60 protein-coding genes are annotated in these 57671 nt (G+C 49.3%); 39 read left to right on the plus strand and 21 right to left on the minus strand.

The window, feature by feature from the left end; all coding sequences use genetic code 11:
* The 4 genes from ABD949_RS16285 to ABD949_RS16300 all read left to right on the plus strand — a co-directional run.
* Window positions 1–862: T9SS type A sorting domain-containing protein (locus ABD949_RS16285; protein WP_345244917.1), on the plus strand; the 862-nt coding region annotated here is incomplete at its 5' end.
* Between the two features lie 479 nt (window positions 863–1341).
* Window positions 1342–2547: a T9SS type A sorting domain-containing protein gene (locus ABD949_RS16290; RefSeq protein ID WP_345244918.1), complete on the plus strand. Its 1206-nt coding sequence runs from the start codon at window positions 1342–1344 to the stop codon at window positions 2545–2547.
* Between the two features lie 373 nt (window positions 2548–2920).
* Complete coding sequence (locus ABD949_RS16295) at window positions 2921–3553, plus strand: hypothetical protein (RefSeq protein ID WP_345244919.1); 633 nt, start codon at window positions 2921–2923, stop codon at window positions 3551–3553.
* A gap of 129 nt (window positions 3554–3682) precedes the next feature.
* The gene (locus ABD949_RS16300) at window positions 3683–4348 is read left to right on the plus strand and encodes an outer membrane beta-barrel protein (RefSeq protein ID WP_345244920.1); all 666 of its coding nucleotides are present in this window, start codon (window positions 3683–3685) and stop codon (window positions 4346–4348) included.
* A gap of 791 nt (window positions 4349–5139) precedes the next feature.
* On the opposite strand, the gene ABD949_RS16305 is transcribed toward ABD949_RS16300, so the two are convergent.
* The 16 genes from ABD949_RS16305 to ABD949_RS16380 form a co-directional block, all read right to left on the minus strand.
* On the minus strand, window positions 5140–5781 hold the full coding sequence (locus ABD949_RS16305) for a hypothetical protein (RefSeq protein ID WP_345244921.1): 642 nt from the start codon (window positions 5779–5781) through the stop codon (window positions 5140–5142).
* Window positions 5782–5896: 115 nt separating this feature from the next.
* On the minus strand, window positions 5897–6913 hold the full coding sequence (locus tag ABD949_RS16310; protein ID WP_345244922.1) for a hypothetical protein: 1017 nt from the start codon (window positions 6911–6913) through the stop codon (window positions 5897–5899).
* Window positions 6914–6933: 20 nt separating this feature from the next.
* Window positions 6934–7341: a TraQ conjugal transfer family protein gene (locus ABD949_RS16315; RefSeq protein ID WP_345244923.1), complete on the minus strand. Its 408-nt coding sequence runs from the start codon at window positions 7339–7341 to the stop codon at window positions 6934–6936.
* Complete coding sequence (locus ABD949_RS16320; protein WP_345244924.1) at window positions 7338–7934, minus strand: conjugal transfer protein TraO; 597 nt, start codon at window positions 7932–7934, stop codon at window positions 7338–7340. Before ABD949_RS16320 ends, ABD949_RS16315 begins: the two co-directional genes overlap by 4 nt.
* On the minus strand, window positions 7931–8881 hold the full coding sequence (gene traN / locus ABD949_RS16325) for a conjugative transposon protein TraN (RefSeq protein WP_345244925.1): 951 nt from the start codon (window positions 8879–8881) through the stop codon (window positions 7931–7933). The genes ABD949_RS16320 and traN overlap by 4 nt, the downstream gene beginning before the upstream one ends.
* Window positions 8878–10131 carry a conjugative transposon protein TraM gene (gene traM, locus ABD949_RS16330; protein ID WP_345244926.1) on the minus strand — a complete coding sequence of 418 codons (1254 nt, stop codon included), beginning with the start codon at window positions 10129–10131 and terminating at the stop codon, window positions 8878–8880. The genes traN and traM overlap by 4 nt, the downstream gene beginning before the upstream one ends.
* The gene (locus ABD949_RS16335; protein WP_345244927.1) at window positions 10128–10445 is read right to left on the minus strand and encodes a hypothetical protein; all 318 of its coding nucleotides are present in this window, start codon (window positions 10443–10445) and stop codon (window positions 10128–10130) included. The genes traM and ABD949_RS16335 overlap by 4 nt, the downstream gene beginning before the upstream one ends.
* Window positions 10442–11086, minus strand: a complete 645-nt coding sequence (gene traK / locus ABD949_RS16340; RefSeq protein WP_345244928.1) for a conjugative transposon protein TraK — start codon at window positions 11084–11086, stop codon at window positions 10442–10444. The genes ABD949_RS16335 and traK overlap by 4 nt, the downstream gene beginning before the upstream one ends.
* 2 nt (window positions 11087–11088) lie before the next feature.
* On the minus strand, window positions 11089–12270 hold the full coding sequence (locus tag ABD949_RS16345) for a TraJ family protein (RefSeq protein ID WP_345244929.1): 1182 nt from the start codon (window positions 12268–12270) through the stop codon (window positions 11089–11091).
* A gap of 25 nt (window positions 12271–12295) precedes the next feature.
* A complete protein-coding gene (locus tag ABD949_RS16350; RefSeq protein ID WP_345244930.1) occupies window positions 12296–14800 on the minus strand; it encodes a TraG family conjugative transposon ATPase in 2505 nt (834 codons plus the stop codon).
* Window positions 14742–15104, minus strand: a complete 363-nt coding sequence (locus ABD949_RS16355) for a DUF4133 domain-containing protein (protein WP_345244931.1) — start codon at window positions 15102–15104, stop codon at window positions 14742–14744. The genes ABD949_RS16350 and ABD949_RS16355 overlap by 59 nt, the downstream gene beginning before the upstream one ends.
* Entirely contained in the window at window positions 15104–15430 is a 327-nt protein-coding gene (locus ABD949_RS16360) for a DUF4134 domain-containing protein (RefSeq protein ID WP_345244932.1), read from the minus strand. Before ABD949_RS16360 ends, ABD949_RS16355 begins: the two co-directional genes overlap by 1 nt.
* A gap of 384 nt (window positions 15431–15814) precedes the next feature.
* On the minus strand, window positions 15815–16336 hold the full coding sequence (locus ABD949_RS16365) for a hypothetical protein (protein ID WP_345244933.1): 522 nt from the start codon (window positions 16334–16336) through the stop codon (window positions 15815–15817).
* Between the two features lie 5 nt (window positions 16337–16341).
* Window positions 16342–16920 (minus strand): hypothetical protein, encoded by a 579-nt coding sequence (locus ABD949_RS16370; RefSeq protein ID WP_345244934.1) that lies wholly within the window; start codon window positions 16918–16920, stop codon window positions 16342–16344.
* A 3-nt stretch (window positions 16921–16923) separates the two neighbouring features.
* Window positions 16924–17415 carry a hypothetical protein gene (locus tag ABD949_RS16375; RefSeq protein ID WP_345244935.1) on the minus strand — a complete coding sequence of 164 codons (492 nt, stop codon included), beginning with the start codon at window positions 17413–17415 and terminating at the stop codon, window positions 16924–16926.
* Complete coding sequence (locus tag ABD949_RS16380) at window positions 17408–18175, minus strand: ParA family protein (RefSeq protein WP_345244936.1); 768 nt, start codon at window positions 18173–18175, stop codon at window positions 17408–17410. The genes ABD949_RS16375 and ABD949_RS16380 overlap by 8 nt, the downstream gene beginning before the upstream one ends.
* Before the next feature lie 601 nt (window positions 18176–18776).
* Between ABD949_RS16380 and ABD949_RS16385 the strand changes: the two genes are divergently transcribed.
* The 21 genes from ABD949_RS16385 to ABD949_RS16485 all read left to right on the plus strand — a co-directional run bounded on the left by ABD949_RS16385 (window position 18777) and on the right by ABD949_RS16485 (window position 34915).
* Window positions 18777–19223, plus strand: coding sequence for a plasmid mobilization protein (locus ABD949_RS16385; RefSeq protein WP_345244937.1), 447 nt, complete (start codon window positions 18777–18779; stop codon window positions 19221–19223).
* Window positions 19207–20466 (plus strand): relaxase/mobilization nuclease domain-containing protein, encoded by a 1260-nt coding sequence (locus tag ABD949_RS16390; RefSeq protein ID WP_345244938.1) that lies wholly within the window; start codon window positions 19207–19209, stop codon window positions 20464–20466. The genes ABD949_RS16385 and ABD949_RS16390 overlap by 17 nt, the downstream gene beginning before the upstream one ends.
* Window positions 20463–22454: a YWFCY domain-containing protein gene (locus ABD949_RS16395; protein WP_345244939.1), complete on the plus strand. Its 1992-nt coding sequence runs from the start codon at window positions 20463–20465 to the stop codon at window positions 22452–22454. The genes ABD949_RS16390 and ABD949_RS16395 overlap by 4 nt, the downstream gene beginning before the upstream one ends.
* 236 nt (window positions 22455–22690) lie before the next feature.
* Window positions 22691–22882, plus strand: coding sequence for a hypothetical protein (locus ABD949_RS16400; RefSeq protein ID WP_345244940.1), 192 nt, complete (start codon window positions 22691–22693; stop codon window positions 22880–22882).
* Window positions 22883–23130: 248 nt separating this feature from the next.
* The gene (locus ABD949_RS16405; RefSeq protein ID WP_345244941.1) at window positions 23131–24063 is read left to right on the plus strand and encodes a DUF3945 domain-containing protein; all 933 of its coding nucleotides are present in this window, start codon (window positions 23131–23133) and stop codon (window positions 24061–24063) included.
* A gap of 15 nt (window positions 24064–24078) precedes the next feature.
* Window positions 24079–25839, plus strand: a complete 1761-nt coding sequence (locus tag ABD949_RS16410; RefSeq protein ID WP_345244942.1) for a toprim domain-containing protein — start codon at window positions 24079–24081, stop codon at window positions 25837–25839.
* Window positions 25839–26471 (plus strand): hypothetical protein, encoded by a 633-nt coding sequence (locus ABD949_RS16415; RefSeq protein WP_345244943.1) that lies wholly within the window; start codon window positions 25839–25841, stop codon window positions 26469–26471. Before ABD949_RS16410 ends, ABD949_RS16415 begins: the two co-directional genes overlap by 1 nt.
* 98 nt (window positions 26472–26569) lie before the next feature.
* Window positions 26570–26833, plus strand: a complete 264-nt coding sequence (locus ABD949_RS16420) for a hypothetical protein (RefSeq protein ID WP_345244944.1) — start codon at window positions 26570–26572, stop codon at window positions 26831–26833.
* 435 nt (window positions 26834–27268) lie between these two features.
* Window positions 27269–27469: a hypothetical protein gene (locus tag ABD949_RS16425; protein WP_345244945.1), complete on the plus strand. Its 201-nt coding sequence runs from the start codon at window positions 27269–27271 to the stop codon at window positions 27467–27469.
* An 89-nt stretch (window positions 27470–27558) separates the two neighbouring features.
* Window positions 27559–28227 (plus strand): hypothetical protein, encoded by a 669-nt coding sequence (locus ABD949_RS16430; RefSeq protein ID WP_345244946.1) that lies wholly within the window; start codon window positions 27559–27561, stop codon window positions 28225–28227.
* Between the two features lie 251 nt (window positions 28228–28478).
* The gene (locus tag ABD949_RS16435) at window positions 28479–28742 is read left to right on the plus strand and encodes an endonuclease (protein ID WP_345244947.1); all 264 of its coding nucleotides are present in this window, start codon (window positions 28479–28481) and stop codon (window positions 28740–28742) included.
* A gap of 69 nt (window positions 28743–28811) precedes the next feature.
* Window positions 28812–29165 (plus strand): DUF3846 domain-containing protein, encoded by a 354-nt coding sequence (locus tag ABD949_RS16440; RefSeq protein WP_345244948.1) that lies wholly within the window; start codon window positions 28812–28814, stop codon window positions 29163–29165.
* Between the two features lie 49 nt (window positions 29166–29214).
* Window positions 29215–29838 (plus strand): PD-(D/E)XK nuclease-like domain-containing protein, encoded by a 624-nt coding sequence (locus ABD949_RS16445; protein WP_345244949.1) that lies wholly within the window; start codon window positions 29215–29217, stop codon window positions 29836–29838.
* A 14-nt stretch (window positions 29839–29852) separates the two neighbouring features.
* On the plus strand, window positions 29853–30230 hold the full coding sequence (locus ABD949_RS16450) for a DUF6166 domain-containing protein (protein WP_345244950.1): 378 nt from the start codon (window positions 29853–29855) through the stop codon (window positions 30228–30230).
* Window positions 30231–30291: 61 nt separating this feature from the next.
* Window positions 30292–30630 carry a hypothetical protein gene (locus ABD949_RS16455; protein ID WP_345244951.1) on the plus strand — a complete coding sequence of 113 codons (339 nt, stop codon included), beginning with the start codon at window positions 30292–30294 and terminating at the stop codon, window positions 30628–30630.
* A gap of 86 nt (window positions 30631–30716) precedes the next feature.
* Window positions 30717–31190: a hypothetical protein gene (locus ABD949_RS16460; RefSeq protein WP_345244952.1), complete on the plus strand. Its 474-nt coding sequence runs from the start codon at window positions 30717–30719 to the stop codon at window positions 31188–31190.
* 248 nt (window positions 31191–31438) lie between these two features.
* Window positions 31439–32116 carry a metallophosphoesterase family protein gene (locus ABD949_RS16465; protein WP_345244953.1) on the plus strand — a complete coding sequence of 226 codons (678 nt, stop codon included), beginning with the start codon at window positions 31439–31441 and terminating at the stop codon, window positions 32114–32116.
* Window positions 32117–32121: 5 nt separating this feature from the next.
* Window positions 32122–32493, plus strand: coding sequence for a hypothetical protein (locus ABD949_RS16470; protein WP_345244954.1), 372 nt, complete (start codon window positions 32122–32124; stop codon window positions 32491–32493).
* 61 nt (window positions 32494–32554) lie between these two features.
* A complete protein-coding gene (locus tag ABD949_RS16475) occupies window positions 32555–32965 on the plus strand; it encodes a hypothetical protein (RefSeq protein ID WP_345244955.1) in 411 nt (136 codons plus the stop codon).
* 865 nt (window positions 32966–33830) lie between these two features.
* Entirely contained in the window at window positions 33831–33965 is a 135-nt protein-coding gene (locus ABD949_RS16480) for a hypothetical protein (protein ID WP_345244956.1), read from the plus strand.
* Between the two features lie 92 nt (window positions 33966–34057).
* Window positions 34058–34915 (plus strand): competence protein CoiA, encoded by an 858-nt coding sequence (locus ABD949_RS16485; RefSeq protein WP_345244957.1) that lies wholly within the window; start codon window positions 34058–34060, stop codon window positions 34913–34915.
* Between the two features lie 49 nt (window positions 34916–34964).
* On the opposite strand, the gene ABD949_RS16490 is transcribed toward ABD949_RS16485, so the two are convergent.
* The 3 genes from ABD949_RS16490 to ABD949_RS16500 form a co-directional block, all read right to left on the minus strand.
* Window positions 34965–35264, minus strand: coding sequence for a WYL domain-containing protein (locus tag ABD949_RS16490; RefSeq protein ID WP_345244958.1), 300 nt, complete (start codon window positions 35262–35264; stop codon window positions 34965–34967).
* A 69-nt stretch (window positions 35265–35333) separates the two neighbouring features.
* The gene (locus ABD949_RS16495) at window positions 35334–35858 is read right to left on the minus strand and encodes an ImmA/IrrE family metallo-endopeptidase (protein WP_345244959.1); all 525 of its coding nucleotides are present in this window, start codon (window positions 35856–35858) and stop codon (window positions 35334–35336) included.
* 8 nt (window positions 35859–35866) lie between these two features.
* Window positions 35867–36229 carry a helix-turn-helix transcriptional regulator gene (locus tag ABD949_RS16500; protein WP_345244960.1) on the minus strand — a complete coding sequence of 121 codons (363 nt, stop codon included), beginning with the start codon at window positions 36227–36229 and terminating at the stop codon, window positions 35867–35869.
* Between the two features lie 261 nt (window positions 36230–36490).
* Between ABD949_RS16500 and ABD949_RS16505 the strand changes: the two genes are divergently transcribed.
* From ABD949_RS16505 to istB, 7 genes are all read left to right on the plus strand, one after another.
* The gene (locus tag ABD949_RS16505) at window positions 36491–36790 is read left to right on the plus strand and encodes a hypothetical protein (RefSeq protein ID WP_345244961.1); all 300 of its coding nucleotides are present in this window, start codon (window positions 36491–36493) and stop codon (window positions 36788–36790) included.
* Window positions 36787–37269 carry a hypothetical protein gene (locus tag ABD949_RS16510; protein ID WP_345244962.1) on the plus strand — a complete coding sequence of 161 codons (483 nt, stop codon included), beginning with the start codon at window positions 36787–36789 and terminating at the stop codon, window positions 37267–37269. Before ABD949_RS16505 ends, ABD949_RS16510 begins: the two co-directional genes overlap by 4 nt.
* The gene (locus tag ABD949_RS16515; RefSeq protein WP_345244963.1) at window positions 37247–37849 is read left to right on the plus strand and encodes a hypothetical protein; all 603 of its coding nucleotides are present in this window, start codon (window positions 37247–37249) and stop codon (window positions 37847–37849) included. The genes ABD949_RS16510 and ABD949_RS16515 overlap by 23 nt, the downstream gene beginning before the upstream one ends.
* Window positions 37818–39224 (plus strand): ThiF family adenylyltransferase, encoded by a 1407-nt coding sequence (locus ABD949_RS16520; RefSeq protein ID WP_345244964.1) that lies wholly within the window; start codon window positions 37818–37820, stop codon window positions 39222–39224. Before ABD949_RS16515 ends, ABD949_RS16520 begins: the two co-directional genes overlap by 32 nt.
* Before the next feature lie 516 nt (window positions 39225–39740).
* Window positions 39741–40706 (plus strand): hypothetical protein, encoded by a 966-nt coding sequence (locus ABD949_RS16525; RefSeq protein ID WP_345244965.1) that lies wholly within the window; start codon window positions 39741–39743, stop codon window positions 40704–40706.
* Window positions 40707–41387: 681 nt separating this feature from the next.
* Window positions 41388–42917, plus strand: coding sequence for an IS21 family transposase (istA, locus tag ABD949_RS16530; RefSeq protein WP_345244966.1), 1530 nt, complete (start codon window positions 41388–41390; stop codon window positions 42915–42917).
* Window positions 42918–42935: 18 nt separating this feature from the next.
* A complete protein-coding gene (istB, locus tag ABD949_RS16535) occupies window positions 42936–43685 on the plus strand; it encodes an IS21-like element helper ATPase IstB (RefSeq protein ID WP_345244967.1) in 750 nt (249 codons plus the stop codon).
* A gap of 48 nt (window positions 43686–43733) precedes the next feature.
* Here the strand turns inward: istB and ABD949_RS16540 are convergent, their stop codons facing one another.
* Window positions 43734–44288: a hypothetical protein gene (locus ABD949_RS16540; protein ID WP_345244968.1), complete on the minus strand. Its 555-nt coding sequence runs from the start codon at window positions 44286–44288 to the stop codon at window positions 43734–43736.
* Window positions 44285–44644 (minus strand): hypothetical protein, encoded by a 360-nt coding sequence (locus tag ABD949_RS16545; RefSeq protein WP_345244969.1) that lies wholly within the window; start codon window positions 44642–44644, stop codon window positions 44285–44287. The genes ABD949_RS16540 and ABD949_RS16545 overlap by 4 nt, the downstream gene beginning before the upstream one ends.
* A gap of 660 nt (window positions 44645–45304) precedes the next feature.
* Here ABD949_RS16545 and ABD949_RS16550 point away from each other — a divergent pair.
* The 7 genes from ABD949_RS16550 (at window position 45305) to ABD949_RS16580 (ending at window position 57394) form a co-directional block, all read left to right on the plus strand.
* Window positions 45305–46198, plus strand: a complete 894-nt coding sequence (locus tag ABD949_RS16550; RefSeq protein WP_345244970.1) for a HesA/MoeB/ThiF family protein — start codon at window positions 45305–45307, stop codon at window positions 46196–46198.
* A gap of 11 nt (window positions 46199–46209) precedes the next feature.
* A complete protein-coding gene (locus tag ABD949_RS16555) occupies window positions 46210–46689 on the plus strand; it encodes a Mov34/MPN/PAD-1 family protein (RefSeq protein ID WP_345244971.1) in 480 nt (159 codons plus the stop codon).
* A gap of 269 nt (window positions 46690–46958) precedes the next feature.
* Window positions 46959–50027, plus strand: a complete 3069-nt coding sequence (locus ABD949_RS16560; RefSeq protein WP_345244972.1) for an RHS repeat domain-containing protein — start codon at window positions 46959–46961, stop codon at window positions 50025–50027.
* Window positions 50024–50536: a HEAT repeat domain-containing protein gene (locus ABD949_RS16565; protein WP_345244973.1), complete on the plus strand. Its 513-nt coding sequence runs from the start codon at window positions 50024–50026 to the stop codon at window positions 50534–50536. Before ABD949_RS16560 ends, ABD949_RS16565 begins: the two co-directional genes overlap by 4 nt.
* Before the next feature lie 28 nt (window positions 50537–50564).
* Window positions 50565–53288 carry an SdrD B-like domain-containing protein gene (locus ABD949_RS16570; RefSeq protein ID WP_345244989.1) on the plus strand — a complete coding sequence of 908 codons (2724 nt, stop codon included), beginning with the start codon at window positions 50565–50567 and terminating at the stop codon, window positions 53286–53288.
* A 46-nt stretch (window positions 53289–53334) separates the two neighbouring features.
* Complete coding sequence (locus ABD949_RS16575; protein ID WP_345244974.1) at window positions 53335–53814, plus strand: hypothetical protein; 480 nt, start codon at window positions 53335–53337, stop codon at window positions 53812–53814.
* 22 nt (window positions 53815–53836) lie between these two features.
* Window positions 53837–57394: a BACON domain-containing protein gene (locus ABD949_RS16580; RefSeq protein WP_345244975.1), complete on the plus strand. Its 3558-nt coding sequence runs from the start codon at window positions 53837–53839 to the stop codon at window positions 57392–57394.
* Window positions 57395–57671 lie beyond the last annotated feature (277 nt).

Genomic DNA, 57671 nt, shown 5'->3' on the forward strand with positions numbered 1-57671 from the left:
CTTTTGGGGATTAGCCGAGCGACCGTGTATCGCTACTTATCATATCGGCCGGTGGAGGAAGACAAGGCCAAGTGACGGATTTTGTACGAAACTGCAAAACTACCCCAATGGTAACTCCAATACTTTCTCAGCTTCTGCTCCACTCTGGTCAGGATCCTACTATCATTGGGAAGGGTTAAATGGAGCATTAGTAAATGGTAGTACTTCTGTTTATGGAGTAGCTTCAGTTAATGTCTCGCTTACCTCTAATAGAGGCACTGTTAGAGTACGTACGGTAGATCAATGTGGTAATGCAAGTGCTTGGAACGAAAGACAAATTGGTGTACCAGTAATAACCTCAGCAACTGTAAATGGAGGCCCTCCTCAATACCCAAACTATGTAGGTAATCCGGCACAAGTCTATGTTTTTACGGCAGATACTCCACAGGCCACCTCGTGTTCGTGGAGTATATTGAATGGGAATGGTAGCCTCTACCCAAGTAGCTTTAGTTGTCAGGTTTACGCGTATGACTTTGCACAAGTATTTGCTCAGGTTAGTAATGGGTGTGGATTAGGAGATAGTTTTACATTTTATATTAGTAGTAGTTCAGGTTATCTAGCATATCCCAATCCCGCAAACGAAGAACTTACTGTTGAGTTTTCTGACCAAGTGCTAGCAGGTCAGTTTTTAGAGGAAGCTACTTTATACGATGGGAGTAATGTACCAGTCAAAAACTTTAACGTAACTAAAGCTAAAGAGCAAAAGTATTTTAACGGAACAAAGTCCGTCAAATTTGATGTAAAAGATTTAATAAAGGGAACTTATTTTCTACATATAAGAATTGGGCAATCGACATATAAAGAACAAATTTTCATAAAATAATAACTAGTATTTTTGTATCAGTAAAAACCGTAGAAAGTAGAATGAACTTTTGCTTAGATGAACTGCGGCGGAGGACCACTGGGATAGGCCGTTGAGCAAAGATTATGCTTGCAATTGCTCTTCTTCTAAAGCCTCAAATATATCTTTAACATTCACAAAATGTTATGTCGTTTTCAAACATGCTCTTAAATATTAAGTGAATGTAGATAGACTTTACTGTTAAACTTTATTAAACCTCATTTGAGATTTCGATCTTAACTTTTTGCGATTTATCTTACATACAGATAGAATATAAATGGCTTTGTTCTATCTGTAGTAATTAAACATGTGTAACAATATTCAAGCACAAACGCAATTCTCAATAAGTTTAATTTATATAAAAATAGTTAAATCAAGACCTATAAACTGAGGTAATATGCACCTAATATTTTTTAAAATATCGTGCTTCTTCACTTTTCACTTTAAAACGTAAAACGACTATGATAACACAAAAAACACCTGCAATTATTCTATTTATCTTCCTTAGTTTAACTAACTTTATTTCACTAGGGAATCACGTTATAAAAATTCGGTTCTATAACGGTGATTATGGGAATGGTGATTATGTTTATCTTCCATGCCAATCGTTTAATTTTGATGCAGAAGTTGTTTTATATAATAATGCTAACCAACAATATGAAACTTATTATCCTTATTTAAGAATAGACAGCTTCACCAATAATACTACAAACATGTTTTTGTCTACAATGCAGGTACCTGGTTATGTAGGGGTATACAAAGTGCGCTGCACTGTAAATCCTGGCGTTGGTGGAGATATTACTTTTAAATATAATGATATCCACGTCGGCACAGGATACCAATATATTACACTTCATGTTAGGTTTGGGCCAGAGGTAGACTTCTCTTCTATACCTCAACTATATGGGTCAAACCAGACTGGATCAGCGTCTGTTAATGTGATGGGTAATTATGACAATATTATTTGGCAAAGCACTGGTGCCTTAAAAATTAACGGATCTAATTATATTTCTGGTGTAAGTACAAGTGTAAATTTAAGCACACAAGCCTGGGGCGGTTTATTAACCGTCAGAGCTAGCAGTAATCAATGTGGCAGTGGAAGGGAAAAAACAATTGTGATAGGCCCTCCTTATCTGACTACTAAACAAGTTAATTATAGTTCTCCTCAGTACCCAAATTATATTAACAGTTCTGCTTTTTTACAAGTGGCTTCAGATTATACAGCTACCTCATATAACTGGATGATAGATGGAGGGTCCGGTAATATTTCTCCTAACTTCAACAGTTGTAACGCGTACACAAATAATTTTATGAGAGTGAGAGTAGATGCATCCAATCAATACGGAACGGGTGAAAGCTTTACCTTTTATTTACAAAATAGTGAATACTTGGGTTATAGTATGGCTTATCCCAACCCAACAGATGATCAACTCAATATTGATTTTGATTATAATGAAATTGGAGAGGACTTATTGCAGAGTTTAATCATATATGACGATAAAGGCATACCAATTAAAGCTTTTAATATAGATGAAGCAAAGAGAAATAAATATTTTAAAAGTTCAAAGTTAGTTACCTTTGATTTAAAGGACGTAAAAAAAGGAACCTACTTTTTGCATGTGCAAATCGGCCATAAATTAACTAAACAACAGATAATTGTCCGATGAGTAGGAAATAGTTTCCTAAAGAGGATATACAGGTTCATTAGCTAACAAACTATTGAAGATTACAGGAAATCAGGTAAATATGACTTTATAATCAATCGAGTAGGAAGGCTTATTCCTCGTCATTCTGGAATGATAGCATAAAGGAGCCATACGAACACCTGATTTTTAACTTTTCAACCTTAAAAGGTTTGGGAAGATTTTATAATCGGAGTATAATCAATGAAAATATGTATACTTGCGTGAACGAAATATTTTCGACGTTCAGGGTTCTAGTGCGGCGATACAATCCAATAAGGGTCACTGTGCGGCCCTTATTGGGTCTATTGGGCTAAGCGAATACCCTTTAATTAAACTAATTACCAGATTAACTAAAATGATGAATATAATTCGAGTGCTCCTGTTCTATCCTTTTTTTGTTTTACTATTTCAAAATGTCACCGCACAAACAACAACTCGAAACAGTGTAAATGTTGGCCTGAGCTACATGCATTTTAGAAATGATAACTTTAAGGGCATCAGCTATTATAATGAGTACAATCGTCGTCTCAACGATTCATTTACCTTGTCGCCTTCTATGCAGGTGGGCTTCGCTACCGGAAAAATCGCCTTTGGCTATGTTCGCTCTACGGTTGCGACTATAGCCATGGACGCTAATGTATTTTTCTCCCCCATTCGGGCTGGTGGAAGTAAACTCCGCTTTGGAGGAGGTCCATCGCTACGGTTTTTCTCAGACTCCAGATCAGAGGGTTATATCGTTTTTAGAAACTATGACGATCTTAATATAAAACAGGGATTATTTCCTTATGTTCTTTCGCCTATTATTTACACTCGTCCAAACAATTATCTGACAATTGGTTATAGCGTTGTCGCAGAGGCTGAATTTAACCTGTCTACTCGCTGGCTTATTGGTATAAAAGCTACTTATCAGTCGTATCGAATACCTTGGGGAGCGGTTCGTAAAGAATTGATCTACTCAGTGGGTATCAACCTTGGGTACCGATTCTGATAAGCAGGTCTAATCTATACCTGCTTATCAGAAAATAATATTTAGATAGTATTGATGATGAGTTGGCGTTTGGTGTTCGGAAGACTCTCGACTATGCTAACCAATAAAAACTTTCAAAATACACCCGGTATGAAAACCTTAAAATCCTTCACAGTTATTCTCCTATTTGTTTCCTTACTGCTTTCATTTCTGATTCAGGCGCAAGCCCAAAGCCGGTGGTCCGTAGCTCCTACGGCAGGCTCTTTACTGCAATACATTTCTTACAGAGAACCCGGAAACACCTATCATCCCAAATATGGTTCTTTCGTTGGAATAGCTGGTCATTACCAACTTTCTTCTAAATGGTCCCTTTCATCCGGTTTAAGTTATATGAGCCTGATTCGTAATACTGATTCAGAAGAACTGTCCCTCTTTAAAAGATCAAGGAATTTCAATAAATTCGATTATCTCCAAATACCCTTATATATTAATTTTCGGCCTTCTTCTAAACGCTTATCTACCTACTGGACAACCGGTGTTATGTTTGCTAAACATCAGGATGCTTCAATCATTCAATGGATGGATGGAAAAAGAAAGGTTTATGATCTTGATGATGTGTATACCCTCAAGCCAAACCGATTCTATGCTGTAATCGGCATAGGTGCTTCCTGCCGAATAAACGATTATTGGACAATAGTAGCGCAACCTATGTTTAGCTACCAACTGAGCAATGATAAATTCAACCAGTTCATAACTATGGGTAATCAGGTGAGTTATCTGGCCAGCTTTCAGGCACAACTCGCTTATACTTTCTAAAGACGGTAAAGGAGAGAAGGAACCTCGACCGTAAGCAACCTGTTAGTTTGGTAGACCTGTTTCATCTCAATTACACAACTTTTACTTAAAGATAAATAACTAGTCCAGATGGTTTTAGAAAATCGACCAGACACTACTTCCCTCGGTATTCTTAGGGTATATATCTTAAATACCTTGGCCTTTAACTAGTTGGGCAAAGATTCCTTCAAATAGTAACACTTCTTAACTTTGTAGTAATCAATAGCAATAAATGAGACATCCGAAATGTTGATCTAAAGCGTAAGTTAAAAGGCTGGGTGCATCTATCATGTTAAACTTCTCGTCTGTTAATTTTACAGGTGGAGCGTGAACGGCAGAAACTCGCCAACGCGGAAGCAAAAATTAAAGACCTTAGAAGAGAGCTTAATTGCACTCTCCAGATAAACGAACAGGTCTATACACTCAAAAAAGCCGGCAGCAGTACCAGCTTTTTTGTTGCCCGAGGGTTATCTCCGTGCCGGTTCCGTGTTTGTGTGCTTGGGTCATGAACAGCAGACGTATTTTACCGTAAAAAGAGGTATACAAAACAATATTTCTATCAGCTAAAGATACTCCCTGCTTCATTATTGTCATTTCATGAATGGTGAGGCTAGCAGCCTTCGTGAGTAGATGCTAACTAATGGCTAGGTCGGCGGTCTCCCCGCGTAGTGCTGGGCTTTTGCTCCAATGGGTACGAACATGGCTCCTTAATTTTCATGAGCTGGAGGTACACGTTGGAGCGATACTGCTCCGGCACCATTGGAACATTGGCGTCAGTTATTAGCCAGAAGCAGTACATCAAACGTCCCGCTCAGGTTGGGGTTGCGACCTGAAGTCGGGATGCCCATGCCGTCGGCGTACATGACTGCTTGAAACGTACCCTTCACCCGTCGGAGCGTACTGCTGCCCTCAGTTTTAATGACGGTAGATTCGGTAACCGTCAAACTACCCGAATTGGTCACATACACCTGGGGGCCGGGTAGGTTCATTGTCAGATCAGCAATCTCACCTCTGGGTCCGGGTGATTCCTGGATGCCCATTCGGTAAGTTCCCGGCGTCAGGGTGTTCATAATCCGGAGTGATCCGTACGCCCAGTACTGATTTGGTACCGATGTGCGCTCCTTGTACGGCCGCGGCTGACCAACTGTAAAATTAACATAGATATCGTCCTGGCTTATATCACCTAATACGCCTGAATAGGTTTTCGTCGAAGCATTAAGCTGCTCAGGACCTTCAGCTCGCAGGCTTAGTCCACTCCCCTCCACGGTGACCAAGCCCGATCCGGCGTAGCTATCCAGTGACGCCGGCACCCTCAGATATGAGGGCAGTGCCGGCTCCGGATCTTTCCCTTTATTACAAGCCCAGAAGCTGGCTACTAGCACAACCCACAACGCTCCTTTCCTGATGCTTTTCATAGTATTCACGTACGCGTTTTGGAAAGTTTAATACGATTTCCGCAATTTTCCCTACACATAACCGCCTTTTCCAGCTACAGGCCCTATAAACGTATTTAAAAAGCGAGAATGACACTTATTTCTTCGGCCCGTAGAGAATCGCTTCGTTTCGCGGCTGGCTTAATTCGTTATATCGCTTATTGGTTTCCGAGCTTAGGTTCGCGCCCAATGCACTGACCTGCTGGTAGAGCTCCGACATCCGTACGTGCAGCTCGTCAATAATATTTAACCGCTCCGAATCCGTCAGCTTCAGCGTATTGGAATCGTAGTAATCAACGGGTAATTGAAAGTTATCGACGATGCTGCCCACCAGGCCTGCCAGCGCATTCACGTTACCGGTGGCCAGGCCCACCAGCATCGAGCCGGCGTTGGGTACCCCAAACAGCGAACCCACCACATTACCGACAATGGACACGACCTGCTTATTGCCTTCGGCTGTTGCCTTCTTCAAGCCTTCGAAGAACTGTTTATTGAGTTCCTCAATCTTTTGGCTAAGGGCGTCACGATCGGCCTGCGATAGTTTATCCCAGTCCTCCTGTGAATTGACGCCGGCGGCTGATAATGTCGCCTGTATTCGATCCGTAATCTCTTTGGCTTCATTGCCACCGCTGCCACCCGTTATACTGAACGTCGGAAGGGGTGGCAACAAAATAGGCTGGCCAGATTTAAGCACTACGGCCAACTGATCCCCAATTGACTTTGCCTTATCCAGCGCCGTGTTAAGCTGCACAATGTATTTATACGTGAACCCGTTGCCGGCATGGGCCGAAAAACCCGAATTGCCGTTCTCAACCTTCTGAGCCATGCCCACGTATTTGGAGCGATAGGCATAGATGGATTGCTGCATCTGGATAATTTCACCGACTTTGTAATAATTTACCACACCTTTCGACACAATGATCCGGGCGTTAAGCTGACTTACCGTCAGTTTGTTGAGCCGCTCCTGCAGCACCCGAATCAGTTCAAGTTTGGCGGCCTGTTCGGTGTTGGAATCGCCCTTCAGGTTAATAACGGTGCCCCCACCATCCTGTGCCATTATGGTAGAGGTAGACAGCGCTACCAGTATGAGAAAGAGAATACAAAATAGTTTCATAAACAATACAGGAATAGGGATTATGGAACAATTTGAAAGTTTAGCCTCACAGTATCCGGGCGGGTATAGCCCCGCTCCTGCTGCGCAATCAGAATGATCTGACATACCCCCGTTGATTCAGGGGTAAACAACCATTCGGACTGACCCAGCGGCAAGGCTACCGGTACGCGCTGTCGAATGGCCACAGAGTCCCGGTACAGGCGACCAAGCCCTGCCTGTTGGTAATACACCAGTTGGTAGCCCGTTTGCCGGTAGTACGAATCGGTTTTGAGGTCGAGTATGATCCGTTGTGCCTGCCGGCTCTGCATGATATAGTTGCTCGTATAGGCATTGATCTTAACCCGGTAAGGTGCTTCGATGCTGAGGTTTTCCTGCTGACAGGCCGTGGCCAGCACCAGCAGCAATAAGGCAGTGAAAAGCGATTTCATTCGTCAGTAGAGGTTGGAAGAATAAACTTGACACCAATACCCAGATTGAAACGGGTACGCACCACATTAGACCGGAACAGGTAATATTCCTTGGCTCTGGCCAGCAGGATTAGCCGGTCGTTTGCCAGGAACTCGCCCTCTAATGCTACGGTTGGCCCGGCCACCCAACTGGAGCGGTTAATAATCCGAGCACCATCAATCGACGGCTGGCCACCATTGATCTGTTCATAGCCACCCGCTACGCCGAGGCCTGCGTTAACCACCACACTCCGACTGACTCGCCCAACTATCCGGGTATAGATCTCCCCTTCGCCCAGGTACTGGTGAAGGGGTACCCGGCTGATGTCGTAGGCATACTGTTTAGCGTTGAGGTGCGCCCCGGCTTTCCAGTAGGTATACCGCGAACGGTACTGGCTATAGGCGATCCCGGCGAAGTACCCGAAGTTATCCTGAGCGGGTTTTCTGAATCCATCCAGGAAACCGCCTGACAGTTCTACCGCAGATTGCCCTGCCTGGTGGAGTTGTGCGCTCACAGGCAGGGAAACCAGCCCCAACAGGCCAAGTAAGAGCAGACTGATGGCTAAGTTTCTCATAGGGGTTTGGCGGAGGCTAGTTCTTCGGGACCAATGGGCAGCGTCAGCAGTCGAGCCCCCTCCTTTTCGTTGACCTGCACCATCAGCCGCCGGTCTTTTTCCAGGGTCATCCGGTTTATGGCTAATACGCGCGTTACCGTCTTGCGATGAGGTATCGTAGGCTGACCATCATCGAAGATCTTGATCGGCTCGACGATGACTTCCTGTGAGGCTGACGACTCGCCCGCCCGCTTCAACTGCGCCACGTATAACCGCATGAAATCGGGGTTGTAGTCCAATTTGGAGTCATTGTCCAGGCCCAATACCAGAAACATCACATCCTCCGTATAGAGGATATTTTTTAAATACAGCTTCATCCCCTGCGTCTGGTAGCCCACATGCCTGATACGCCGGCGTGACTCCAGGGCCTGCGTGCCCAGGGTATTTAGCTTATCGGCTAGTTTGGCAACTGATCCGGAAGCCACTTTCGCGGATTTGGGCACCTCGGGCGTTTGGCTTAGCCGACTCAGGTCATACGTCAGCACCAACGGATCCTGATCGTACTGCACCCGGAAGCTATAGAGTTTACCATCGGCGGTGATCACCGTTAGGCTGGTACCCAGAAAACTCCGGTTCATGGATTTGATCCGAAACACGTTGCCGGCCTTTTCGACAGCTTCTCCGTAGATATCCTTACTGCCCAAGTCGGCATATTTGATTTCGTGAGGAAAGATTAAATGCGTGGTTTTCGTGTCGCTCACGTGGATGGCATACGATGTGCGGAAGGTTGCCGGGTCTATGGGCTGGCTGTAGGTCGATACACCAACTGGTGTGACGACCGCATCGGCGTACCGACCCGGCGTGGCGACGCCCGGCGTACCGACGCCCGGCTGCACATAGTTGACCTGCGCATACACTTCTCCCAGGCATAGGCTCAGCAGGAACGGAAACAGTACTGTAGTTTTCATTGTGCTTTCAGGTAAAGATTATAGCCGCCCCGCAGCCGGATCATCGGCTGCCGAACAGCGTTGGAGGCATTCATACGGGCCGAATTGAGTACAGAATTAGCCAACGCGCCTACGCCGGGCAGGTTGACGCCCTGAATAGCGGAAGATTGAATCTGGCCGCCCACCTGACGCGACAGACCGGGCACATTCACCCCTGGTGAACCGTCGGTATCATACACATCCAGATCCAGCGGAATCAACTGGCCACCCAACTGCAGGCTGCGCACGGTCAGGATCAGCCGATCCTCGGCCAGTCGGCCAACGGCGTACAGAATAGAATTGGCCGGTACCGTTACACCTTCGACGGTCACTTCCTTCAACAGCCGGAGTTTGACCTGCTGGCCTTCCCGGATGGCCTGGTCTTCGTGTACTACAACCGGTATCATCCAGGCGATGTGCCGGCGGGAATGCTCGCCTGGATTCAGCACCGCGCGGGTTGGCTGGGGGCGATTGCCACCGGTAGGAGCCGTGTAGAACGGACTCTCGTTGTCTGCCTCATCCGACAGCCGGCTCGTGGCCAGCTTATCACTGAGCCGAACCGTATTCGTAGCCGATTGCTCAGACTGCTGGCCTCCGTCTGCCGGAGATGGCAGAGTAGGATGAATCTCCTCGACGACATACTGAGGAGCCTGAGTTGCGGAATAGTTTTCGGATGTCGCTGCGCTTTGCTGAGGGGGGCGGTAGTAGTAGCTTTTTCCGGATCGGTTTCCTCCGGAGGTCGCTGCCATTGCCGCCTGATTGACCTGGGGTGCCCGTTGCGCCGGACGAGCCGCCGGCGTGATCACTGGAGTGGGCTGGGCTACCGGTGAAGGAGTCGCAGGTTGAGGTGCGGCCAGGCTGGAGGCATGCCGTTCAACAGTCGCGGGACTGCTGGCCGGAATCGCCTTGAGTCCCTGTGCTATGGAATCCTGACGGGTATGGGTGAAGCTGGACAGAACCTGCCCACCCTGAGCGGAACCGTAGCCGGGTGTTTCCACCGACCGCGTCCGAATAACGCTGTTTTTGGCCTGGGGCACGCTGGCGTTGAATCCGCCGGCTCCGGGCCTGTCGGCCGCAGCCTCTTCGGCCAGGTAACGTTCGCCCTTGCCTCCGCCCAGAATCCAGAACAGGGCCGTCAGAAAAGGGACGATAATAACCGGGTACATCAGCATCGCTTTGCGCTCCCGGAAAAAAGCAACTTCTGTATGCGTTGCCGAAAGGGCTGTATTCATGGCTTTGTCGGGGTTTGGCTGGAGTAAGTCGCTTTGAGACTATCCAGTTGGTGAATGGTTGCCTGACGGGATGCCTGTTGCTGCAGCATCGATTCTGTAGTTTGCCGGAAGAGGCTTTCCATTGGCTTGATCAGTTGCTCGGGTGTCGCTTTCGGCAGGGGCTCCTGCAGGCGCTGAATTGATCGGGTGAGCTTATAGACCCCTCCCCCACCAAGGACTAGCAAAGCGAGAATGGCCAGTCTGAGCCGGGTGCGGTCAGAGAGGCTCATCAGGTACTCGCCCAGACGTACAATTGGAGTCAGGATCCATTTCAATGGCGCATGCGTTCTTCCAGATCCGTGTTATCCAATACCGCAAACTTCTCAATCAGAAAGCCGTGGGGATTCTCCATCGAACGGCTGACGTTGCGTAGGTACCCGGTGGTTACCAGCCGGCGTACGGTGATATTGGTCAGGCGGATAATCTGCTGACGGCAGAAGGTGCGGAACTGGTAGGGATATTGATTCAGGTCGATCTGGATGCTGTCAACCTGAATCTCCTGCGAGGCCGCAGCCTGAATGAGCTGATTGTAGTAGCCTTTCTCCTTGGTATCCAGGTACAGCCGGCTGACACTCTCATCGGCGTAGGGCAAGGCTTCCCGGATATGCTCCTCGATAGCGTGTGCATCGGGGTCCAGCGTAAAGAACAACTCATGAAACCGCCGAACGTGGTCACGCGCTTCTACCGGCCGGTTTTCCCGGACATCATTTCGTAGGGCTGCAATTAAGCTTTTCCCCTGCTCGACCACATAAATGCGACTTTCCGAATCCGTCTTTACCCGGTAGGCAAACACCAGGCTGGACACGGTGATCAGAAAGAACAGCGCGACACTGGTAAAGGCCAGAATCCGGATGTTACGATAGGAGGTTTCCAGATTCCGCAGCGACTTGAAAAAGGTTTGATCGTTAGAGGCCATAACTAATCAGACGTTTTGGTAATGTTTCGCATGTTGTTGAATTCCTGTTTGGCGGCCTGCCCATAGAAGGAGCCGTAGTTAGCGGCCGTTTTAGCCGCAGCCGAGCCTGCTGCATAGGCCAAGCCTGCCCCCATCATCGCGGCCGAGCCGACACCGCCGGCTACCTGACCCGCGCCGTGCATGACACCGTTGACTGCATTGCGGGCCATTGGACTCGTAGCGGTCCCCATGGAGCCGGCTACCATCGCCGTCGACAGACTCGTTATCCGCTGCAGCGCACCGGCAACGCCTGATGAAGAGATGATGTAGGACGCAATGGTCGGAATGGTGAAGTAGCTCAGCGTGGCTACGATCATGAAGACAATGTAGATCAGCGGTCCACTCTGAGCCTCATCCGGCACGTTATTGGTAATTTCCAGATACTGAAGCGTAATAACCTTACCCTGCAGGTAAGACACGATGGTACCCAGGATATTGGCCATGGGCAGCCAGAGCGAAATCTGCACGAATCGGGCAATCCACATCAGGTGACTATCCTGAAAACCGGTAAAGATGGCAATGGCGAAGGCCAGCGGTCCGATGATGGTGAGCACAATCAGAAAGAAGGACCTCACGGTCATGATCACCAGGCGAGCCGCCAGAAACAAGGCGTAGAAGATATTCTTCAGAAACAGGTCGAAGCCTTCTCGGATATACAGCCGCTGCTTTTCGACAACCAGCGTCAGATACTGACCAATCGACCAGTTACTCAGCTCCTCCCCCATTTCGGCGTCGAGTTGCGCCATGCGCTCCTGAATTTTTTGTTGACGCATCTGCTCCAGTTGCTGAATGCGCGTCACCTGAATGTCGACCATGTTCTGGGTTGCCACCTCTACCGGCCGGATAAGTGCGCCCAGGAAGTCAGTTACCATGGTAAAGTTGAGCACGATAAAGCCGATGGCGAACGGCCGGAGCAATGGATAGACATCAATGGTTTCGGCCCGGGCGAAATGGCCAAGAATGCGAAATCCGATGTAGAAGGTTGCCGCGATGGCGGCAATGGCCGAGGCTACATCGCCCAGGTTCCCCATGCCCTGAAGCACTTCCGTAAACGCGGTTTTGATGGCCGCTTCCATCGACTCAAACTTCTGGTAGAAGCCATAATCGACGTAGGTGCCGGCACCCGGCTGTTGCAGTAAAATCATATCATGAAAAGGTTTATTGTTCGTCTTAGACCGTTTGCGCAGCTTTCATCCGACGGGCGTCGGCAAAGTCAACGATGCCCACCTGAATGTCTCCGCCGTTGGCGATCGTCCGCTGCTGCACTTCCACCTTCTCTTTTTCTTCAGTGGTATAGGCGGCATATTCTTCCAGGCTCACCTCAGTGGCGTACACTTTAGCCCGGGAGCCCAGGGCGATGAACACCTCTTTATACTTCCGGCGCGGATCCAGATCCCGGTTCACGGACAGGATCAGTTGCTTCTGTTTGTCGGAGAGGCCCAGTAGCTGACGCACTTCCTCAAACCGGTGCTGATACTTCGACTGGTCCAGCAGAATCTTACAGTCGGAGTTGTTAATGATGGCGTCCTTGACGATGGTGTTGTTTACGATGTCGTCAATCTCCTGGGTGACCACCAGCGCTTCGCCGAAATGCTTGCGGACGGTTTTGAAGAGGTACTTGATATAGTCTGCCATGGAATCTTTGGCGATGGCTTTCCAGGCCTCCTCAATGACCATCATTTTGCGGATTCCTTTCAGCCGGCGCATTTTCGACACAAAGGTCTCCATGATGATCAGCGTCACCACCGGAAACAGAATCGGGTGATCCTTGATGTTGTCCAGCTCAAAGACGACAAACCGCTTGCCCAGCAGGTCGACGTTCATCGTCGAGTTCAGCAGGTAATCATACTTGCCGCCTTTGTAGAAAGGCTGCATGGTGATGATAAACTGATCAATGTCGAAATACCGGGCTTCGTACTTCTTTTCAGTCAGATAGGCCCGAAATCCATCTTCGGCGTTGCAGTACTCATAAAAGCCATTGAACGAGGCCTCAGCCAGGCCCTTCCGTACGCGTTTGATAAACTCCTCCACCGCATCACCCAAGGCTACCTCTTCGGTTCGGGAGAAGCTTTCAGTTTCCTTTTTCCAGAGTGTCAGTAGCAGCGTATTGATGGAGGTAATCTTATCGATGGTGTAGATACCATCCTCGACGTAGAAGGGGTTAAAGGTGATCGGCTTATTCTCCTCGTAGGTCAGGTAGATGCCGTCTTTGCCGCGGGTCTTTCGCTGCACCAGGTCACAAAGTCCCCGGTAACTGTGCCCCACATCGACTAGCAGAATATGCGTGTCCTGCTCGTAATATTGCCGTACTAGGTGGTTCATGAAAAACGACTTGCCGGATCCGGACGGACCAATCACAAACTTATTGCGGTTGGTCACCCAGCCTTTTTCCATTGGCTCATCAGAAAGATCCACCCAAACGGGTTTGCCATGCCGGTCGCAGAGCCGGATGCCAAAGGGCGACATTGACGATTGGTAGACTGACTCCAGGTTGAAGAAACAGACGGCCTGCTCGGCAAAGGTGTAGAAGGTTTCGTCGAACGGCAGGTCGCCGGCGTTACCGGGTATGCCGGCCCACAGCAACCGGGCCGCATCCATCGTGTTCTGTTTGGGCAAACAGTCCAGCTGCGCGATCGCCGAGGAAGTCCGGGCCCGGAGAAAATCCAGTTGTTCGGGCTTTTCGGTCCAGACCATGACGTTGAAATGAGCGCGGCAAACAGTCCGCTGCTGCTGAATGGCTTCCTGGATGTAGCGTGTAGTCCAGTCCCGGTTAATGCCATTCTCCGAAGAGAATTGCGACAGCGAATTAAGGTTGCGGGCTGTCTGTTCGAATTCCCTCAGAGCGGTTTGGGCATCATCCAGGCAGATGTACTGATTGTACACATGATTACAGGGGAGCATGAGTCCTACCGGCAACACATTCCCTACAGCGAACTGCGTGCTATCCGAAGACAGCGGCCCGTAGCCGGCCATCACATCCACCACCTGAGGCAACGTATCAGCGTCAGACAGCGTAAAGCACAGCACATCTTTTGAGCCAATCCGGACGCGTCCGTCAATATCCCAATCTTCCAGAATGACCTTCTTACGGCCGTCGGGCTGGAGCCGGAAATAATTCGGAATAATACCTTTATCCCCTTTCCCACTCACCAGCTCTTCATCTGTCAACCGGTCGGCCCTGATGCCTCCATCGAGCAATATCCGTTCGAACTGGCTGATTGTATCAAAAAAAGGTTGCAGCTCACGGGGACTGATTTGCTCCCGGGGAACCAGTCGCCGGCGCGTCAGGCTGTGCAGGTTACTTTTCTGTTTTTGGCGGGACTTAGGAAGTTTGCTGATGAACAGGTAGCAGAAGTGGTTGAGGTACGGCCGTTCGACAAAATGGCGCTGAAAGGCCTGCGTCAGAAAACTATCTTCGCCCAGATCGTGGGTGGCCTGATACTTTTCTTCGGTGAACCAATCCTGCTTGTGAATGATGGTTCCCACCGGCAACAGCTTGATGGCTTTAACCAGTGCAGCATGCAGCTGGCGGTAATCCTCGGCCGACTGGGTAAAGATTTCCGGCAGGTGCAACCGAAAGCCGACGGTAATGTCGGCCATTTTAGAGACGATGCAATTATTCTCGACGGCCAGCAAAGGCAGCGCCGTTTCGAGACTTCTGGCGTTTAGTTTCACGGAGCTTGGCGAATGGTTGGGCAGATGATATCACGATTGCCTTGGGTTGATTGCGGGTTGCCTCCAGTTTCAGCAAGCCCGATACACCGTACTTGGCGGACAGCCGCATGCAGTACCAGACCCCACCCAGGATGCAGCTCAGGACGATGAACGTGACCAGGTAGGTGTTGAGGCCCAAAAACCCGTAGAGCACCAGAGCCAATAGCAGGCTGCCAATGACAATGCCGGCGGCCAGGTACAGGTACGTACCTTTCAGTCCCCGGAACTCTACGGGCTTGCCGATGCCTTTGTTGATTTCAAGCATTAGCCGAAGAAGCTTGTCAGGATGGTACCCACCGCGACCAGAAACAGCGCAGCCCCAAACCAGCTCATCACCGCTTTCATCGTATCCGGATCGCCATTGTGAAACTTGCTGTATACCCGGACCGCTCCCACCAGACCAATGACAACCCCTAATGCCAACACAATCGTTTGTGCCGAGGTGGCGTAACTCCGAATTGTCGTGGCCGTGGTGCTCAGTGCACCTGCGCCGTTGCCGGCTCCTGGCTGAGCCAGTACCACACCATGAATACCCAACAGGCACAGCGCCATTGCTGCCCGTAACACCGATTTTTTGGCACGGTTGTACATACGTAAACAGGTTTTAAATAGTGAAATTTAAGTTATATGAAATAAAATATACACATTTTGCATCTAAAGTAATGGCGAAAAAACAAATACTGTATTTTAAGGCTTATAAAATATTTAAAACTTACATTAATTCAGCTAATATATTCATTTACAAAGGATTATTTTTGTTAACTTTTTAAACTTTATGAGGACAAAAGCTTACATATATAGACATATGCGGCACTTCCAGACGCTGAAATATTGCAACTAAATTAAATGTATATACATACTAATGCATAATAAGTATATTTTTATTTTGTAAAATGCAGAAAATGTTATTTTTGGCAAGCAACAAAAAAGGCCAGACAAAGCGTCTGGCCTGGAAGTATCCGGAAGCAGTGGAGACTAAACGGATTCGGCAAACAGCTCATCCAGATAATCCCACCGCCGGATCATTGGCTGAGCTCGCTGCTGGCGTCTCGGCCAAGCGGGTTCATTGACATCTTGAATTAACTCTTTTAACGCAGGATCCTGCGTATGAATCGGCGGTCGGGTCGGGTTTCGCCAGGCTACTACCAGCCGATAAACGATGAACGCTACGGCCGCGGGCATCCAGACGATGCTCCGGATCTGCAGCAGCAGGATCAGGCCGGTGAGCAGTAGCGTGCCGCCCCACATGAGAGCGAAGCGCACCCGGACCTGATTCCACCAGATGAACCGGGATTGCTGGTATGTATGCTCGTCGTAAGCAATCAGCACCTGTAGCAGAGTCCTGGCCACCCCGTGCAGGTTCATTTGCACCAGCGAGCCAATTAGTCCTTCCGACCAGGCGGCTAGCCTGAGCGTCAGCCGGTAGCCGACAAAAAGCAGGCTGGCAAATAAGGCCAGCACGGCGATTCCCCAGAAATCCAGTGTCATCAGGTTCATGTTCATTAACGTTTAAAGGGCATATCACCTAGTATATCATGGCCCAGCTGATTGTTCAGCACCTTGGCAATCCGGGCGGCTGGTTTATCGTCCGGATGGGCCGGCGACAGCGCACCCTGGTCGTTGGTCGTTAACCGCTGCGCTGCGCTGATGATCTCATCGACGGATTGCTCCTGGAGATTCTCACCGGCTACCGCTACGGGCAGACCAAAGATATCGTCGGTAGTGGCAACGGCCGGTCCGCTGATGTCCACCTCTTCTGATTCAGTCCAGGCATTATTCCATTGGTCCGGTGTTTGGCTCGTCTGGGATAATGATTCCTGAAGAGGTTGACTACTAGTCGCAGCCGTTGCCGAGGACGCTTCTGGTTCCAGCGCTTCGTCGTCTGTATAGTCGTTCACCGGGTATAGTCCCTGGTCATCGCCGTCACCAATGCTTTCAGCCGGCGGTACTGGCCGCTGACGATTGGTAAGCCATTCGCGGATGTCCTGCCGGTAATATTTCCACAGCACGTAGCCGTAATAGGGGACTGCCACCAGCAGGATGACTTTCACAAAGTCCCACCATGAGTATTGACTGAGCATGGGTTAGTTTCCTTTCTGTTTGTCACGTTCAAACGTCTGGCGGGCAGGCTCCAGCAGGTTATGCAACACAACCGTCATAGGTTTACCGTGTAGGTAACTCAGATCGCGAAGCAGCTTGTGATGCTCCTCGGTTACCATAATCATCTTGGTGCACCGCAGGTCAGCAGGTGCCGGTTGGGTAACGAGCTCCGTCAAATCAATGGAGGAGGCTGATTTTCGGCTCCGCTCGGTCCTGGATTTCGCTACCCGGGCGGCTTCCGCTGTAGGCGGCTCCTCTCCCACTACCGGCGTTGCCAGTTCTGTTTCCGGACTTTGGTCGGTGTCAGCGGTCGCCACCGGCGTCGGCTCATCAACCTGCGTGGCCGGCGGATCCTGCTTCGATTGATGGACGGGAGTTACTACGGCTGGCAATGGCGGCAGCAGGCCATTGGCCAATTTGCTGGCACGATCGGTAATGTTTTGTTTGGCAACTTCGGATAGTCGGCTCTTAGTCATTTTCTACGGGTGATGAAAGGGTGGAAACCGGAAGCAGGCTTTCTATTTCGGTGAAAAGATCCTTAAGCCCTGAGTTACGCAGGTACTGAGTAGGCATCGGAAACAAGGTGGAACGGTTAGCGGAATCCTGATACGAATCCCGCTGTGGGATCCGGCTTTGCAGACAGGTAAATCCGTACTGCTTAAAGCGCTCCTCCAGCATTTCCACCAGGGTACCATCCCGGGAGTCCTTGTACTTGTTCCAGACAACCCGGCAGCGATCGGCCGGCAGCAGGTCAACCTGTCGAATGGCCATCAGGTAACTGAAGCCGGTGGTGACCGAGAATTCAGACGTTTCCATCGGCACCAGCAGGTAGTCGACTTTGCCCAGCGCTGTTTCGTAGCCCTCCACATCGATGTTACCCGGCAAATCAATCAGCACCAGGCGAACGTTGGCCGGGATCTGCTGGAGTAGCTGAGGTATCGCGGCCGGCTCTCCGCGTAGGACCGGATACTCATCCATAGCCTGGCGATTGAACCGCTCTTTGGTTTCCTCGTCGAGCTGCTCGATTTCCCGAACGCGCAGGTTGTAGACTGACAGCTGAGAGCTATCGACGTCGAGGATGGCAACGGGAATCTGCCGGCGGTAATGCAGCCAGGAAGCAACCAGAACCGATAAGGTGGTTTTGCCCATGCCCCCTTTCTGGGTGGCAAAAGCGAGAATGACAGGCGGGCCGGAATAGGGCCCTTCAGCCGGCGGCTGGGAGGTAGGAGTAGACATGAAGTGGTTGTTTTTGATTAACTGGGGCAAGTATATAATTATCTCTCAAAATATAAAACTAGAGGTCTATAAATTTATAGGCTTTTATATCTAAAGGTCTATAGGCCTATATATAGACTTATAACCCTATAGGTTTTTAAACTTTTATATTTATAGCCCTATAGAGTTATAAGCCTCTATGTATCTATTAATTAAGCTCTTTAGATATTTAGGTTTAGAGAAATAAAGCCCTTTAGTGAAGCGCTCCAACCTACCGCATAAGGACCTATATACCTATAAGCCTTTATGCCTTTATGCCTTTAGGTCTCTATTTCCTATCTCACCGATTGACTATTAACCTATAAGGCTATAGCCTTATAGTCACAAAGACCAATTCAACCCCGTATCGATTCAGGCTGACCTATAGGCCTATAAAGCTATAGCCCTATAGGCCTATAGGTGCATTTTTACGCGATTGCCAACCGGTACGCAGCCCTAAAAAAGTTTGCGTGGCCGCAAAAGCAAGATGTGTTTTTGTCATGACAAAAACTATTCGCCCGTCACCTGACGAGCTCTAACCTGCAGGCCTCCGAAGTCGGCCTGCTTAAACCCAAAATCACGTATGGAAAAGCAACTTTACCGGGGAGGGGCACCCCAGAAGCCCGAAGAAGAAAAACGCGACCGATTCGTTCAGGTTCGCTTTCGTCACGATGAATATAAGGAGCTCAAGAGATTGAAAGGAAAGACCGCTACACCGAATCTGTCGACCTTCATCCGCTACGTCTGCTTAGAAAAACCGTTGCCCATGAAGACCGAAACGGAGACATATCAGGAGGTTGCGCTGTCAATAATTCGGGAAATGCGTAATGATTTGTTGCGCATTGGCGTCAATATAAATCAGTCTTCCCGGCGCATTAATAGCACCACCGACTACCACGATCTACAACGCGAAGTGTCCGCGATGGCTGGCAAAATACAGCAGTTGGAAACGCAGTTTCGTCAGATGATGAGCGTGGTTTGTGGCACAACTAATCCCGTTAATGTGCCTGTTTATGATTACGAGGATTAGCAGTGGCAGCTCGCCGGCAGGGGCTGTTTTCTACAACGAACAGAAGGTTGGTAAAGGGGAAGCCCAGCGCCTGGCCTTGCGAAACTTTGAAGGAATCCGGCTGGCCACGGAGCAGCTCACGCCATCCATGGTTGCCGGCAAACTGGAAGACCGGGCCGCCCTGAGCGAACGGGTAAAACTGCCCACGTTTCACGTAAGCCTGGCGCTGGCGAAAGGGGAGGTGGTGCCGGCGGAAGATCTGCTGGCAATCGCCGACCAGTACATGCTGGGCATGGGTTACAGCCGTCAGCCTTATGCCGTCTATCAGCACCACGACACCGAGCACCCGCATATTCACATTGTCTCGGTCCGGGTGGACGAAACCGGCAAGAAAATCTCGGATAAGTTCGAGCGGGAAAAGTCGAACACCCTTCGCCAGCAGATTGAAAAAGACTTCGGTCTGCAGATAGCCGAGCACGCTGCTCTCCGACCTCAGCGGTCAGAACTCCGACCGGTTCACTACGGTGAAGGTGATTTAAAACGGGATGTCTCTGCGGTGGTACAGAGTATACTGAAAGACTTTCACTTTAGCACGTTCGCACAGTACAGCCAACTGCTGAAGATCTATAACGTGCAGGCGGTGGAGGTAGTGCTGGATGGCAGTAAACGGGGGCTGAAGTACTCCGCATTAGATGGGGAGGGCAAAGCGGTGGGGCCATCGTTAAAAGCCAGTAGTCTGCCTTACCGGCCTACGATGGAAGTCGTCGAGCGCCGGATGAAAGCCGGCAAGAAAATTAAGGGAGACCGGGCCGGCAGCCTGCGAAAAGCTGCGGATGCAATCCTGAGTCAAAGCAGGGACTGGAATGATTTTCAACAGCGGCTCCTGAGGATAAACGTACGGGCGATTCCGCACCTGACGAAAGACGGCAATCTGTTTGGCATCTCATTTCTGGATACTCGAAGCCGCGCTATATATGCCGGCAGTGAACTGGGTAAAGTCTTTACGGCAGGCTCACTGAAACAGGCTCTGGGTGAGGAGTACTCCCCACTTCGGCCGCCGACGCTTCAGGCGCAATCCCCTTCCCTTCGCCAGGAAGCAAAGCTGGCGCAGGCAGTACAGGCCCAGGAGACCGAAAGTTACGGCCAGGCTGATCTGATACGCCAGTTACTGTATGCACTCAGCGCCGATGACGGTGTCCACGAAGGTGAACAGGAATTGAAACGAATGCTTAAAAAATCACGTCAAAAACCACGACTGTCATGAGAGACGATAGACGAGAACTCAACAAACAACTGGAGATGCTGTTATGGGCAGGCCTGATCCTGTTGGCGCTGCACTGTTACGTAGAGCTCCACAGCTTCTTTTCCGGCTACGGCTTTGCTTCACCGGTATCCGACCAGATTTTGGGAAAGCTAACCAGTGGCTCTAAACTATTCGCGACGCCCTGGACGCTGAAGCTGCTGGCCGGAGCCTGCATCGGCGCGTATGGCAGTGCCAGCCGGGGCGTTAAGTCGACCAGCCTCAAAGCCGGTCAGGTCATTCGGGCCATTCTCATTGGACTGATACTTTATCTGGGCAGCACCTTGATGCTACGCCAGAACAGCCAGTGGCTACTGGAGCTGACGTCGGTGCCAGCCATTAGCGGAGTCTACCTGGTAGCGACGCTGGGCGGAGTGCTGTATTTGCTAAAGGGGACACAGGGCATTAACCGGCTCCTGGGATTTAAACTGGGCGGAGATGTTTTTAATCAGGAGAACGAAACCTTTCCCCAAGAGGAACGCAAACTGGAAAACGAGTACTCCGTAAATCTGCCAACCCAATATATCTACCAGGGCAAAACCCGCAGCGGCTGGATTAACCTGTCGGCTCCCTTCCGAGGAACACTGGTGATGGGTACACCCGGATCGGGTAAGTCCTTCGGCATTATCAACAGCGTCATTCGTCAGCACATTGCTAAAGGCTTTTCCATGTACGTGTATGATTACAAGTTTCCTACCCTGTCACTGGTGGCCTATAACGCCATGCTACGCCATCAGAAAAAGCTGCCGGCAGGCATTCAATTTTACTGCATTAACTTTGACGACCCGCGAAAATCGCATCGGTGCAACCCGCTCCATCCGGATTACCTGCCCCGGATCGACCACGCCTTTCAGAGTGCCCGCACGGTACTGCTGAACCTCAACAAAACGTGGATCACCAAACAGGGCGAATATTTCATTGAATCGCCAATCAACTACGTCACGGCGCTGATCTGGTTTTTGCGTCAGTACGACAAGGGCCAGTACTGCACCTTCCCACACCTGGTGGAGCTCGTCAGTCGCAACTACCGGGAGCTATTGCCGATCCTGATGGACCGGCCAGACATTGCCGCCTACATGGCTCCCTTTGCCTCGGCTTATCAGGGTGGAGCCATGGACCAGCTGGAAGGTCAGATATCATCGGCGCAAATCGGATTAGCACGGCTGGCCAGCCCGGCGCTGTACTGGACGATGAGCGGCAACGACTTCAAGCTGGATATTAATAATCCGAAGGCTCCCAAGATTCTGTGCCTGGGCAACAATGGCGAACTGGAAGACACCTACGGTGCAGCACTGGGCCTGTTCAATTTCCGGATCCTGAGCCTGATTAACAAAGAAGAGCAGCATCCTTCATCCATTGTCGTCGATGAGCTGCCCACTATCTATTTCAAGGGAATCGCCAAGCTGATTGCCACCGGCCGCAGCAACCGGGTAGCCGTCACCATCGGCATGCAGGACTACTCCCAGCTGGAGAAAGATTACGGTAAAATCGAAGCTGATACCATCAAGAATACCTGTGGCAACGTCATCAGTGGCCAGGTGACGGGCCAGACGGCCGAGGCCATGCAGAACCGGCTAGGTAAAAATGTTCAGCGAAAGCAGAGTTTGAACATTCAGTCGGAAGACACTACGCATGGCATATCGACCGAATTGAACTTCATGGCACCGGCTGCCAAAATCGGTATGCTTTCTCAGGGCTGGGTAGTCGGTGTTGTGGCCGATAATGCCGGTCAAGAAAGTGAACGCAAAGCCTTTCACGCCCGGGTAACCATTGACGAAGCCGACTTCAAAAGCGAACAAAAGGTTCGGGAGTTACCCAACTTTACTAATTTCACCCCTCAGAATTCGGGATTGGATGCAAAAGTCCAGGCGAATTACTTGAAAATTAAAGAGGATATTGCCAATCTTGTTCAGTCGGAAGTTTCGCGCCTTAATATCAAATACAAGAAATGATCGAAGCCCTTGTAGCACAGCGATTAGTTAGTCTCCGCTCCCACCTAAGCGAGCGATTGGGTACGAACCTTACCTTGATAGATGCTGCCGAAAGGGCGGGTATTCCTCCGTATAAGATGCAGCGCCTAGAGTCCGGCAAAGGAAGCTGGGAGACTCTGATCACAGTGCTGACTTTCTACCGATCGCAAGGCTACAATCTGGATTGGATTCTACTGCCCGATAACAGCAACGCCCCCATGGTAGTACCATCCGGCAATGATTTGTTGGTAATTAACGACATGGTCGTAAAATTCAGCAAGCGTCTGGAGAGCGAGTATCGCGAGCTGAGCACGCAGCTTCGACAAATGGGATACATTCCCCTTGAGGATAAAATTATTCCGTCGGCCGAAACGGATACGCCAATGCCTGCTGAGTTCGACCTCTCATAATGCGAACCACTACCTGTTCAGAAAAGCCCACGGAAATGGGCTTTTTTTTGTTGTATGGCCGCTGAAAGGCGATTTGGGCAACAGTTTCCTCCTCCAACACGCAAGCGTTTGGGTGTCCAAAAAACAAGTATATGCTACATGTGTGTTTTTTTTGAAACAAAAATGCAGAATGTGTATTTAGGATAAATGAATTTCCTACATTTACCGAAGTAGTAGTTAGTAATCACTAATCACATCTGCGTATATCCATGGAAAAATCCTTACAATACGCCCGGCAGCAGGCTGATGGTTATGACAACATCGCACCCACCCCCCTGCAGGGACAGCAGGCCTGGCAATTCGCCCAGAGTGACAACTTTTTAAGTGCCGAGGAAGCTGCGGCCGTTATGCGCCGGCAGCTGGAGCCTTACCAAGCTCAAATTGAAGCAAAGCTCACGCAACTGGGGTATCCTCCGGAGCACTTGGATAAACTCCCTCAGTTAAAAAAAGCGCTTTACAGCGGCCAGCAGACCGACCTGGCCACCATCTGGCTAACCGATGAACTGAAGATGGAAGGACGTCTGCGTGTTATCCTGACGGAAAATGGCCCGGATATCCGCATTACGCCGGCGTTGCGCAGCCTGACGATTCCCGATGAAGTAGGTGGCGTAAAGCTGTCGGAAAGGGAGAAAAAAGAGTTGGCTGAAGAGGGCGCCTTATCGCGGCCGCTGTTACTGGCCGACAAAGGCGATTACGTGCCGACGTATCTTCGGGTCGATACGCAAACCAATACCGTCGAACTGTGGCGGCTGCGGCCGGAAATGTTGCCGACCAAGCTGCTGGGTATTGACCTGACGCGCGATCAGCAACTGCAACTCGCCAACGGCCATGCTATTCGGCTGAGCGGCCTGCTCGACAAACAGGGGGAATCCTTCACGGCAACGGTCAGCATTTCAGCCGCCCAGAAAGAACTTCAGTTCACCGACATCAGCCCCATAGGCGTTCAGCTTCGTCCGGATCAGCGATACCGGGAACAACTGGCACAGAATAACGAAGGAGCCAAAACCGACCTGACCAAAAGCCAGGAGGTGGCCACCGGTCAAACCACCGTCAGCCATTTTCAGCGGGAGCAGATGCAGCAATTGTTAGAGGAGAAGCCCGACCAGAACGTATCAAAAACCACTAAGCATCACCTCGGGTAATTTTCCACCATCCCAATGACAAAGTTTGATGAGTTAAAGGAGCGATTCCCTAACCTAATTCCCGTTCAGGAACTGCGGTCGAACGTATCGATTATCGAACTGGCTGTGCAGTACGGCTATGAGCCGCTGCCTCACAAAGGCCGCAGCCGGCCGGTTCTGGAGCACCCGGGCTACAAAGACACAATTATCATCAAGAACCCGCAGGATGCTGCCCAGCAGGTCTATCAGCGGGCCGGTGACTTCTCGGATTCCGGCACCATTATCGATTTTATCCGTAACCGGTTGTCGACCGTGTTTTCCACTTTCAACCGGCCGGGTGAACATGAGTTCCGAAACATCACGGCGGTGCTCTATGACTACCTGAAAATTGATCCGGACCAGGTCAGCCAGAACAGTAAAATGGCCGGTCGGCTCTCCGAGCCAGGCACCAAACAGCCCTTCACCAAGGAGCAGTTCGACATCAGGCCGCTGGAACCCCAAAACTATCTGACTACCCGACAGATTGCCCCGCAAACGCTGGAGCGACCGGAGTTCGCCGGAAAAATTGTTGCCCAGATTGCCTACCTGAATCCGGAAACCGGGCATACCGAACCGTATCAATCGGTGAAGGCGAATCCGGATCGGAAGTACATCACATTCTCCAACGTGGCCTTTCCGTATTACAACGGGTTGTCGACCGAGGTCACCGGACTGGAGCTCCGCAATCAGAGTATCAAACTGCACGCACCAGGCAGCGACCGTTATGGTAGCGTTTTTGTGTCGAACCCTCCGCCGAAAGCAACTTACTTCCACATTATGGAAAGCGCCGTCGATGTGCTGTCCCACCGGCAGCTACGCAGCATCCGGGGTGATGAGGCATTTGATTCGGTGTATTTCTCAACCGGTGGCCAGCTCACCGGCCAGCAGGTTAACACCATTACCCGGTATATCGGCTCCTTTGAGAAAACCGACAACTGGCAGATCCGGCTGGGCTTTGATAACGATGCCAAGGGTCACCGGTTTGATCTTCAGTTTGTCCAGCAGCTTACGGCTACCCGCTTTCCGCTGACAGCAACGGTTGCCTCGCCCGAGCGCGTTGCGTATCTGCTTCCGGAGGAGGAAAAGTACAAAGCCGGCCGCGATATAATCCTGGAGCGAATCGACCTGTTCAACAAAAATGTGCAGGCTCAGTTTGTCCGCTCGGAAGGTGACGCGCTTGGGCAAAAGGAGCTGAGCGCTCAACTAATCAACATCGGCCGCAGTGGCCAGCAGTTTCAGATTAGCATCCCTGAGTCAGCCCAGGCCCTGTCGATGATGAGCCGGTTGTTGCTGGAGGTGACTCAGATGGAGAAAAAGATCGCCCTGGATAAATCCTGCGGCAAAGACTTTAACCTGGACCTGACCAAGGCAGTCAAGGTAGGCAATAAGTTTCGCTATGCTATTCAGAACGATGTCGGCAACGTGCTGTTGAACGGTAATTCGGCGATTCAGATGGCCCGCTCCCTGCAGCAGGTGCGGAACTTGGCCGAAATGGATAAGTTTACCGGCTGGCTCCTGCTCGTCGAGCGTCAGCCGTTCGGCTTTCTTAAAACGCAGGCGGAGATTAAACTGGAGCAGGGAGTCTGCGTAATGACGGAGCAAACACCTGCCTTCAGCCAGGCGATTCAGCTTGAAAGGCAGGCCAGAAATGTACAAGAACCGGGGGGCCTTCGCCAGGAGAAACAGCCCCTGAATCCGGACGCCAGACCGGTGATCAAAAATCAGGAACCAGATCGCCAGCTTAAACGAAAACTGTAATGAAACGGGAAGCGCTAAAGTTTACGGACCTCGACCTCTTTTTAACGGTGATGGAAGAATATGGATTTGGCCGGCAGGCTGAGGAGATAATTTTTGAAGAGGACAAGTTGCCGTATTGCTCTGCGTATCTGGTCCCGACTGAATTACTGCCTGCCACTTTTGACCTGAACCAATCCGCCCGCTTCGGCGGCTCCATCACCCACGTACAAGAGATTACCTATTCAGGCAACGAGAAATTTTACACTGACTTTATGATCTATCCGCTGAGCCTGACCGGTTATGTGGAAGTGAATGGGGTTTCGGCGCTTACCTTTGCTGAGACTCCAATCCTAGACCCGGAGTCAGCACCAATGATCTATGTCATAAACCTTGAAGATGGGGGTGGCCAGGAATTCTTTTTGGCCGCTGATGGAAGCATGTGTAAGCTATCGTTGCCAGGGGAGCAGCAGCCTCAAGAGTTTAAAAACTACAAACTGGCAGCGAAGAAAATGGAGCAACTGCGCGACAGGTATCCGGCTACGTGCCAACTGTATGTCCTCGAGCAGACCGAGTTTAACAACCGTCGGAAAATCCTGCAAAAGCCGGATACGGAGAACAGCAGCGAGGAAAACGCCAGCCCGGATTTGATGTAACGTTTACGCGGTACCGTCGCTAAGGGGTGGGATAACTTCCGACCCCTTTATCTAGAAATTAACGCTTGAGTTAACTTTTCGCTTCAACTTATTTTACCATGGCATTCGTAATTAACCTGGCCGATGCTATTGGCCGCGAATACTACCTCAGCGTACCGGGCAAAATGGTGCCCATGGATCAGCCCAGCCAGGAGGAGCCGAAGGTTTTTACCCACACTGGCCGCATTGAAAAGCTCGTCAAATCCATGAGCGAAACCTATCCAGCGACCTGCCAGGTATACGCCCTGGAGCGGAAAGAATTCGAGAAGCGACGGCAGTTGCTCCAGAATCCACCGCAGCCAAAGACGAAAAAGAAGAAATAGTCTCCACCAAGGGAAATCTCGTACATTTACCTCAACACACAGCCAGAAAGGCGTAAGCTAATACGGTGATGATGCTGGTCAGCGGCATGGCTGGTACTAACAAGCGGGAGCCGGCAGCGTAAAATGCTGAGGCAGCCGGAACGCCCCAGGCGAAACAGCATCCTTTCTGACTGAACAACCCCGCTCGTAGCCAGGCGGGGTTTTCCTTTATATAAACTGCCCTGCTTCTTACACCTCAAGAGGAATCGATCTCCTGCCATCAATTCAAGCACCTTTTTTTCTGAACATCTTTTGGAAAGGGGATAAAAGGTTAGGACGACGCGCCAAAAAAGCAACTTCTTCTCGTCCCTTTTTTTACGTTTTTTCCGGTATTTATTTTTGTTTTTTATGTAAAAAAGGGCTATATTAATACTGTTAATCAAGCGTTTGAGACCGATGACACTGGAAAAAGAAGTACCCTTTGACTTTGAGTACAGCTACACTCCCGGCGAACCAGCCGACTACGATTATCCCGGTTACGGGCCGGAGGTTGAGATTACGAAGGTGCGACTGAACGGCGTGGAGCTTCCCGCTAACGCTATCTCTCAGGAGATGTACGACGAGATGATTGAACAGGTCTTAGAGTCCTACCGGTAACCAGTTGCCCGATGGCCCGGCGGGCATAGACCGGGCCGCTTTCTTTATCCCCCGGCTTCGGCCGACCGATTCCAACCTTTTTACTCTTTATGGCAAAGCCCAACACGTCCGCAGCGGAAACAACCGCAAACACCTTGAAGCCCTACCAGAGCTTAAACGCAGCAGGGCAGGTAGTTAACAAGTACAAGTACCTCGAAGGGCATCCCCGGCAGTACCGCTTCGATGCCAAGGAAGGTGTATTCAACATCAACGGCACCGAGAAGCTGGGCGGTCCGTCGCACGGCCGCTCGCTCACCTTCCAGCCGATTGCCTGGCGCATCTTCACGGATAACATTCTGAACATGGGCGTGAAGAACTGGGCCGAGTTGTTCTTCATTGACGAGAAGGGGGCCGTATCAGCGGTGCTGTTTCATGGCTTTTCGGTAGACAACATTTACCGGCTGATTGAACCCCTGTTCTATGACGATCTGACGCTGGCTGATGTGGTGATTACTGCCGTAGCCGAGAAGAAGGAGAACACCAAAGTCCAGCCGAAGGGCGTGTACTACATCGCCACGTTCAGCTACAAAATGGCGGACGTGGAGCGAACCAGCGAGTTAAAGCAGTTCGCGCAGGAAACGCCGATTTTCCGGCAGGAAACCTTAAGCGACATTGCCAACATCACCACCGCCCATAATTACTACCATCCCTATGCGAACGGGGAAGGATTGCCCGAACCACCAGCCGCCTTACCGGAAGGGCCGGTAGCGGAGGAATAGCCACCAATGAGAGAAGCCAGCCCACTTGGGCTGGCTTCTGCTTTGTTAATTAAAAGCGTTTGAGACAGGGTTGCCCCTGACCTCGATGGCCACAAAGGTAATGAACTAAGTGGGAAAGGGGACAAAAGTTGCGGGTACAGCCTTAACGTAATCCAAAAACAATCCATTTTTTACATTTTTTCCTTATATTTTATTTGGTTTTTGTGTAAAAAGGGTGTATCTTTCTACTGTTAATCAAGGCGGTGGAAGACATGGAAGGCACGGTTTATCTGATTCACCTCGAAACCCCGATTGCGGGTCACGCTCAGCACTACATCGGCTGGGCGGCAAACGTGGAAGCCCGTCTGTACTACCACCGCAAGAAGAAGGGAGCCAAGTTGCTGGCTCATGCCGTAGGACTAGGGATTGCCTTTGACATTGTGCGCGAATGGGCAGGAGGCAAAGACCTTGAACGCAAGCTGAAGAATCGCAAGAAGGCCCGTCTACTCTGTCCGGTCTGCCGGAAAATGCATTGAGTGAGTGACCCGATTGGCCCGGCGGGGGAAAGTCCGGGCTGTTATTTTTCTCTCTAACTGCTAACTCCGATGAGGCTTATCAAAATTGACCCAACGACGCAGACGATTGAACCCGTTGAAACCAGCGCGTCCCTGACTGACCTGTACCGGATTATTAATTGCCGCTGCATTGACTTCTGTGCCCGGCAGGGTAACGGCGATGCCTTAATTGTGGACGATGATGCCCTGTACGTTGAGCCGCAACTACCCGCCTTCTCCTTCGGCAGCTATGGCCAGCCCATTCATGGTATTGCCCTGCTGGCCGGATCGGACGACGAGGGCGAAACCATTGAGCCGCAGATGAGCCTTGACCAGGTGCGCGACGAGGTACGCTGGCTGGGCAACATTCACACGCAACCCTTTTTTACTATCCTTTCCTTCTAATCATTCGGCAGGTCAGCGAGCCTCTGACCTGCCTTATCCTTCTCCCCGTATGGATTACCGCAGCTTACCCCGATACGCCAACTCAGACCTAACCGAATACCGCAATCAGCTTTTTTCGACTAAACCCGAGAAGTCATTTCAGGCCGCGCAGGTTTTTGGTACGTTGTTTCACGCCCTGCTGCTGGAAGGCAGCGAGCCGCAGGCTATTCCTCAGGCGACCCGAAAGCCATTGTACGCCATGCGGGATTCGGTATGCCAAAACCGCTTTGCCAGCAAGGTACTGGAAACAGGTCTTGTTGAACAGGTTTGGCTCTGGGACGATCCCCAGACTGGCCTGCCCTGTAAATGCCAAACCGACATTTGGGTAGAGGCTACCGAACTGATTGTCGATGTGAAGACCACCAGCGCCCGAGGCTACGGCGAGTTCCTGAGTGCCTGTGAGCAGTACGCCTACGACCGGCAGGCAGCCTTCTACCTTGACGGCGTAGCCAAGGCCAGCCGGTTTGTGCTGCTGGGTGTCCAGAAGAAAGCCCCCTATGAGGTGTTCTACTTTGAGGCATCGGCAACTCGTGGCTGCATCGAAGGTGGTCGTAAGAAGTACCAACGTCTGCTGAAGGGCATTCAGCGCAGTGGCTTTGTTCCTTCCTCCTGGAAGGCCCAACTGGTTTCATGATCCGTGCATAGAACATGGAAGCACCCGAATTCACCCTTGAGAAAACAGCCTTTTCCATTAAAGGCACCTGCCGCAGTCTGGGCGACAATCATCTGTATGTGGACGGAAAGGAGTTAACGAATCTGGCCGACAGTCAGGCCATTCGGAATCATAGTCCAGATGGCCCGGCGTGGGGCTACGGTGGGAGCGGTCCCGCGCAGGCTGCCCTGATGATCTGTCTGAACATCTTTGGCAACAAGCACGTTGCCCAGGCGCTCTATCAGGATTTCAAGCAGAACTTCGTTGCCAAGTGGGGTAAAAACGGAGAATCGTTCGAGGCTGAAATTGACATTACTGACTTTCTGATTGAACACCGGGACCGGCTGAAACAGGCGTTGCAGCAACAGCAATGAGACGCGGAGGATGCCCAGTGGATGAATATGGAGGATACCGACTAACCAAAACTCAACAGCTATGTATTTCGCCAAGATTACCAATTACCAGCACCCTAAAAACAAGCTTCAGGATTACCTGCAAAAGCAACTCAAAGCACTGGAGTGTGTAACGGTGGAGAATCCGGAGGAATTTAAGAAGCATCTGGAAACAACTGTTCATCGGGCTAACGGCAAGTTTCTACGCTGTCGGCCGCTGCAAGCCTACTTTCATGCTGCCTATACTCAAGGGGATTTGACCTGCGGCATTTCGGAGCTAATTCAGTTCAGTCTCTACGCGCAACGAGGAGTTTTCGACCCTTCGGGTACGTCGGCCGCAGTGATGCAGGGTGAGGCTGCCCAGGCCGAACTTTTCGTCTGAGCCATGAAGAAAACGAAGTATAGCTGGATATCCAGCAACGACCCGCTTTGTGATAACCCCACCGTACTGCGGGGCCGGTTACCTTTGTGTTTGAAATCTACTACGGTTATTGGGAAGATGCCGGGCCGCCCCGGCGTACCGGTCGCCACGCCTGGCAGGATGGCCGGCACTTCCCAGCCGGGTGGCGTTTTGGCTGTAATATCTGGTTTGGCCATGTGACCGACTGCGGCAGCCGAAACGGCTGTTACCACACGGTAGGCCTTTTACCATGTCATGACCCGAGGGGTTATCTCTACCATAACCAGGATCATAACATCCGAGCCAGCAACCCTCATTATGCAACCAAAGAAGAGTGTATAGAGGCCGCAATTAGACTCGTAGCCGCAAGATCAGACACAACCCTTCGCTTATATCCGGACGTGGCGAAGTACCTGCTACGGTCAGAATTGGAGCCATTCTTTGCTCTGTGGCAGACAATCATTGAGAAGGAGGAATGGCTGAACCAGGTACGGACTCCGAAGGCCGTGGGTTTAACCGAGCAATTACAATTATTCTACTGATTCAGGTACCGACATAAATGCGGACGTCGTACGGTCGGTACCTGAATACAAAATATATACTGTTTTCTTACCATTATGAATCCGGAACAAGCATACAAAAGACTGATTGAGTCAGGCCCGTCCGGTGACCCTTATATTATCTATTATCCTCAACGTTGGCACTGGCAGGAACAAAACGGTAAACAGGTATTGTGCTGCACGCCTTGGCGCTTTATTGGAACAACTTATCCTTAATTCGTAATACCCTTATGAAAATACTTTGCATTAGTGACACGCATGGCCAGCACTCGCATTTCACGGACCAGATTCAATCGATTGATGCGGCCGTGCTCATCCATGCCGGCAATATCACCGCCGATGGTAGTTTTCCTAATCTGAAAGAATTTCTTACCTGGCTGAGGGATTTTAAACACATCCCGCATAAACTCTTCGTAGGTGGCAACCATGACCGCATTCTAGAAGCTGAGGCTTCGTATATGGCAACGTTACGCAACTTGCTGGCCAGGTATAACATCTGGTACCTGCACCACGAAAGCATCGGCATTGACGGGGTGAATTTCTACGGATCCAGCTATTCGCCCGAGTTTATGAACTGGCCTTTCATGTACCGACGGGGAGAGCCGGCGCAGGCGCTTTGGGATATGATCCCCCAGAACACGGACGTGCTGATAACCCATACCCCTCCGTTTGGTATCCTTGATGAGGTGATAGGGCGGGGTGGGTCCGTCCGTACGGGGGATAACGTTGGCTGTAAGGATTTACTCGACCGGGTAAACCTGCTTAACCCAATGCTTCACGTATTTGGGCATATCCATAACGGGTATGGCTGTACGTCAGAGATAAATGTGAAGACCAGCTTTATTAATGCGGCTCTGCTTAACGAGCAGTACCGTCCGGTTAATAAGCCCATCCTGGTAGAAATTTAAACGCGATGAAAGAGCAGCTACAAATTGAAATCCTGTTCAACTCCGTGGAGGTGGAGCTGGCCAGGCGCTGGGCGTTTGGCAACGTACCCGTTGTCTTTAGCCGCCGGCCAGCGATGCACCTGCGTGTTCTGGTGAAAGCCTGGTGGCATATTTACCACGAAACCTATTGCGCCCGACAGTTCCGGAATCGTCAGGTTTGGCAGCGCAGCAATGCCTTGCCAGCTCAGGCGCTTGACACTTCAGCCTTGGCTAGTTCACTCCAGGAAATCAACAACCTGCTGGACGTGGATGCGTTAAGAGACTTTCGTCCCCTTTCCAACGCCGAGAAGGCCAGCCTCTGTTTGCTGACCCTGTTAACCTCCTATTACAATAATTGACAGAGAAATGGATGCAAATTCTGTAATATTGTTCCCAGCAAATACAGACATAAGGCATTGTATGGCGGAACTGGGAACTACTGACGAGCAGATAGTAGAGGCAGCACAGAAATACCTTACCCTTCGAAAAAAGGCTAATGAACTGGCATCATCAGCCTCGGACGAGCTGTTATCCGGCAGTGCGGGGAGTGTCTACCTGAAGCGTATGGGACATCGTCCGTTAACGACCGAAGATGTCGATCGGCTTATTAATACCTTGGGTTGTGAGGAGGACCGAGAAAGTCTACTGGCGTTTCAGCAGGCGCAGGAGTCTCTGAATCAAAGACTGGGAAATGCCCATTACCTGCGCCTTATTTTGGAACAGGCCGATATTTCACAAGATTCGTATTACAGTCGTAGAAAACGGCCTGATCTCTGGAGGCCGGAGCAGATGATTAGTTTAGTTGAGGTGCTGCAGCGACTTCGTCTCTGAATGAGCCGAGCAACTCATATCGTACATTGGCAGTTGATCGTAACCGACAACACTATCTACAGGTGAAGCCCATTCATCAGCAACTTATCCGAGCCGATTACTGAGATTTAGTGGTAAATTATCTCCACCATGTTTAACCTCATTACACTACTTGTATCTAGCTGTTAGGGTATTACATACTGGCAAGGCTCGTTGCTTCAATGTTGAATTGGTACATGTATTACTCTATGGAACACAACCATATTTATAGGTAGATTACTTTAATTATTGGCTTTATTTGTTTGCCATATGTTAATTAAAACAATTTTCAATAAACTAATGAGATTCAATAACTTAATAAAATATTCTTAAATTTTATAATTAACTTACTTGCATACGTAAATTTCTGTATTTATCCTTGTGGCTGATTTTGCACCGTAACTTATACATGAAAGCTCTTTACTATTTGCTCATTACGCCCGCTCAGGGTTCCCTTTCCAGTCGTATCTATACTTCTGCTGGTCTTATTTTACGCTCGCAACAATAATTTCACTTGTAGAACCAAGTCCTTAATTTATTGAAGCCAGTAAAGCCTTAGAGCCGGCGGTAAATCACTACCTATTTCTGTTATCTAAACGGAGGTTTTTCTAAAAAGCCATCCTTAGCCTGCTTGTGTTCAGGAAACAGATTTATGTATAGTGACAGCAAATCAGGTCAATGACTTCTCGGTGGGCTATATCGCACTCAGCTTCTCCAAACACTATACCGTAACAACTAAACTCAATGAATTGTAAATCTCTATCGTACTTCTTTGCAGTTGCATTAATCTTTGTCTTGTCCACTTCAGCCCGCTTTGCCCCCAAACATACCAAGCCGACGAATGAGTATGAAGGTTGCTGCGGGGCGCAACCGGTTGAATTTCGAGAAGGTGGCCCTTCCGAATAAAGCACCTGGTCTGCTCATCGTTCAGTTGAGAACGGGTAACAAGCTTGTAGCGAAAAAGGTAGTCGTTGTCCGCTAAAGGATACAGATTCCTTTTAGATCGACACGTAAAAAAGTTTTCATTTGACTGTAAGCCCCTCATTGACCAATGAGGGGCTTTTCATAATAAACATGCTGAGTGCCATTCGACTTTCTGATCAGAAAAAGGTACTGGCCGATGATGAAGAGAAGGGTACCCATACCTACCATTGTCCAGACTGCCAGTCAATAGTCATTCTCAATAAAGGATTAAAGAAGATTGCTTATTTTCGTCATCAGCGCCTAACCAACTGCGACAATGCCGGGGAAAGCGAGGTGCATATGAAAATCAAACTGGATATCTACAGGCATCTGAAAACAAAGTGGGAGAGAGCAATTCAATTTGTTGATGTGGAGCATCGGCTAAAGGATATTTTGCGGGCTGATGTCTATTTTGAAACCCTGAAAAGTAAAGTAGCCATTGAAGTGCAGGCCAGTTCCCTCACAGTTGCTGACGTGTACCGACGTACATCGCTATACCATTCATTGGGTGTTTATGTATTATGGGTATTGCCGTTCGAATACGAGCGATTTTACCGTTATTATTCCAAAATGGAATTAGCCATGGATGGAGTAGATGCTGAACCAGGCTACTATTTACGGCATTCAGTCAAGTTTAAAGAATACGAACTGGGTATTGCCAAGCTGACGTATAATTATCTAACATTCTGGGACCTAAGCCATAAGAAAAGCAAAGGCTTTTATGTGTTAAAGCTATCTAACGCCTATTCGGAAGATAGCGAGTTCTTTGACACCGAATTCAACGAGGAGGTATTCTATCCTGGAAAGCGGCTCAAAATGAAGAAGTCTATCCGGAGTTTCATGGACAAGGACTTTTCGGGTTTCAATGCGAAGCTGCTCCAAAAGTTTGAGCCAACAAACTCCTATGCCATACCAGAGCGACTGGTTTTATTATTTAAGGACGAGAAGAAAAAGAAAGGCAAGTCGTAAGTCTGGCTATGCAGAAAACTGGTAACGTATTTTGACGGTACGTCAATGACTAAGCCCGACAGTCAACTCGTAAGATATTATCATCTACCGGGTCATAATCAGCTCGTATCCGGAACGTACTGGTTGTTTGCTCTATTGCTTCTATTTTCGCTACAGTGAACAGCCGCCAATGTTGCCGTTGAGAAGATTGATCCTCGAAGGGAGCATCCACGTAATAAGCCCGTAGCGTCGGCTTATCCGTATCATTGTGCCGGCCTACTAGGTAAGGCTCAACGGTCCGCCATTTATTATTGTACCTGATCCGGATAACCTGCCGCTGTTGAATAGCCTGACATAGTAGGGTGGTCATTCGTTGTTCATGAGCACTAGTGGGCTGCATAGTTGCAACATCATTTAAATGGATTATTGAAGAATTTCACTAGAACAGGCCCAAGTTTGAAAGCCGGTAGGTTATGGCTGGGAGACTTACGTTAAACTGTTTTGCCAATTCTTTTAAAGCGGCTTCATCATTAAGATCAAATTGAATTTTTTTCAATTCTGAAAATAGTAAATTCTCTGGCATTAGTATGGCCGCAGCAAACGCATTGGCTTCTCTTTCTTGTTTAAATTCTCCGCTGGCTGAATCTTCGTTCCTCATATAAACTTGTTTGGCCTGATCCACTTTGTCCACAAATAACTCGCCCTCTGCCCGGTGCAGTTCGTAATGGCCTAGCTCATGAGCAATCGTAAACCGCTGTCTCACATAAGAGTCATTTGGATTATAGCCAATAATACCGACCCCTTCACGGAGAAAAAGAACGCCAGAAACATTGGTACCTAAATCATATGGCCTAATTTGTAGCCCTCTTCGTTCGGCAATCAATTCAACAGGTATGGGGATCTCGCCTATATCCAGCTTTTGAAGGATAGAGCATGCCAGGTTTTCAATACGTTTAATATACATATTGGCGGTTAACGGAAAGTTGCTGATAACAGGAAGTTCTTTACATTCTCCATAGACGTTTCGCTGGGCTCAAAATGCTTTTCCAGAGACTTCATAACTTTATCATCTAACGCCAATAGAGGTTTCGTTTGGCATAGATCCGGCTCTTGCGTGGGGAACAACTTCTGAATAGGAACGGCTAATACCTTGGAGATTTCCCAGATGAGATAGACGGGTGGAGCTTGGCGGCCTTTTTCAATGTTAATGATGGAAGCTCGGGATAATCCGATTCTGGCGGCAAGTGTATCCTGCTTAAGATTAGCCTGTTCACGCTCCCTGCGGATGTTATCCCCTAATAGGCGATGAAAATTTTCCTTTTCTACTTCAGTCATGGTTTGAAGCCAACATATTTTCTTACAACGGCTTACCGAATACAAAAGTGTTAAAAATTAATTGATCTACTCGAATTTGGCAATATTTTACAATTTTTTTTTTGGTAATACTTGACATAAATTGGTGGGGTTCTTAGTTTTGACGCACCATCAGCGAGTCGTTGTGTTAAGACGCAGGCTGGTCAGCTCTCGTTACTAACGCCTTGAGTGTATAGCACTGGTGGTAAAATAGGTTTGCAATTTTTTAATTTTTGACAGCTAATGAACGAAAACCAACATCCGAAACAGGGGCCGAACAGCCCTGGTTCCAGTGATCAGACGATTACTGTAAAAATTCAGACCGCCCAAGGGGAGTTTGTCCGGGACTTTGATAAGAACCAGACCATCCAGGATATTATCCAGGCGGTGAAGGCTCATTTTAATTTTTCCGCAGACGGCACGTATGAACTCCGCCTGAAAGGGAGTTCCGATGATCCGTTCATGCCGCAGAGACCGATTGTCAGTTACGGATTAAAAGATGGAGCTGTACTGGTATTCACTGATTTGGGTAAAGCGGCATGAGTGTCATACCGGCCATTTCGATAGCGACAATTCGGCAGGAATTACAAGCCTGTGAAGAGGATGCCGAACAGTTTGGATGGGTCATTTCTTCGATCGATGAAAACGACCTATCCTTCACTGTTCGCATCACATCTCCGATTGACGAGGAGGTATACATCCTTTACTTTAAATTCGATAACTACCCGGAATTGCCTCCACTACTTGACTTTATAGATCCAGTCAGCGGGGAAATGGGTATCAGAAGAGCTTATCCTTTAACTAAGGATGGTAATTTTTTTCATACCCATCCAATTATCTGCCATCCCTGTTCCAGAAAATCGTATGGCGGATTTTCCGGGGTCCATGCAGATTGGAACCTTACTGGCTGGAAAAACAATGCGTATACGGGTAGCCTGCAAACCGTGCAGGCAGTCCTGCAAGCCATTAATGCCCGAATCGTTTACAAGACGTATTATCATGGCCGGATGCAGAAAAATTAATAATTATTCGGTTAGGGGAAAAGCTTTTACTCCTGTAGATTCGATACAATACCTGATTTCAAACGAGGTAGTTGCGACGACTCAGACTGTGTTAAAAGAGTACAGCCATTTACAACCTGCTTCAGAAGGAATTGTATACTGGGCCGGAAAAAAGCTGGAAAATACCTGTCTAATTACGGCCGTAATTGCACCCGATGCCATGGCTACTCCCTTCAATATTACGATTGGGCATCAAGCCAATGCCAAAGTAGTTGAATTTCTCTGCGATACTGGCCTTATTCATCTGGGGCAAGTACATACCCATCCAGGTAAATGGGTTGGGCATTCCCTGACCGACGACAGAGCTGCTGCCTTTAAATGCCAGGGGCTGCTATCAATTGTCGTGCCTGACTTTTGTACCAATACCATGCTACCCTTAATCAAGTGCGGTATTCATCGCTATGAGAATGATGCTTTTATGCGGTTGTCAAAAACGTACGTTAATAAGCATTTTGCCGTAACGGAGAATAGCTTAGAATTTGTTTTTCAGGATTTTCGAGTCGACTATTATGAACAAGTCAGATTGGTTAACCAGGCGTGATGATCGCACCCTAAAGATAGTTGGACCTCAAGGATCAGGCTATCAGGATTGTAGTGTTGCGGTCACCGTTGGCCCGGAGCTAGCCGCTACCTATGAAGGGCAGATCATGACGCTTTTGTCAGTGAACATCCTCTCCCGCTGGTGTAATCAGGTTTACCTGAATTGTCCCGACGCTCCCTTATTGCTCCCAAATCGAAGTGCATCGTTGAATGACCTGCTGGAAGATTTGTACCGTCAGGCTAATCCGTTTGGGAATTTTACTGTCACTGCGGAGGTAAAGGGGACGCCTGATTACCACCTGTTCATAGGTGGTCAAAATAAACAAGTTGATCATCTAAATAACGGAATTTGGATTGATGGATCAGGCTGGCTGGCTGGTTTTGGATCTGGCCGGAGTTCTGTTTCCGAATTAACGTATAATAAGCACAATCCAATTGGCCCCGCCTTCGCGGCCTGCCTGGGTGTGGCGGAGGTATTTCGACGAGCGATTGGGGAAGCTCAGCCGGATCGATTCAGCAGTTGGTACTCCTTATTCGACTTTGAACACAGCGAGGACCATTCTACTTTGTCTGATGCATCCTACCCGGATACCTTTGATTTGGGCAGAGTTTATGAGGTAGGCTGTGGTGCGATCGGCTCTTCGTTTGCCTATTTACTAAGTTTAACAAACTGGCGCTCTACCATTCATTTCATCGATTTTGATCCAGTCGATTACCCTAATTTGAGTAGTAGTTTATTGTTCACTGCCCAGCACGCAGAGCAGCAGACCAATAAAGCTCAGATCTGTCAGGAGCTTTTAGCTACTACCGCTCATATTCCTCATGCTTTTGACGGAGACTACAGTCAATTTGTTGAACAAGGTCAACTGACTAAATATCCTCCTGATCTTATAGTATGCTTTGCCAATGACCGGAATGTCTGGTCGACAATTCAGGCAAATTACCCACCACTAACGTTCCATGCGACTACAACCAAATCCTGGGGCATTAACTTTGGTCGGCACATACCAGAACGCGAGTGGTGTATCATGTGCCGGTTTCACAAAGAAGTTGAGCATACCTATGTACCCGTATGTGGTCAGGTGGAGGTTCCTAAACCAAAAACACCTGCTCAGGAAACCTTAGCTATTCTTCCCTTTTTATCGCCCGCTAGTGCGATCATTGTCCTGGCAGAGCTGGCTAAATTAGATAGCGCTTCGTACCCGGTTAACGAAAACTTTATTGAATATTCGTTTAAGAGGCACCGTGGGTTCTTTCTTTCGACGAATAACGGCCCCAAGCGCTGCTATGTTTGTAAAGATCAAAGCCAGGCTATTTATGAAATGATCAGCAGCTCAAGTAAATACAATTATTTAATGGGCAGTCCTCCGGCGTAGGTGTTCTCCAAGTGGAAAATGACACCGTTCGCTTCAGGACGTATACTGGTATTCGGTGGAAACAGGTAGCATTTAAAATGAGCATAGTTAATTTATGCGGACAACGAAAGTAGGGCTACGTCCAGATAGATAATGGTAGGTATATAAGCGATAGTGATTTTCAGGTTGCCAGAGATCTTTTATCTTTTTTGAAGTTTTAAAAATAAATTGTAAACCTAAAAACCATTCATCAGTATGGGTATCAAACCTGGACCAAAACCTAAAAAAGAAGATGGGACACCTGACAAAAGAAGACGGGTTACTCCGGATAGCCAACCGAAACACCCCGGCTTAAAGCCACATAAGCATAAGAAAGGTGATTGATAAGGAGTAGATCGTTAACCTGCTTAAAATCACTAAATCAAGAAGCCTCGCACCAAGCTTTCTGGAGTTGGTGCGAGGCTTTGGGGCTTCTACATGTTGTAGATCGTCAGCAGCAAGTGGAGGAAACAGGTAAACATACCCTCATAATGACAAATGGGAAAATATTTCACAAAAGCAACCTGCGTTTATCTGGATCAATTCGCTGTTAGCAAAATTTGCGACGATTACGATGAAAAGTATGAGCCATGGACCACAATTGGCAACTTATTGAAAGAAGGAGTCCAAAAAGGTAAAATCGTCTGTCCATACTCTGTTGAGCATGCCATCGAAACCTCTGTGAAACATGAGCATAATGCTCTCAACCAAGACATCAATTTCGTTAAGCTCACCCGCAATTTGAAAATTCGTAATGAGGTAGATAGCACGGCACGCCACATCATGGCTATGGTTAGAAATAAACGCCCAGATTTCAACACCTATTTTCAGCGTTTCTCAGGAATAGTGATGGATGATAAGTGGAAACGCACAAAATTTCAAGAGCAACGGAATACGCTCCAGGCTATGACCCAGGACATGTTTCAGACCGTGAATGTGCTACGGGGAGCCTCCACCTTACGGCCTGGTGCAGAAATGCGTAAAGTCGTCTTCGATTTAGTCAAGCGAGGATACGAAAACGACCTTCTGGAGCGATTCTTTCATCTCAGCACCTTTTGCTTATTTAATAGCAGAGAAGTCACGTTAGCAGGTATTACTATTCCTTATTGGGCTGATGTATTATTTCATAGACTGGTCACTCAATATCGAATGACTCAAGACGAAGCACGCAGAGGAAAGAGAATAGTTATCGAACAGGGTTTAGCCGCTTTTCCTGCCATCTTCATCCGCGCGAATCTTGAAGCTTCAATGACTTGTAATTCTAAAAAAGAGACTGTTAACGATCAAATTGACATCCTTCGTCTGGCTGGTGCTTTACCCGCTGTTGACATTCTGCTAACCGACGGTGGTAAGGCCAATGACCTTCGTGATGCCAGGTTGGATAAACACTTCTGTGTCGACGTGTTTAGTAGTAAACAATCCGATTTAAAAAATTTTCAAAATCGAATTGAAAGCCTACTTTGAAGTCGCTTAGAGCCTTTAACCGGGCACAAAATTACGTGTATAATTCGGATTCGGCCGTATTTAGCTACTGCTGTAAATCCTCATCCGAAAGTGGACAAAGGAGTATGGATGGAGCGTCCCGGCCGGGATGCCGGTGCGGTTCCCCGCACTACGATGCCCGGCACTTTTACACGTTACCAAACTAGTGTTTAAACGGGCTGCACCTGATCACCGATGCGGTGAAGGTGATGCTGGGCCGAAAATCAGATAAACGACAGCAGGTATACGGCCGGCTTGATAAAAACAGGGCCATTGCAGAACTCAGTAAAAGCGAAGCCCGGTCATGCTCGCTATGAAAACAGGGAAGTAAAGGCTTCCTGAAATTAATACCAATAATTGCTAACCTAACTCTTCCTAAATACTTGGAGGAACAAAAGCAGCCGTAATCCACGGTCCTGATAAACTTAAAAACTCTTTAAACTTTAACTTATTTTCCGTCCATTTAAAAGGCTCACACAAATCTGGTAAATGAATACGCCGATGCAAAGTGAGCCATGTGCGCCACTGAATGTAGAGCCACCCATACTGCTGTAAAGTGAGCCACTGTGGATAAGTGGACGAGTGAAGCGCGAATTTCTTTCTTTGATCCCCGGCAGACTTTGACCACTGCTTGAGGAGAAGATGGCAAATACTCGAATCGCTATGTTCCAAATTCGTCGACTTATTGAACTGCGTTTACAAGGTGTTTCTAAACGTAACCTGGCCCGTATACTGGCGATGTCCCGCAATACGGTCCAGCATTATCTGACGCAGTTAGAAGCTCATTTTCCGGATTTACAGGCTTTACTGGATTGGGATGACGCCCAGCTAAATCGGTTGCTGGCTAGTCCCGTCAGCCCGGCTACCAAACATCCTGAGCTGCTGGCGTTGTTTCCCGCCTATGAGCGGGAACTGGCCCGTCCGGGTGTCACCCGCCAGCAACTCTGGCTGGAATATCGTCGGCAGTACCCCCATGGTGTCCGCTATTCGCAGTTCAATCATCTGCTGCGCACCTGGCAATGTAGGCAAAAGGTGGTCATGCATTTAGAGCACAAAGCCGGAGAGCAACTCTTTATCGACTTCGCCGGAGATCGCCTGGAGTTAACCGATGCCGCCAGTGGGCAAAAACGAGCCGTTGATGTGTTTGTAGCCATCTTACCTTGTTCTCAACTCACGTATGCTCAAGCGGTTGATAGTCAGCGACAGGAAGACTTTATCAACGCTTTGCAAGAATGCCTGAAGGTGTTAGGCGGGGTGCCTCAGGCCATTGTACCCGATAATTTGAAAGCCGCCGTTAGTCAGGCCGATCGCTATGAGCCTACTATCAATCAAACCTTACAGGACTTTGCCTCTCATTACCAGACGGTAATCTTTCCCGCCCGTGCCCGCAAACCCCGGGATAAAGCCCTGGTGGAGAATGCCGTCAGGCTGATCTACCAGCGGGTCTATGCCCCCCTCAGAAGTCGTACTTTTTACAGTCTGGCGAGCCTCAATGAGGCTATCGGCCAGTTGGTTGACCAGCATAACCGAACCCCATTACAGGCAAAAAACTACAGCCGTCAGCAGCGCTTTGAGCAAGTAGAAAAAGAGTTGCTGACTCCGTTACCGGCTCAACCCTATCAACTGCGGCACTATGCCCAGGCAAAAGTCAACCACAACGGCCATGTACAGCTGTTGGCCGATAAACACTACTACTCGGTGCCTTACCAGTTGATCGGCCAAACGCTCAAACTGATCTATAGTCAGCAAACCGTTGAGATCTATCATCAGTATGAACGGGTGGCCGTCCATCAACGACAACCGACAGCGGGTCAGTATACGACCTTGCGGGAGCATTTGCCTCCTCATCACCAGTGGCTTAGTCAACACTCACCGTTGTTCTTCTGCGAACAAGCCGCCCAGATTGGCCCCTTCTCGCTGGCTTTGGTCGAGCAACTGCTGGCCAGTCACAGCTACGCCCCACAGGCTTACCGCTCCTGCAGCGGCATCTTGTCGCTATCAAAAAAGTATGGCAAAGACCGTCTGGAGCGAGCCTGCCAACGAGCCTTGCACTTTCAAGCTACCAGCTACCGCTTCGTGCGAACGATCTTGGAGCGGGATATGGATCAGCTGGAGCTGGAGACACAAACCATAGATATACCATCATCGCCCCCGCAACATGAAAATATCCGGGGTGCGCAAGCCTATCAATAACCACTAAACCAATCGACAATGAATAACCAAGCTACCTTGAGCACCATGCGTAAACTCAGTCTTTGGGGCATGGCTCAACACTTTGAGAGCCTGCTACGGCTGCCACTGGATCAACACCCCACCACGGATATGGTGGTGGCCCAACTTATGCAGGCCGAAGACGCCAGTCGCCAACATCGCAAAACCCAGCGGGCGATACGGGAAGCCCGCTTCCGCTATCAGGCTGCCATTGAGGAAATCCACTATCTGCCGGATCGCAATCTGGACAAAAACCAACTGCATCGTTTGGCCGACCTGTCGTTCATTAACCGGGCGGAAAACATCCTCATCACGGGTGCCACCGGTTGTGGTAAGAGCTTTATGGCTTCAGCCCTGGGGTATCAGGCTTGCCAAATGGGCTTGCGTGTAGCGTACTTCTCCTTGCCTAAGCTCTTCCAGAAGTTACACTTGGCGCAGGCAGATGGTTCTTATCTGAAGGAAATGACCAAACTGGAAAAACAGCAGTTGTTGATCCTGGATGACTGGGGCCTACAAGCTCTGTCGTTAACGGAACGGCTTACGTTGATGCAAATTATGGAGGATCGCCATGGCCGCAGCAGTACCATCATCACCTCTCAGCTGCCGGTCAGCGCCTGGCATGACTTTCTGGCTGATCCGACCTTGGCCGATGCCTTGCTGGATCGCCTGGTACACCATGCGCATCGGATCGAGTTGAAAGGAGAATCGATGCGAAAACGTATGAAAGGGGAAGAAAAAACCAGACAATAACTACCTTTACTACGCTTCACGCCAACTTATCCACAGGCGGCTCACTATCTATCGGTACGCCTGGCTCACTATCATCGGTCTACACAGTAAAGCCACTCTAAAAGCTTCATACTGTTTTATTATATGTTCTGCATGAGGTATTAACCTGGGATCAGGCACCTTGTCTGTAAGCCAATCCCTAACCCCTTCAATTACTTTTGAATAATCATTATCGTGAGACATCGGGTCTTGTCCACCTAAGTCAGACAAATACGACTTAGAGCTGTATGCTTTGCCCTCGAAAACCATGTACTGCTTATGCCGCTGCTTGCTTCGTCCGTACTCCCGGCAGCCGATAAACATTCCTAGTTCCAGCGGCATATTAAGGCGACCATCCGACAACGAAACATCGTGAATGCCATATTTACACTCCTCAATGATAGTCATGATCTTCTGGAGACGGACATGGCTGGCGTCCGTAGTTTCCAGCGCACAGCGAGGAAAAAAGCCACACACCTGAACAGTGAAGACAATAGCTTGAAAAAGGGGTTTATAGGTATCGTCAAAGGGGCAGTTAATAAACACACTCTTCTCGTAAGGTGGCGTAGGGATAGCAGAGGTCACTGACGTTGGGCCTTTTTGTTGAGGTAGTCAATAACGGCTTTTTCTCCCTGCTGAGCAGTTTCCCGGTCAATAACCGGATTAGCCGGAGCCAAAACAAGCTTCTTTTTGGGAACGCCTTTAAAAGGCTTGCCATCGGCTTTGACCTCATAAAGACCAGTTTGCAGATTCTGTTTGATATAATGACCCGTCGCGGGGTTCATGGCTTGAACCTCTATGACCACATCCCGATCACTGGTTATGCGAATTTTCCCGGATTCTACTCTAACAGGCGAAAACGTTTTCGTCGTAATAGGGGTGAAGATTTTCTCCGTATTTGGTCCGTCCTTGCGTTTAGTTTGTTTTTCCCTCTTAGCCATAATTTCCGGAGTTTATACGTCTATATCGTTTATAGTGCCGGGATAGTATTATCACCAACTAGATAAAGTTAGCGCAAATTGAGAATATTGTTCCTATCTATAATACGCTTTTCAGTATTGTTTGTTACATATTCCGGTAATAAAGTAAGGCTTCTAAACATACCCTCAGTGCCTATAGGTATTCTAGTTGCTCCCACTCAAGATGCATCGGCAGACGTGCAGGTAGTCTAGTGAACGTGGACAAATAAGTTGTAGTAACTGCTGACGAATTAAAGGTAGTCCCTAGCGGTGCGCACCGCTAGGGCGGCCTGGTCAAAGTCGCCAACTTCTGCAAAACTGGGCGGGGTGGTTGCCAAAGGCGCATCTTATCGCGGAAGCGGAATGGGACCGCCCTTTAGATTAGCTGAATGTCTTCGTAGGACAGGCCTTTGCTGTAGAGAGAGAATGCAGTTGTCTAGGCCTTCGCCTAAAGTGGTCTGCCGCTTGGCGATCAAGTGCGGCCGGTTAGCCGCCGTCCCAGTTCTTAACAAATGGCAAGTATTGTCCACGTGGACCGAACTTGTTTCCGTCGCCCAGCAACATGAAATTGATATCTAGGCATTGCTAGAGCCCACACTCACCCATCTGCAGGAAGCAGGCGAGTAGCTATTAATAGTCGAGATGCTCCTGCCGCGCCGGGTAGGGGAGGAGCCGTACCGGTATCACTGGCACGCGCTGAAATTACTACCCCTTACCCTAAAAGCTACCCCGAAAAGTCGCATCGACTTAGCCAGAAACCGCCTGCGTTCGTCATGCCAACTAAACTGGCAGGCTAGATCGGAGAACTGGCATCCCGAAGACGTACAAAATCGTGGCCGGCTGGGGGCGGATCTGACTTCCGCTAGGGTTGTCTTATTGGGAGCGGGTGCCTTGGGGAGTGCCTTGGCCGAACAACTCATCCGAATGGGCGTTCAACAGCTAACGATTATAGATGATGATTGCTTTGAAGCCGGCAATTTAGTCCGGCATACGCTATCCATGTCGGATCTGTATGCGCCCAAGGCTACCGCCTTAGCGCAGCGGCTCAATCAAGTGAATGCCTCTGCCCACGTAATAGGCATCGCAGGTGCTATACCGACAGCCGAGCCGGTAGTGGAAAAAGCCCTGGCGGAAGCTACACTTCTAATTGATGCCACGGCAAACGATATTGTGTTAAAGGAAATTCCTTTCAAGAGTCTGCCGGCAACCATTCCGGTTATTAGTTGTTCGCTGGGTATTCATGCGGAACGGTTGTTCTTTTATGCCTCACCAAATCATTTGTTCAATTGGGATTTGTTCAATGCCTGGTTTGGTCCGTATCGGGAGGAAGAGAATCATTTGGCTACGCAGCTTGACTTACCGCGTGGCATAGGCTGTTGGCATGCCCTGGTGCCGGCTCCCTTTAACCGGGTAATCGGCTTAGCCAGCATAGCGATTGAACTGATTGAACAAGTCTACACGCAGAGCAAAAAAACGCCTGTAGCGTTATGTTATCCTTGGCCGAAAGCTGTATTATCACCGCTGCCGGACGAATGAATTGTATCAGTATGCTCTTTAGTTCAGCGGATGGCTCCCAGTGTCTGCTACTTACGGAGGAAGCAACCAGCTCGATTCGGGCCTGCGCCCGTGAGTGGTACCCGCTGGAAACCGGCGGCATTTTGGTTGGTACATACGATGAAAATTATCGGGTGGCTACCGTCTACCTAGCATCAGGCCCTCCTTCGGACTCACAGCATAGCCTGTATCAATTTATTCGAGGAACGAATGGCATTTCTGAACTGCTGGAGCGTGCCCATCAATTGCCAACCCCTAGGTATTACTTAGGCGAATGGCATACGCATCCGGCTGCCTCACCTAAGGCTAGTCTAACCGACAAAAAGCAAATGAACGCCTTTGCCGACTGTCGTCTTTATGGAGCATCGTCACCTGTTTTATTAATTGTGGGTGGTAAGCCCCCTCATGCCTTGCAATGGCAGGCGAGCGTCTATCAGAAAAACCGACCGGCCCAGAATTTATGGCCTTTATAATGAAAAGTCTCAAGCTCATGTGGAAACGGGAGAAGCCAAATGCTTCACTTGGTACCTATTCCACAGGAGTAGCCTAGCAAATGAAGAAGCCGATAAGCTTCAAACAAGTCCAGCTCTTATTTATCATATTAACATATTAAAAAAAACTATAAATATTAATATTCATACACTTACAAAGACACTACAAATTATTATATAAAATTATTTGCATTCATTGGTTTAGTCGCTTATGCTTGTGTACCGAAAACTTGTACTAAACCCTTTCCTGAATGCACCGTTCTCGCTGGCTCTGCCGCCTGCTGGCTGGCCTTTCTCTGGCCTTTCCCCTGCTGCTGCGGGCCCAAACCCCCGACCGCAACTACGTCCTCTCCCGCACCTACAAGGCTCCCGGTTCGACCGAAGCCAACGGCAACACCTATGCCGGTACCCCTTACCAGGTCAATACCGAGCTGACTTACTTCAACGGCTTAGGGTTGCCCCTTCAGCAACTGGCTGCCTTTGCCGGGCCCCAGGGACAGGACCTGATGTCCCGCACCGACTACGATAATTACCACCGCCCCCAGAACTCCTTCCTGCCCCTGCCTGTCAGCAGCAACACCGGCCAGTTTGTCAATAACCCCGATGGCAGCTACTACACCAATGCCGCCCTGGTCACCAGCCCTACGGCTAACTACTTCACTCAGACCAGCTACGAGGCCGCTCCCCTCAACCGACCTACCGAGCAGAAGGCCCCCGGTGTGGGTACGGGTGTGCGCACCAGCTACCCCCTCAACAGCGGCTATGTCAACCGCTACCGCTCCTTCGGGGCGGACCTCCTACAGATTCAGGGCGATGGTTCCTACAGCCCCGGTACACTCTCGGTCATCGAAACCAAAGACGAGACTGACCGCACCGTGCGCGACTACAAAGACTCGGATAACCGCCTGGTGCTGCGCCAGGTGATGAACGGCGGTCAGGAACTCAACACCTACTACGTTTATGATGAAGCCGGGCTGCTCCGGGCCGTCTTGCAGCCCCAGTACCAGGATGAAGCTGATCTGAACAAATGGGCTTTTCTCTACCAGTACGACAACCGGGGCCGGCTCAGCCGCAAGAAAGTTCCCGGAGCCGGTGCCGTTAGCCTCACCTATGATGAGCGTGACCGGCTCACCAGCCAGGTAGACGGCAACAACCAGTCCTTTACCTACAGCTATGATGGCCTCAACCGCCAGACCCAGCAGCATGTCAATGGACAGGGGCTGGTAACCACCTACTACGATGACTACAACTTTGGCCCTTTTGCCGACTTCACCAATGAACTGGGCCTAACCAGCACCGAGTTTGTGGGAAACCCCCGCTACGAGAGCCGCAAAGGGCAGGTGACAGGCACGTCGGTGCGAATGCTTTATCCGGACGGCAGCTATGGGGAGTGGCTGCAAACGGTGACCTACTTCGACAGCAAATACCGGGTCATTCAGGTGGTGCGCCAGTTGCAGGGTTTAGGGGCTGGTGCTTACGAGCGCATCTCCTACCAGCGCAACTTCATTGGTAATGTAGTCAAGGAGCGCATCACCCAGGCCTTCTCCAGTAAGCAGTACGTGCTGGAGAGGAGCTATGAGTACGACCAGGCTGACCGGCTGGTGAAACTCAGCCACAGCTTCTGGGAGAATGGTCAGCTCAAGAAGCAGTATGTGCATCTGGAGCAGAGCTACAATGCGGTGGGGCAGTTGCAAAGCAAGCGGCTGCACAACGGCCTGCACAGCCAGCAGCTCAAGTACCATGTGCGGGGCTGGCTGGCGCAGCTCACCACCAGCGGGGGACCGCAACTCTCGCTGAGTCTGGATTACCAGCCCAACGGCAACATTGGTTCTCTGAGCTATGCCACCCCCGGCCGCAGCGGGGGCATGACCCTGAACTACGACGGAGCTAACCGGCTGAATGGAGCCTGGGGCAGTGGCAGCTTTCAGGACCACAACGAGACAGGTATCAACTATGACAGGAACGGCAACCTGACGAGTCTGGACCGCAGCCGGCCGGGCCTTACTTTTGACCAGTTACGCTACAGCTACAACGGCAATCAGTTGCACCGGGTAGAGGATGTCAGCGGGCAGGGGGAGGGCTTTGTCAACGGGGCCAGCCAGGATCATGAGCTGGGGTATGATGGCAATGGTAACCTGACCAAAGATTACAACCGGGGCTACAGTGACAACGGCATCCGCTACAACGCCCTGAACCTGGTGCGGTATGTGGTCAAAGGCACACGGGCGTTGAGCTACAGCTATGATGGGGCAGGGGTGAAGCGGCAGTTGCAGACGCCGGAGGGGACGACCCTGTACGAGGGAGGCTTTGAATACAAGGGAGACGGTACGCTGCTGCGGTTAGGTCTGGAAGAAGGGCAGCTCATCCGCAATGCCGATGGGAGCTATGTAGTGCATTACTACCTGAAGGACCACCTGGGCAATGTACGGGCGGTGGTAGATGAGAGCGGAGCCACGGTGCAGGAGACGGAGTACTATGCCTTTGGTTACAGTGTCAGCCGCAGTGGGGCCGATAAGAACAAGTACCAGTTTCTGACACGCGAGTTGCAGCCTGAGACAGGCTGGATGGATCTGCAGGCCCGCATGTATGACCCTGTTTTGGGTAAATTTATGACGGTTGACCCAGTAACGGATGGACAAGAGGAGTATTCCACCTATCAGTATGCTCATAACAATCCAATTACAAAAAACGATCCGGATGGACGTTACCCAGATGGACCACCCACTCAAGTTAGCTCAATTGCACATGCAGCTTTGGATGTAGCTGGTTTAATTCCAGGGGCTGGTGAAATTGCCGATGGAGTAAATGCTTTATTATACCTTGCAGAAGGCAACAAAACAGATGCTGCCTTAAGTGCAGCAGCTATGATACCTATTGCAGGATGGGCTGCTACTGGCGCAAAGTTTTATAAAACAGTTGATAAGGCAGTAGATTTAGCTAAGCCCGGTGAAGATTTATTTGTTGGAACATATAACCAAGTTCGTAGAGCAAATATAAAATCTGGTTTAAATTCAACTCATACACCTCATCACGTTGTTCAAAACGCTATAAGTAAAACAACACATGGTAAAGGAGTGACTATAAACTTGAGTAAAGAGCTACACGAGAAAACAGCTACATTTAAAAAACCTACAAGAGATGTAAGCCAAGCCATTTTGAACAACAGTAACAATAAGAATTCATTACGTACCCATTTAGCTGCAGATATCAAAGAGTTGCGTAACATACTTGGTACGGCTGGTTACAACAGAAGCCATGTAAATAAACAATTACAAGAACTAATTCGTCAAAATAAAATGAATGGAGGGTTTGAGAAATGACAAAGTCACAAGCAATAAATTTTTTGAAGCAACATCAGCCATTACCACCTGACGATTATTTATCTAAGGATGTTTCTATTATTCAAACATTTGATGAGGTCAGGAATTACTTTTTGGGAAACCCTGATAAAGAATGTATACCGTATTTTTTAAATTGTTTTGGCGGCGATGATGGACTTGGAGTTTATCAACTTATAGAGGATGTTGTTCTTAAATACCAAGCATCTGAAGTTATCCCTTTTTTGATTTCAGCACTTCAAAGTTCTAATTATTTTATTCGTTATTGGAATACCCAAATAGCGTCTCTTTTCCCTGATCCTATTTTGTTAAAACCTTTAGCTAAAATACTTAGCGAAGACAGCTTTGACATCAAAAGTGCTGCAATCGTAGCGATAGAACAAGTTGGAAGCAAAAAAGCAAAAAGTATTTTAGAGGTTTATAGAGAACAAGAACAGGATGAAGAATTACAATCTTTAGCGGAAGAAGCAATATCAAGTTTAGGAGGTTAACTCATAAGAATTTAGATATAATTTAATGATGAAGCATCTTTATTTCTGGTTGGGAACATTATTTTTTTCGGCCCAAAGTTATGGGCAAGTTAGCGGACGCGTTTGGCATGATGCTAATAGCAATGGCCAAGCCGATGCGCAGGAAATTTCAGTAAACAAAATCTCCGTTCGGGCTTACAATCTAGTGGGACAACTCGTGAGTCAAGCGACAACAGCACCAGACGGCTCCTACCGCCTTTCGGTGGCGGCCGGCCAACCAGTTCGAGTTGAATTCAGTGGCTATCCGGACCATCTTTCGCCTACTGCGGCTTTCCCGAAGGTGCAGTTTGTGACTACGCCGGCACAGGTAAACCTGGGTCTCTATTCGCCCAGCCAGTTTACTGGTCCCCAAGCGCGGGCGGTGCAAGCCGTTTACGTAAACGGAAATTATTCCGATGCAGGAGCGGATTCACTGGCCGCTTTAGTCACCTTTTCCGCTCGTGGACAAACCGGCTCTCTCAACCGCTTAGCTACCCCCAAACAAGTGGGTTCCCTCTGGGGGTTAGCCTTTGATCGTAATAACCAGCGTTTGTTTGCCGCTGCCGTTGCCAAGCGCCACAGTGCGTTAGGCCCACAAGGTCCGGGTGGTATCTACCTGATTACCCCTGCCGCCTATTCCGTTCAACCCTTCATTAACCTGGATCAGCTCGGAATCCCTACGGCCCCGGCCCACCTGTCCCGCGATCTATCAGGCAGTATTACTTCCGTAAGCCATGACTCGCTGATGTATTCTCTAGTAGGAAAAATTAGCCTGGGCGGTATGGATGTCTCCGATGACGGGCGCGAGCTGTTCGTGGTAAACCTGTTTGACCGCAAGCTGTACCGGATTCTGTTGCCTGCCGATGGCTCGCAACCCTCAGCTGCCGATATAACCGGATATAGCCTGCCTGAACCCGGCGGCAAGGGGGGCACTTTCCGGCCTTTTGCTGTGAAATATTTTGCGGGCAAACTCTACGTTGGAGGTGTTTGTGATGCGCAGCACTCCGACCGGGCTAGTGATTTAAAAGCCATTGTCTATTCGGCCACCTATGCAGGGAATGATTCAAAAAAAGTATCTTTTGATGAGGTCGCAACCATTGGTTTAAATTATGCGCGGGGTGTACTGGACTACAAGGTTTCCGGCTGGTATCCCTGGACGGATGATTATCAGAAAGCGGTCGTAAAGGATCATACCGGCTGGCAAATCCGGCCCCAGCCCATATTGGCAGATATTGAATTCGACACCGACGGTTCCATGATACTGGGGCTGATGGACCGGCTTGGTCACCAAACGGCCGATGGCCAGTATTACCGTCCCAAAGGCAGTAAGCACCTGCAGCAATACCGGGGTCTATCGGGTGGGGATGTGCTTCGGGTAGCGTTTGTCAACAATCGGTACCAACTGGAACAAAACGGCCGGGCCGGTGACCGAACCTCAGAAGGGCAGGGTAACCGTCAGGGGCCGGCCGGGGGCGAATTCTATTTCGACGACGGCTTTACGGCATCTGGCGTAACCTGGCACCAGGAAACGGCGACGGGTGGACTGGCCATGTTGCCCGAGCTAAACCAGCTATTGGTCGCCGCTCGCGAACCGGAGGTCAATCAATATGTAACCGGCGGAGTCAAGTGGTTCTCCAACCTCACCGGGAAAGCCTCCGCAGGCCTGTCGGTATTTCCATCCGGCGAACGCGCCGGCTATGTCTGGAAAGCCAACAGTGTCGGCGATGTCGAGTTGATAACGGAGGTGCCTTCTACCCAATTTGGAGACCGGGTATGGCAGGATTGCAACGAAAACGGCGTGCAGGATGCCGACGAGCCGGGGCTGGCCAATATTGAGTTGCAACTCTACCATAATGGTAAGCAACTGGCGATGACCCGCACGGATGCCAATGGACGGTATGTCTTTGACGATGCCAACGTGTCAGGAGGCATTAAAGCCGCCACGGCCTACGAAATTCAAATTCCATTGCAGCAATCCAGCAAGCTAACTTTACAACTCATCCAGGCAAAGGGCACATTGACCGGCGAAACAGCGTGGCCAATGGAATTGGATAATGATGCCGTGCAGGAAGAGGAGCGGGCCATCATTCGCTTCAAAACAGGAACCGCCGGCGAGCACCTCCAGCACCTGGATGCCGGCTTTAAGTGCATTGATAAACCACAAATCACCGCTCGCTACACCTGCACGAACACGACTAGTGGTCCGGTGATCAGGTTATTAATCGAAGGCAATAGTTTAGCCGATAAAGTAGTGGTAACCCCGGAAAAAGCCTTCGGCAGTGCCGATGCCAGTAGCCAGCCGCAGCCAATACCCGCTGGCGGAATGGTTTGGGAGGTGCCTTTTATCAAAGACGTAAGTCAGCAAGCCTCTGTCCGGGTAATTGCCCCGTCGGGGTGCTATACCGAAGTATCGGCGAAGCTCGACCAGGCAGCCTGTATGCTGATGCTGTCGCAAGCGAACAGTCAATATACTGAGCAGGCTAAACGCCTGTCGGTGACGCCAAATCCTACGTCAGGAGAAGCTACAGTTGACTATAAAGGATTTGCCGAAGCAGGACCTATCAAGATCAACGTCGTTAATGCTGAGGGGCACCTGGTTCAATCACGCACCGGTGAACTACAGGGAGGTCTTCTGCAGCAGTCGCTAAATCTTTTATCGGTACCGGCCGGCGTGTACTTTGTGGTTGTCACCGAAGGCACCGTAGAAACCTCCAGCCGCATCATCAAACAATAAGCTTGGACCCTAAACGCATCTCAACTCCTTACGCTTCTTTTTACCAATGACCCGGATATTATTTACCCTCGTTTTATTTCTGCTTGTGGGTGGATTTACCACCCGAAACCAGCTGGTTTCAGCCCCTCGCTTAGCGCCCGAATGCTTTGCCGGCAAATGGGGGAATGATTTCCTGCTGTGCGGGACCGAACACACCGCTAAACCGGGAAGAGGCCTGGCGGCAACAAGACAACAGCAGGAATTGGTCCTCTTCTTCCAAGGGCCCAACAAAGGCTACTTCCATTTTTACGATTGCCAGAACCAACGGTACACGCCCAAAACGATGCCGTTTACCTTTACCACATCCGGCAGTCAGTTCACCCTAAACTGGCAAGGCACTCCCTACGAAGTAGCCCTCTTTCGGGCGACCTTCAATAACCGCGACACCTATCAGTTCGAGTGCAAGGCCGATACGTTGGTCTTTGACAAATCGATGTTTACCGGCACACAGTACGAGGGCGCTTATTACTTCGTGCGTCGTAACTAAATCCTGAATACCCCCGTAACTTATGAAGAATCTTTATCTGCTGGTTTGTTTACTGGCCCTCACTCGTTTTGGCTTTCCCCAAAACTCGGTAGATGTAGACAAACTCAAACCCAAAATCTCTCCTCAATCACCGAACGTAGCCGCTCTGGGCCGATTTGGCGAACACCCCGTTAACCTCAACACGGGTATTCCAACCATTACGGTTCCCATCTATGAAATCGAAGCGGGTACCGTCAAGGTGCCGGTTAGTCTGGATTATCATGCCGGCGGAAACAAAGTTACGGATGTAGCTTCCTGGGCTGGCTTAGGCTGGGCGCTTAACGCCGGTGGTGTCATCAGCCGAACGGTCATTGGCCGGCCCGATGAGGTTGGGATTTTAAACCATCCTCTGGAAACGGGTTTGAATAACTTCTTTGGGCAGTCTGAAACGTGGTGTGGATCAACAACAGCAAAGCTGGAAGAGTATACCAAGGGAACGTTCGATGCCGGGTTCGATATCTTCAGCTTTAGTATTCCCGGCAAAAGCGGCAAGTTTATTCTCATGCCCGATGGCACCGGTAGTATGGCCACCTCGATGCCTTATGAGCGAATTAAGATTACCTATTCAAGAGGTGACTATAACAATCTATTTACGGAGTTCCGCATCACCGATGAAAACGGGATTACGTATACGTTTAAAGACTGGGAAACGGTAACGCCCAACACTACTAACCAAACTCAATTTAGTGCCTGGCATTTAAGCTCAATTCAGGGTACCCGTCCGGGTGATGTCGTCTTGTTCTCCTACACTCCTTATTCCTATTCGAGCTATACCGATTTTCTGGATACTGAAACACTGGTTGATCGCGTTGAAGGCTCCTGTACAGACGGTGTTGGAGAACGGGTCTTTAGTCAAGCGCAGGTGTATACCAGCTTTTATGCGGCTCAGCTGACAGAAATCGTATTTCCAGGGGGTAAACTAACACTATCCGGCTTTAACCGTACGGATTTACCGGGAACCAACAATACGGGTTTAGACAAAATTGACCTGTATGGCCGGGATCTAAATGCGCAAACCTACCGAATGCTGAAGCGCTTCGATCTCCAGCAAAGTTATTTTACCGGCAGTAGCTATAGTCCTCTGAAATTAGATGCCGTTGCGCTTCAGGATGCCGATGGTAGTACCATCGGCACTTATCGGTTCGATTACAATGGCACGGCTCTCCCTGGTCCTACTTCCCGGAGCCGGGATACGTGGGGTTACTACAATGGCAAAAACAATGTGAATAGCCAGGGGCAGCCCACGCTGATCCCTCAGCAGCAGGTAAGCATGTACAACGTTTCGGGTTATGCCGGGCAGGTTACGGTTGGGGGAGCCGATCGAAGCCCGAGTGAGTCGCATATGCAGGCTTGGGTGCTCAATAAAATAACGTATCCTACAGGAGGGTTCTCCCGTTTCTATTATGAAGCCAACAAGTATTATGATCAAGGACAAGGGGTCAAATTAGCCGGAGGCTTACGCATCAAACGGCTGGAAACCGCTGCTTCGGATTACGAACCGGTGAAAACAAAAACGTACCAGTACGGGGAAAACGAAAGTGGTTGGGGGGATCTCAACATAAATCTGAATAATAGCTTATGGTCTACTAATTACACCGAAAAAGTAGCTCCTGACTGTAAGAAGCGAACGAGTCTGTTCACCTCTAATTTTAATGGGAATTTAGTTCCTTTTGATGGCAGCCCGGTCACCTACCGGGAAGTAGCCGAATATGATGGATTTTATCAAGGAGCCATTCAGAGCACCAACGGTAAAACGGTTTATCGTTTCCGGACTTCGGGAGACATGACCGTTGGCCTTCAGGGTTTTTCTAATTCAACCTTTTTGAAGAGCTTTCATTGGAATCGGGGCCAACTGGAATCGAAAACGGTATACAACAACTCGGCCACGCCAGTTTTTAAACAGGTGAATACCTATGGCAATGCAATAAACGCGGAGATTGCCAATGCGGGCCTATTGGCCCATAAGCAGCTGGTGGTTACACAAGGTTGGATGATGCATGAGAATAATGCTAATGCTTTGAACCAACCGCCCTGTAGTGCATTGGCGGAACAGTTTGCTGTTCCTGTGTATTATGCCTGGCCTAAAGGCAATGTACGTTTATATAAAACAGAAGAATATGCGTATTCTCAGACAAATGGTGGTCAGTGGGTACTAAGAACTACTGAAACGGATTATGACAATTATTTTCAGGCAAAAGAACAGCGTGTTTTTGAGAGCGACGGCACAATTGGCTATACTCGGTTTCGCTACGCTTACGATTTTGCTTTGCCAGGGAATCCTTCAGGCTTTGCTCGTGGAATCCAACGCTTAGTTAGCCGCAATATGCTTTCCACCATATTAGAGGAGTATTCCTTCAAAAAAATAAATGCCGGAGAATCAGACCCTCTACTAACCGGTGGAAAGCTTACCGTATTTGGGGAGTTTCTTAATGAATACGCCTTCCCAACGGAAATGCAAACGTTAAATATTTATAACAACTGTTGTCGGTTAAGCAGCTTTACTCCTGCGACGGTAGGCTCCGGAAGCTTGGTAAAGAATGGCAATTATGTCCAGGCCATCTCCTATGAATCTTATGATGGCAGTGGTAACTTAACAAGTTACATCCAGCGGAATGGGATTAGAACTCAGGTAAACTGGCTGAGTGAAAATCAATACCTGAATGGTTTTACCCTTACGTCCTCTGCGTTACAAAGCGAAGTCCTTAATCCTGGCAGCGCACCTAGCTTAACCACCCAGTACAGTTATTATAACCCTGGTGATAATACAACGATTCCACTACAAGGGGTTAAAACAGTTACTGACCCGAACAATTGGACCACCAAATACGAATATGACCGGTTTAGCCGCTTACGTGCGATTCGGGATCATAACAATAACCTGGTCAAGAGCTTTGATTACAATTATGCCTTTGGGAGTCGTAATACTAAGAGCTTATCGCCCAGTAGCATAAATACCAATACATTAGAGATAAATCCGGGAAGTTTAAATAACGTGAGTACCGGAGGTGCCACTCAGACCATTACCGTCTCTTCCAATGTCGGTTGGAGCGTCAGCAGCAACGTGGGCTGGATCACGGCTAACCCGGCCAGCGGCAATGGTAACGGCAGCTTTAATCTGGTGGTAGCCAGCAATAGCAGTACTGCCCGTAATGGCAATGTTTCCGTTAACGGCGGAGGTATTACCCGCACACTTACGGTTTCACAAGCAGGTACAAACGGTAGCGGTAATCCCTGTAACTATACGGAACGCCAGGTAGTGGGTACCTGGAATGGCTTGCAGGTCCAACTGCGGCAGTACACCGTCAACGGAGTAGCTACCTGGCTGATTGTCACGGCCGATGCTAGCTCTGCGACCGATGTCCATTTCCCCCGTGGCCAGAATTTTGCCGACCAATTCTCCGGCTTCGACAAAAGCTGTTTAGGAGGAGGCAATACCGCCTATGGAGGTCTGGGTATGCCCGATAATGTGGCTACCCCAGCCGGCTATGATCGCAAGGTTACGTCCGATGGGGCTGTATATTTTGAGCGACAGGTTCAATAACTAAGCGGGTTCTCTCTAAACACACAAGTGACGGGTTGGCAGCTAAACAATAGGTTTATGGCTGCCAACCCGTCACTTGTGTTATAACGTCTACCTCAAATCGCTTACGTTCGCGTGGAACGGCTCATCAGCTGTAGCAAAGGGCTCCGGCCAAAAGAGTGCACTAGTATGTTTTAACTGTATTGCATGCTTGTTATGAACACCTATAGGACAAGACTTAATCATCAACGTCAATCCTTTTAGCCTAAACTACTTTCCCTGTAGTACTTGCGATTAT

Origin of the sequence: Nibrella saemangeumensis (assembly GCF_039541915.1) — a bacterium.
GTDB classification, from domain to species: Bacteria; Bacteroidota; Bacteroidia; order Cytophagales; family Spirosomataceae; genus Nibrella; species Nibrella saemangeumensis.

Coding starts and splice junctions, on each gene's coding strand:
- ABD949_RS16495 (WP_345244959.1), bottom strand. CDS start 35,858: ATGTATATTAAACGTATTGAAAACCTGGCATGCTCTATCCTTCAAAAG.
- ABD949_RS16425 (WP_345244945.1), top strand. CDS start 27,269: ATGACACTGGAAAAAGAAGTACCCTTTGACTTTGAGTACAGCTACACT.
- ABD949_RS16400 (WP_345244940.1), top strand. CDS start 22,691: ATGGTAGTACCATCCGGCAATGATTTGTTGGTAATTAACGACATGGTC.
- traN (WP_345244925.1), bottom strand. CDS start 8,881: ATGAAAACTACAGTACTGTTTCCGTTCCTGCTGAGCCTATGCCTGGGA.
- ABD949_RS16520 (WP_345244964.1), top strand. CDS start 37,818: ATGAACAAGTCAGATTGGTTAACCAGGCGTGATGATCGCACCCTAAAG.
- ABD949_RS16470 (WP_345244954.1), top strand. CDS start 32,122: ATGAAAGAGCAGCTACAAATTGAAATCCTGTTCAACTCCGTGGAGGTG.
- ABD949_RS16575 (WP_345244974.1), top strand. CDS start 53,335: ATGACCCGGATATTATTTACCCTCGTTTTATTTCTGCTTGTGGGTGGA.
- traM (WP_345244926.1), bottom strand. CDS start 10,131: ATGAATACAGCCCTTTCGGCAACGCATACAGAAGTTGCTTTTTTCCGG.
- ABD949_RS16475 (WP_345244955.1), top strand. CDS start 32,555: ATGGCGGAACTGGGAACTACTGACGAGCAGATAGTAGAGGCAGCACAG.
- ABD949_RS16515 (WP_345244963.1), top strand. CDS start 37,247: ATGGCCGGATGCAGAAAAATTAATAATTATTCGGTTAGGGGAAAAGCT.
- ABD949_RS16560 (WP_345244972.1), top strand. CDS start 46,959: ATGCACCGTTCTCGCTGGCTCTGCCGCCTGCTGGCTGGCCTTTCTCTG.
- ABD949_RS16565 (WP_345244973.1), top strand. CDS start 50,024: ATGACAAAGTCACAAGCAATAAATTTTTTGAAGCAACATCAGCCATTA.
- ABD949_RS16525 (WP_345244965.1), top strand. CDS start 39,741: ATGGGAAAATATTTCACAAAAGCAACCTGCGTTTATCTGGATCAATTC.
- ABD949_RS16490 (WP_345244958.1), bottom strand. CDS start 35,264: ATGACCACCCTACTATGTCAGGCTATTCAACAGCGGCAGGTTATCCGG.
- ABD949_RS16405 (WP_345244941.1), top strand. CDS start 23,131: ATGGAAAAATCCTTACAATACGCCCGGCAGCAGGCTGATGGTTATGAC.
- ABD949_RS16465 (WP_345244953.1), top strand. CDS start 31,439: ATGAAAATACTTTGCATTAGTGACACGCATGGCCAGCACTCGCATTTC.
- ABD949_RS16510 (WP_345244962.1), top strand. CDS start 36,787: ATGAGTGTCATACCGGCCATTTCGATAGCGACAATTCGGCAGGAATTA.
- ABD949_RS16380 (WP_345244936.1), bottom strand. CDS start 18,175: ATGTCTACTCCTACCTCCCAGCCGCCGGCTGAAGGGCCCTATTCCGGC.
- istA (WP_345244966.1), top strand. CDS start 41,388: ATGTTCCAAATTCGTCGACTTATTGAACTGCGTTTACAAGGTGTTTCT.
- ABD949_RS16485 (WP_345244957.1), top strand. CDS start 34,058: ATGCTGAGTGCCATTCGACTTTCTGATCAGAAAAAGGTACTGGCCGAT.
- ABD949_RS16480 (WP_345244956.1), top strand. CDS start 33,831: ATGAAGGTTGCTGCGGGGCGCAACCGGTTGAATTTCGAGAAGGTGGCC.
- ABD949_RS16320 (WP_345244924.1), bottom strand. CDS start 7,934: ATGAGAAACTTAGCCATCAGTCTGCTCTTACTTGGCCTGTTGGGGCTG.
- ABD949_RS16410 (WP_345244942.1), top strand. CDS start 24,079: ATGACAAAGTTTGATGAGTTAAAGGAGCGATTCCCTAACCTAATTCCC.
- istB (WP_345244967.1), top strand. CDS start 42,936: ATGAATAACCAAGCTACCTTGAGCACCATGCGTAAACTCAGTCTTTGG.
- ABD949_RS16360 (WP_345244932.1), bottom strand. CDS start 15,430: ATGTACAACCGTGCCAAAAAATCGGTGTTACGGGCAGCAATGGCGCTG.
- ABD949_RS16545 (WP_345244969.1), bottom strand. CDS start 44,644: ATGGCTAAGAGGGAAAAACAAACTAAACGCAAGGACGGACCAAATACG.
- ABD949_RS16315 (WP_345244923.1), bottom strand. CDS start 7,341: ATGAAATCGCTTTTCACTGCCTTATTGCTGCTGGTGCTGGCCACGGCC.
- ABD949_RS16375 (WP_345244935.1), bottom strand. CDS start 17,415: ATGACTAAGAGCCGACTATCCGAAGTTGCCAAACAAAACATTACCGAT.
- ABD949_RS16420 (WP_345244944.1), top strand. CDS start 26,570: ATGGCATTCGTAATTAACCTGGCCGATGCTATTGGCCGCGAATACTAC.
- ABD949_RS16505 (WP_345244961.1), top strand. CDS start 36,491: ATGAACGAAAACCAACATCCGAAACAGGGGCCGAACAGCCCTGGTTCC.
- ABD949_RS16355 (WP_345244931.1), bottom strand. CDS start 15,104: ATGCTTGAAATCAACAAAGGCATCGGCAAGCCCGTAGAGTTCCGGGGA.
- ABD949_RS16550 (WP_345244970.1), top strand. CDS start 45,305: ATGCTCCTGCCGCGCCGGGTAGGGGAGGAGCCGTACCGGTATCACTGG.
- ABD949_RS16300 (WP_345244920.1), top strand. CDS start 3,683: ATGAAAACCTTAAAATCCTTCACAGTTATTCTCCTATTTGTTTCCTTA.
- ABD949_RS16555 (WP_345244971.1), top strand. CDS start 46,210: ATGCTCTTTAGTTCAGCGGATGGCTCCCAGTGTCTGCTACTTACGGAG.
- ABD949_RS16570 (WP_345244989.1), top strand. CDS start 50,565: ATGAAGCATCTTTATTTCTGGTTGGGAACATTATTTTTTTCGGCCCAA.
- ABD949_RS16290 (WP_345244918.1), top strand. CDS start 1,342: ATGATAACACAAAAAACACCTGCAATTATTCTATTTATCTTCCTTAGT.
- ABD949_RS16305 (WP_345244921.1), bottom strand. CDS start 5,781: ATGAAAAGCATCAGGAAAGGAGCGTTGTGGGTTGTGCTAGTAGCCAGC.
- ABD949_RS16345 (WP_345244929.1), bottom strand. CDS start 12,270: ATGATTTTACTGCAACAGCCGGGTGCCGGCACCTACGTCGATTATGGC.
- ABD949_RS16450 (WP_345244950.1), top strand. CDS start 29,853: ATGGAAGCACCCGAATTCACCCTTGAGAAAACAGCCTTTTCCATTAAA.
- ABD949_RS16455 (WP_345244951.1), top strand. CDS start 30,292: ATGTATTTCGCCAAGATTACCAATTACCAGCACCCTAAAAACAAGCTT.
- ABD949_RS16445 (WP_345244949.1), top strand. CDS start 29,215: ATGGATTACCGCAGCTTACCCCGATACGCCAACTCAGACCTAACCGAA.
- ABD949_RS16395 (WP_345244939.1), top strand. CDS start 20,463: ATGAGAGACGATAGACGAGAACTCAACAAACAACTGGAGATGCTGTTA.
- ABD949_RS16365 (WP_345244933.1), bottom strand. CDS start 16,336: ATGAACCTGATGACACTGGATTTCTGGGGAATCGCCGTGCTGGCCTTA.
- ABD949_RS16440 (WP_345244948.1), top strand. CDS start 28,812: ATGAGGCTTATCAAAATTGACCCAACGACGCAGACGATTGAACCCGTT.
- ABD949_RS16390 (WP_345244938.1), top strand. CDS start 19,207: ATGATTACGAGGATTAGCAGTGGCAGCTCGCCGGCAGGGGCTGTTTTC.
- traK (WP_345244928.1), bottom strand. CDS start 11,086: ATGGCCTCTAACGATCAAACCTTTTTCAAGTCGCTGCGGAATCTGGAA.
- ABD949_RS16385 (WP_345244937.1), top strand. CDS start 18,777: ATGGAAAAGCAACTTTACCGGGGAGGGGCACCCCAGAAGCCCGAAGAA.
- ABD949_RS16295 (WP_345244919.1), top strand. CDS start 2,921: ATGATGAATATAATTCGAGTGCTCCTGTTCTATCCTTTTTTTGTTTTA.
- ABD949_RS16310 (WP_345244922.1), bottom strand. CDS start 6,913: ATGAAACTATTTTGTATTCTCTTTCTCATACTGGTAGCGCTGTCTACC.
- ABD949_RS16500 (WP_345244960.1), bottom strand. CDS start 36,229: ATGACTGAAGTAGAAAAGGAAAATTTTCATCGCCTATTAGGGGATAAC.
- ABD949_RS16580 (WP_345244975.1), top strand. CDS start 53,837: ATGAAGAATCTTTATCTGCTGGTTTGTTTACTGGCCCTCACTCGTTTT.
- ABD949_RS16430 (WP_345244946.1), top strand. CDS start 27,559: ATGGCAAAGCCCAACACGTCCGCAGCGGAAACAACCGCAAACACCTTG.
- ABD949_RS16415 (WP_345244943.1), top strand. CDS start 25,839: ATGAAACGGGAAGCGCTAAAGTTTACGGACCTCGACCTCTTTTTAACG.
- ABD949_RS16370 (WP_345244934.1), bottom strand. CDS start 16,920: ATGCTCAGTCAATACTCATGGTGGGACTTTGTGAAAGTCATCCTGCTG.
- ABD949_RS16435 (WP_345244947.1), top strand. CDS start 28,479: ATGGAAGGCACGGTTTATCTGATTCACCTCGAAACCCCGATTGCGGGT.